The sequence below is a fragment of the Trichocoleus sp. DQ-A3 genome (assembly GCF_039961975.1).
GTDB lineage: Bacteria > Cyanobacteriota > Cyanobacteriia > Cyanobacteriales > FACHB-T130 > FACHB-T130.
In genome coordinates this window covers 1-57,671 of record NZ_JAMPKC010000026.1, presented here as the reverse complement: position 1 = coordinate 57,671, position 57,671 = coordinate 1, and the positions used below count along the sequence as shown (strand labels likewise).

The 57,671-nt window shown below is 47.6% G+C and carries 41 protein-coding genes and 1 pseudogene (1 of these 42 running past the window's edge); 21 read left to right on the top strand and 21 right to left on the bottom strand.

The annotated features are described in order from the left end of the window. On the bottom strand, positions 1–1,549 hold the 5' portion of the coding sequence (locus NDI44_RS24245; RefSeq protein WP_190414805.1) for a PhoX family phosphatase. The gene continues 848 nt to the left of window position 1, outside the view; 1,549 of the gene's 2,397 nt are visible here — the first part of the coding sequence; it begins with the start codon at positions 1,547–1,549; the stop codon falls past the left edge of the window. A gap of 555 nt (positions 1,550–2,104) precedes the next feature. Here NDI44_RS24245 and NDI44_RS24240 point away from each other — a divergent pair. Continuing rightward, complete coding sequence (locus tag NDI44_RS24240) at positions 2,105–2,944, top strand: hypothetical protein (protein ID WP_190414804.1); 840 nt, start codon at positions 2,105–2,107, stop codon at positions 2,942–2,944. Between the two features lie 279 nt (positions 2,945–3,223). Here NDI44_RS24240 and NDI44_RS24235 read toward each other — a convergent pair whose 3' ends face one another. From NDI44_RS24235 to NDI44_RS24220, 4 genes are all read right to left on the bottom strand, one after another. Continuing rightward, positions 3,224–3,697 (bottom strand): hypothetical protein, encoded by a 474-nt coding sequence (locus NDI44_RS24235; RefSeq protein WP_190414803.1) that lies wholly within the window; start codon positions 3,695–3,697, stop codon positions 3,224–3,226. 212 nt (positions 3,698–3,909) lie between these two features. Beyond that, positions 3,910–6,198, bottom strand: coding sequence for a PAS domain S-box protein (locus tag NDI44_RS24230; protein WP_190414802.1), 2,289 nt, complete (start codon positions 6,196–6,198; stop codon positions 3,910–3,912). 138 nt (positions 6,199–6,336) lie between these two features. Then, on the bottom strand, positions 6,337–6,705 hold the full coding sequence (locus NDI44_RS24225) for a PAS domain-containing protein (protein ID WP_190414801.1): 369 nt from the start codon (positions 6,703–6,705) through the stop codon (positions 6,337–6,339). A 140-nt stretch (positions 6,706–6,845) separates the two neighbouring features. Next, entirely contained in the window at positions 6,846–11,252 is a 4,407-nt protein-coding gene (locus tag NDI44_RS24220) for a PAS domain S-box protein (RefSeq protein ID WP_190414800.1), read from the bottom strand. Between the two features lie 382 nt (positions 11,253–11,634). Between NDI44_RS24220 and trpD the strand changes: the two genes are divergently transcribed. The 6 genes from trpD to NDI44_RS24190 all read left to right on the top strand — a co-directional run bounded on the left by trpD (position 11,635) and on the right by NDI44_RS24190 (position 17,208). Beyond that, a complete protein-coding gene (gene trpD / locus NDI44_RS24215) occupies positions 11,635–12,759 on the top strand; it encodes an anthranilate phosphoribosyltransferase (protein WP_190414799.1) in 1,125 nt (374 codons plus the stop codon). Positions 12,760–13,006: 247 nt separating this feature from the next. Continuing rightward, a complete protein-coding gene (gene carA, locus NDI44_RS24210; protein WP_190414798.1) occupies positions 13,007–14,158 on the top strand; it encodes a glutamine-hydrolyzing carbamoyl-phosphate synthase small subunit in 1,152 nt (383 codons plus the stop codon). Between the two features lie 222 nt (positions 14,159–14,380). Beyond that, positions 14,381–14,749 (top strand): anti-sigma factor antagonist, encoded by a 369-nt coding sequence (locus NDI44_RS24205; RefSeq protein WP_190414821.1) that lies wholly within the window; start codon positions 14,381–14,383, stop codon positions 14,747–14,749. 339 nt (positions 14,750–15,088) lie between these two features. Further along, positions 15,089–15,526 carry a ribonuclease III domain-containing protein gene (locus NDI44_RS24200; RefSeq protein ID WP_242028867.1) on the top strand — a complete coding sequence of 146 codons (438 nt, stop codon included), beginning with the start codon at positions 15,089–15,091 and terminating at the stop codon, positions 15,524–15,526. Positions 15,527–15,938: 412 nt separating this feature from the next. Continuing rightward, positions 15,939–16,859 (top strand): 23S rRNA (guanosine(2251)-2'-O)-methyltransferase RlmB, encoded by a 921-nt coding sequence (rlmB, locus tag NDI44_RS24195; RefSeq protein WP_347276055.1) that lies wholly within the window; start codon positions 15,939–15,941, stop codon positions 16,857–16,859. Positions 16,860–16,920: 61 nt separating this feature from the next. Beyond that, positions 16,921–17,208 (top strand): DUF1816 domain-containing protein, encoded by a 288-nt coding sequence (locus NDI44_RS24190; RefSeq protein ID WP_190414796.1) that lies wholly within the window; start codon positions 16,921–16,923, stop codon positions 17,206–17,208. Between the two features lie 220 nt (positions 17,209–17,428). On the opposite strand, the gene NDI44_RS24185 is transcribed toward NDI44_RS24190, so the two are convergent. Beyond that, positions 17,429–18,280, bottom strand: a complete 852-nt coding sequence (locus NDI44_RS24185; protein ID WP_190414795.1) for an alpha/beta hydrolase — start codon at positions 18,278–18,280, stop codon at positions 17,429–17,431. A gap of 5 nt (positions 18,281–18,285) precedes the next feature. After that, the gene (locus NDI44_RS24180) at positions 18,286–19,002 is read right to left on the bottom strand and encodes a CAP domain-containing protein (protein WP_190414794.1); all 717 of its coding nucleotides are present in this window, start codon (positions 19,000–19,002) and stop codon (positions 18,286–18,288) included. Positions 19,003–19,529: 527 nt separating this feature from the next. On the opposite strand from NDI44_RS24180, the gene NDI44_RS24175 reads away from it, so the two are divergent. Then, positions 19,530–22,673, top strand: a complete 3,144-nt coding sequence (locus NDI44_RS24175) for a PAS domain S-box protein (RefSeq protein ID WP_190414793.1) — start codon at positions 19,530–19,532, stop codon at positions 22,671–22,673. A 112-nt stretch (positions 22,674–22,785) separates the two neighbouring features. Here NDI44_RS24175 and NDI44_RS24170 read toward each other — a convergent pair whose 3' ends face one another. Further along, on the bottom strand, positions 22,786–23,574 hold the full coding sequence (locus tag NDI44_RS24170) for a thioredoxin domain-containing protein (protein ID WP_190414792.1): 789 nt from the start codon (positions 23,572–23,574) through the stop codon (positions 22,786–22,788). Between the two features lie 247 nt (positions 23,575–23,821). On the opposite strand from NDI44_RS24170, the gene gatA reads away from it, so the two are divergent. Next, on the top strand, positions 23,822–25,279 hold the full coding sequence (gene gatA, locus NDI44_RS24165) for an Asp-tRNA(Asn)/Glu-tRNA(Gln) amidotransferase subunit GatA (RefSeq protein WP_190414791.1): 1,458 nt from the start codon (positions 23,822–23,824) through the stop codon (positions 25,277–25,279). A 65-nt stretch (positions 25,280–25,344) separates the two neighbouring features. Further along, on the top strand, positions 25,345–28,890 hold the full coding sequence (locus NDI44_RS24160) for a DNA polymerase III subunit alpha (protein WP_190414790.1): 3,546 nt from the start codon (positions 25,345–25,347) through the stop codon (positions 28,888–28,890). Positions 28,891–28,938: 48 nt separating this feature from the next. Here NDI44_RS24160 and NDI44_RS24155 read toward each other — a convergent pair whose 3' ends face one another. The 4 genes from NDI44_RS24155 to NDI44_RS24140 form a co-directional block, all read right to left on the bottom strand. After that, positions 28,939–30,222 (bottom strand): serine/threonine-protein kinase, encoded by a 1,284-nt coding sequence (locus NDI44_RS24155; RefSeq protein WP_190414789.1) that lies wholly within the window; start codon positions 30,220–30,222, stop codon positions 28,939–28,941. A 145-nt stretch (positions 30,223–30,367) separates the two neighbouring features. Next, positions 30,368–30,670, bottom strand: a complete 303-nt coding sequence (locus NDI44_RS24150; protein WP_190414788.1) for a TMEM165/GDT1 family protein — start codon at positions 30,668–30,670, stop codon at positions 30,368–30,370. Between the two features lie 95 nt (positions 30,671–30,765). After that, complete coding sequence (locus tag NDI44_RS24145; RefSeq protein WP_347275957.1) at positions 30,766–31,092, bottom strand: TMEM165/GDT1 family protein; 327 nt, start codon at positions 31,090–31,092, stop codon at positions 30,766–30,768. A gap of 208 nt (positions 31,093–31,300) precedes the next feature. Further along, on the bottom strand, positions 31,301–31,651 hold the full coding sequence (locus tag NDI44_RS24140) for a YkgJ family cysteine cluster protein (RefSeq protein ID WP_190414786.1): 351 nt from the start codon (positions 31,649–31,651) through the stop codon (positions 31,301–31,303). A 263-nt stretch (positions 31,652–31,914) separates the two neighbouring features. Between NDI44_RS24140 and NDI44_RS24135 the strand changes: the two genes are divergently transcribed. Then, positions 31,915–32,037, top strand: a complete 123-nt coding sequence (locus tag NDI44_RS24135; RefSeq protein WP_190414819.1) for a photosystem II reaction center protein Ycf12 — start codon at positions 31,915–31,917, stop codon at positions 32,035–32,037. 158 nt (positions 32,038–32,195) lie between these two features. Here the strand turns inward: NDI44_RS24135 and recJ are convergent, their stop codons facing one another. The 4 genes from recJ to cysH form a co-directional block, all read right to left on the bottom strand. Next, positions 32,196–34,349, bottom strand: coding sequence for a single-stranded-DNA-specific exonuclease RecJ (gene recJ, locus NDI44_RS24130; protein ID WP_190414785.1), 2,154 nt, complete (start codon positions 34,347–34,349; stop codon positions 32,196–32,198). 89 nt (positions 34,350–34,438) lie between these two features. Continuing rightward, positions 34,439–34,912: a hypothetical protein gene (locus NDI44_RS24125; protein ID WP_242037152.1), complete on the bottom strand. Its 474-nt coding sequence runs from the start codon at positions 34,910–34,912 to the stop codon at positions 34,439–34,441. 193 nt (positions 34,913–35,105) lie between these two features. After that, entirely contained in the window at positions 35,106–36,458 is a 1,353-nt protein-coding gene (sbcD, locus tag NDI44_RS24120; protein WP_190414817.1) for an exonuclease subunit SbcD, read from the bottom strand. 90 nt (positions 36,459–36,548) lie between these two features. Beyond that, positions 36,549–37,280, bottom strand: coding sequence for a phosphoadenosine phosphosulfate reductase (gene cysH, locus NDI44_RS24115; RefSeq protein ID WP_190414784.1), 732 nt, complete (start codon positions 37,278–37,280; stop codon positions 36,549–36,551). A gap of 373 nt (positions 37,281–37,653) precedes the next feature. Between cysH and NDI44_RS24110 the strand changes: the two genes are divergently transcribed. The 3 genes from NDI44_RS24110 (at position 37,654) to NDI44_RS24100 (ending at position 41,516) form a co-directional block, all read left to right on the top strand. Next, entirely contained in the window at positions 37,654–37,938 is a 285-nt protein-coding gene (locus NDI44_RS24110; protein WP_190414783.1) for a glutaredoxin family protein, read from the top strand. Between the two features lie 97 nt (positions 37,939–38,035). Further along, complete coding sequence (locus tag NDI44_RS24105) at positions 38,036–39,535, top strand: UDP-N-acetylmuramoyl-L-alanyl-D-glutamate--2,6-diaminopimelate ligase (protein WP_190414782.1); 1,500 nt, start codon at positions 38,036–38,038, stop codon at positions 39,533–39,535. Positions 39,536–39,863: 328 nt separating this feature from the next. Further along, positions 39,864–41,516 (top strand): DICT sensory domain-containing protein, encoded by a 1,653-nt coding sequence (locus tag NDI44_RS24100; protein WP_190414781.1) that lies wholly within the window; start codon positions 39,864–39,866, stop codon positions 41,514–41,516. 159 nt (positions 41,517–41,675) lie between these two features. On the opposite strand, the gene NDI44_RS24095 is transcribed toward NDI44_RS24100, so the two are convergent. Continuing rightward, complete coding sequence (locus tag NDI44_RS24095; protein WP_242037151.1) at positions 41,676–43,979, bottom strand: caspase family protein; 2,304 nt, start codon at positions 43,977–43,979, stop codon at positions 41,676–41,678. 132 nt (positions 43,980–44,111) lie between these two features. Between NDI44_RS24095 and NDI44_RS24090 the strand changes: the two genes are divergently transcribed. Continuing rightward, positions 44,112–44,351, top strand: coding sequence for a hypothetical protein (locus tag NDI44_RS24090; RefSeq protein WP_190414780.1), 240 nt, complete (start codon positions 44,112–44,114; stop codon positions 44,349–44,351). A gap of 228 nt (positions 44,352–44,579) precedes the next feature. On the opposite strand, the gene NDI44_RS24085 is transcribed toward NDI44_RS24090, so the two are convergent. From NDI44_RS24085 to NDI44_RS24075, 3 genes are all read right to left on the bottom strand, one after another. Continuing rightward, on the bottom strand, positions 44,580–46,535 hold the full coding sequence (locus NDI44_RS24085; RefSeq protein WP_242037150.1) for a CHAT domain-containing tetratricopeptide repeat protein: 1,956 nt from the start codon (positions 46,533–46,535) through the stop codon (positions 44,580–44,582). A 69-nt stretch (positions 46,536–46,604) separates the two neighbouring features. Continuing rightward, positions 46,605–47,468 carry a tetratricopeptide repeat protein gene (locus NDI44_RS24080; RefSeq protein WP_339380775.1) on the bottom strand — a complete coding sequence of 288 codons (864 nt, stop codon included), beginning with the start codon at positions 47,466–47,468 and terminating at the stop codon, positions 46,605–46,607. A gap of 13 nt (positions 47,469–47,481) precedes the next feature. Further along, positions 47,482–48,801: a CHAT domain-containing protein gene (locus tag NDI44_RS24075; protein ID WP_190414779.1), complete on the bottom strand. Its 1,320-nt coding sequence runs from the start codon at positions 48,799–48,801 to the stop codon at positions 47,482–47,484. Here NDI44_RS24075 and NDI44_RS24070 point away from each other — a divergent pair. Both NDI44_RS24070 and NDI44_RS24065 read left to right on the top strand, forming a co-directional pair. After that, the gene (locus NDI44_RS24070; RefSeq protein WP_190414778.1) at positions 48,800–48,991 is read left to right on the top strand and encodes a hypothetical protein; all 192 of its coding nucleotides are present in this window, start codon (positions 48,800–48,802) and stop codon (positions 48,989–48,991) included. The two genes, NDI44_RS24075 and NDI44_RS24070, sit on opposite strands and share 2 nt — an antisense overlap. Before the next feature lie 86 nt (positions 48,992–49,077). Continuing rightward, positions 49,078–50,271 carry an HhoA/HhoB/HtrA family serine endopeptidase gene (locus NDI44_RS24065; RefSeq protein ID WP_190414777.1) on the top strand — a complete coding sequence of 398 codons (1,194 nt, stop codon included), beginning with the start codon at positions 49,078–49,080 and terminating at the stop codon, positions 50,269–50,271. Positions 50,272–50,522: 251 nt separating this feature from the next. Here the strand turns inward: NDI44_RS24065 and dnaK are convergent, their stop codons facing one another. Next, positions 50,523–52,448 carry a molecular chaperone DnaK gene (dnaK, locus tag NDI44_RS24060; protein ID WP_190414776.1) on the bottom strand — a complete coding sequence of 642 codons (1,926 nt, stop codon included), beginning with the start codon at positions 52,446–52,448 and terminating at the stop codon, positions 50,523–50,525. Between the two features lie 490 nt (positions 52,449–52,938). Between dnaK and NDI44_RS24055 the strand changes: the two genes are divergently transcribed. From NDI44_RS24055 to NDI44_RS24040, 4 genes and pseudogenes are all read left to right on the top strand, one after another. Beyond that, positions 52,939–53,976, top strand: coding sequence for an ADP-ribosylglycohydrolase family protein (locus NDI44_RS24055; protein ID WP_190414775.1), 1,038 nt, complete (start codon positions 52,939–52,941; stop codon positions 53,974–53,976). A 103-nt stretch (positions 53,977–54,079) separates the two neighbouring features. Continuing rightward, on the top strand, positions 54,080–55,138 hold the full coding sequence (dusB, locus tag NDI44_RS24050) for a tRNA dihydrouridine synthase DusB (RefSeq protein ID WP_190414774.1): 1,059 nt from the start codon (positions 54,080–54,082) through the stop codon (positions 55,136–55,138). Positions 55,139–55,255: 117 nt separating this feature from the next. Then, a complete protein-coding gene (locus NDI44_RS24045; protein ID WP_190414773.1) occupies positions 55,256–57,016 on the top strand; it encodes a serine/threonine-protein kinase in 1,761 nt (586 codons plus the stop codon). A gap of 503 nt (positions 57,017–57,519) precedes the next feature. Further along, positions 57,520–57,671: pseudogene (locus NDI44_RS24040) on the top strand (IS701 family transposase); the annotation flags it as partial.

Here is a 57,671-nt window from a genome sequence, read left to right as displayed (position 1 = left end):
CCACAAGGACAGCCCCTTGGCTGGTATAGAAGTTAGACAGCTTCTTACCTTGATAACCTGCCAGCGCTGTGGCTTCATTGGTGGTGTCTAAGTTGAATGCACCGCCATCTGTCGTTTGAGCTGCAACACCGTTCCGTTTGGGTAGTTTAATCAAGGCATTCCGGCTTGCTTTGCCCAAAGCGGCAATTTCTTTTGAGCCAAGGACAGATGGCGGAATCGGATTGGTAGTAGCATTCAAATCTAGGGGAATCCATGTTCCTGTCCCGTCAGGATTGTAACGAGCGACGTATAGCGTCCCCTCTTCAAATAAAGCGCTGTTGTTCTTGCTATTCGGGGAAGAAACTGTGCCTTTGCTGATAAATTTCCAGGTGTGTCCGCCGCGTCGGTCATCACCCATGTAGGCAACTAATTTTTTCCCAGCTTCCACCCGCATAGCAATGTTTTCATGACGGTAACGACCTAATGCGGTGTGCTTGCGCGGGCGAAAATTCGGGTTACTAGGATCAATTTCCACCATCCAGCCGTATTTTTCCCCGACTAAACCAAATTTTTCCCCACTGGTACCGGCGGTGTAGCTAGTCTGAGTACCATCAGATTTTACAGATTCTGTGACTCCTACAAAAAAGGCTGTGCTTGCCTGAAAGTTTTCTTCCGCTGAGAGGATGGTTCCCCAGGGAGTAGTGCCGCCAGAGCAGTTGTAGGCAGTGCCAATGATTTTGTTACCCAGCCCATCTACGCTGAGAGGAAATACTTGGGTGGCAGCGGGTCCCGTACTCAACAGGTAGTTTTGATCGCCTTTCTGGTAGCTCTTGGAACCCCAAGAAGTAATAGTTTTATACTGATCGGAACGCTGGCTGTTAATCCCTAAACCGGAAAGACCATGAAGGCGTCGATTGTTGGGATCTTTAACAATCGAATAGCGTCCGGCGCGATTTTGGCGTGCCATCCGCAGAACCGAACCGCCCATGTTGTACATGATTTCGCCCAACAGGAAAAGATCGGTTTTGTCACCCGGTAAACTCTGCCCAACGACTAAGGGATAAGACTCAGGTAATCCTGCTAAATCCTCTGGGACTTCAGGGAGTGTAAAAGTAAACGGGTAGGAGACATACTCGTGATTTACCCAAAGGTAGCCGTCGTTGGGATTTCTGCCATCCAGGGGAACAAAGCCGGTGTAGTCGTTGTTGTAGCCAAAGTATTCTTCTGGGTTGGGATAAACGCGATCGCCCCAACGTACAATCACATAACGTTCGTACTCTGGGGGCACCACTACATCATCAACGATGTTGTAGGTGCTTAACCGAGTATCGGTAGAAGCATTAATTACGCTTCCTTGATAATTAATGGCTGTGGCGTAGAAGCTTTTTTGCTCTTGATAAATCGGTAAAGGATGCGGCAATCGCACTGGGGTAAATTTCAGTGGTAGAACCGCTTGGGCAACGTTAGGATTGCTGCCAAAATGCTGTCTCCCCAAAGTAGGAGCTAGTACAGCAGTACCCGCACTCGCCCCAAAAAAAATTAGTAGCTGCCTCCGACTGAACTTAGACATTAAATTCCTCTCTTTTTGCGATCGCAATAATCAAAAATTTTGAGTCATTATTTGACAGGAATTTAGCCGAGCTAACCTCTATAAAGCTTAAACAGTCAACCAAAAATGCTGCGACAGCTAAGCCACAGCATTCATGTCAACGGCTAGTCAACGCAGCATTACCTCAAGCCATCGGCATAAGTATCTATACCTGTAGCATCCTGCCTGCTTTTTGTTCTCTTTAGTCGAATGGGCGGCTCCCTCATACTCGACTTCCACCGCCAAATCTGAGTGTTTCTACGCACCCTCTGGAATACTACTGACGTAGAATTAAGCTTCTTTAATCTCTGGGTTAATAAAAGATTAATAAAATATAAATTTATCAAGAAGTTGTCAATAAGATTGTTAAGCCAAATTTTAGCAGGTCTTATTCCTCTATTAATGTTCGCTTAACCAAAAATGCTTTTAATAGAGATATCAGTGAAAATACTTAAAAAGCTAAACTAAGCCTGCTTTTAAAAATTAGCAAAACTTTAAAAATGACCTTTTTGGCAAAAAAAATTAGGAGTTAACTTAATGATAAAAACAATTAGTCTTGCAGCACTGGCTATCAGTGTAAGTGTAGTTTTTCCATCTACAGTAAAGGCTGCTGTTCTGAATAAAGGATTTGAACAAGGGTTTCAGAGTTGGAAAGCCCTAGGCGATTATCGAATAGAAACTTCAGATTTTGGAATTAAGCCATTCCAAGGAAAAAACCAGGCTTTTCTCTCAACTGCATACCAAGAAACTTTTAGTCTCGACAATAATTCTAATCCGATTATTGGCGGTAATGCTGCTCCCGTCACTTTCATTTCTGGCTTTGCTGAAGAAGAAACTTTAGAAGGATTCTTGGGTTTCTCAACTTTCTTGGGCGATCAATCTTTATACGCTATAGCTACCGCAGAGCCGATTGAGGGATCTGCCATTAAGCAAACTTTTAAAGGCAGTGCTGGGCAAAAGTTATCTTTTTCTTGGAACTTCCTCACGAATGAGGCTGTTGAGCAATCTGCGGTTGATGACTTTACCTATCCTGATTTTAATGACTTTGCTTTTGTAAGTCTTCAGTCAGATTCTGGTACTCAATTCTTTAATTTAGCGGATACGATTTCAAAATTCAGTAACTCTTCAAGTGTCTTTAATAAAGAAACTGGATGGCAAGCTTTTTCTTATATTCTTCCAGCCTCAGGGGAATATACTTTAGGGATTGGGGTTGTGGATGTTGGGGATGGAACACGGATTTCTGCCTTAGTGGTTGATGAGGCAGAGGCAGCAGTTGTTCCTGAAAATACTCCTACATTGGGTATACTTCTTTTTGGAACTTTAGCAGCAGTAACCAGGTTAAAGGGTAGAAAGAAAAATTCAGGTTTGTTGTCTTAAAAAAATTATTTTAGCGTTTTTTATACTTAGAGACGCAATGAATAATTTTCGGTTACTGCTGTAATTCTTAGATTCTCCCAAAACTCCATTAATTAGAATAGGAGCTTAAAAAAAGCTTAAGCGTAGCAGTAAAAAAGCAGATAGATATTGAAAAAACTCTTTTTTACTTTTTTTGCGCCTTGTTAAGGCAATATTGGAAAATGCTGAAGTTTTTTTAATCTTAACGAAGTGTATTAAAGGCGCAATTATTGCGCCTTTATCTGTATATTTAACTGTATATTAATCATCCCGGAAACCTGGATCGTCTTCGGGTCTGAGGGTTGGTGTAGGAGGAATTGGAGATGAGAAGGAATCAGATGAATTATAAAAGCCTAGTAGCAATCCAGAATTATCAAAATATCGAATCCAACGATCAATTTTAGGTTCTGTTTGCCAATCAGAACGATACACTTTTGAAAATAGAAGCGGGGCTACTTGTCCTTTGACATCACCGAAAATTCTGATATAAATTTGTGTAACCTCCGGATTTTGTGCGAATCCCTGCTCAACAGAATTGCTAGCAATCGATTCTGCTTGCTCAAGCACGTCTTCAAAACTTTGATTGGTGTTCGGGCTAAAAATTAGATCGATTTGTTGGCGTTCCGGTTGTTGAGTTGTAAACTCCTGGATTTGAGAGAAAACAGGGGGAGCGATCGCGCTCAATCCTGTAAAAATTAAAAATGTGGCTGAAACGATGCCGCGATGGATACCCATTGCTGTTACTCGTTAAAATTTTATCGCTTTATTCCTTCTACTGAAAGTCCTTTTTGACACAGCTTATCTTTGCGATCGCACTTCAGCACTAACAGACTAACACTCGTAGAATTAATCAGCCACTAAGCTAAGGTTAATTCTCAGTAAAGACGAAAAATAGAAGCGGGTAGTTAGGTATAGTGAATTTAAGTAAAAATCTTCTCCAATGGAGCCTAACTGTGCTGCTGAATGGGAATTGCGATCGCAAACTCTGTACCTTGCCCCGGTTCGGAAAGGCAGTGCAATTGACCTCCGTGTTTTTCTACCACAATTTGATAGCTGATCGATAAACCTAACCCCGTACCTTTGCCTACGGGTTTGGTTGTAAAAAAGGGATTGAATAGCTGTTTTTGCATGGCTTCCGTCATCCCTAGACCGTTATCGGCAATGCTAATTAATACCCGATCGGAGTTGACAACAGAGGTGCGAATGCAAATTTTAGGGATGTAGGACTTAGTATTTTCTTCCCCACGCTCTATTCTCTCTTCTAAGGCATCGATTGCATTCGTCAGTAGATTCATAAAGACTTGATTCAATTGTCCGGCATAGCATTCTACCTGCGGCAAGTCGCCGTATTTCTTTATTAGTTGAATGCCAGGATGGTCAGGTTTTGTCTTCAGGCGATTTTGTAGAATCAGGAGACTGCTCTCAATCCCTTCATGAACATCAACCGCCTTCATTTCTGCTTCATCCAGGCGGGAGAAGTTCCGCAGCGATAAGACAATCTGACGAATACGCTCAGCACCTACTTTCATGGAAGTTAGCATCTTAGGAAGGTCTTCGATCAGAAAATCTAGATCGATAGCCGCCATTTCATCTTGAATCTCAGGGACTGGATGGAAATAGTGCTGTTGGTAGAGCTGTAGTAGATTCAGGAGGTCTTTGGTGTATTCGTCTGTGTGAGCTAAGTTGCCATAGATAAAGTTAACGGGATTATTAATTTCATGGGCAATACCGGCAACCAACTGCCCTAAACTCGACATTTTTTCTGTCTGTACCAGTTGAGCTTGGGTTTGTTGGAGTTCGGAGAGGGTTTGTTCGAGTTTGGCGGCTTGTTCTTGGAATTGTTTGGCAGTGGTGCGGGTGGCGGCGTAGAGTTCGGCTTGGTTAATTGCGATCGCAAGTTGGTCGGTTACAGCGTGCAGCAGTTCGACTTCCCAATCACTCCAAGGTCTGGGTGCAGAACTCTGGCAACAACTCAGGATACCAATGGTACCCGATCGAGTTTGAATGGGCAGCACCAAGATAGAGGCGAAGCCCATCGAACGCAGAAATCTACGCCACAGGCGATCGCTAGCGTATGCCACGCTTCGCGGCTTCTCGCTTGGCTGAGCTGCGCTTCGCGGCTTCTGGCTCAGTTTCTCGATATCATCTATCCGCAGCATTTCCAGGTTCAAAAGTTTTTGCCCCATCGATCCGACAGCAGCAATCGGGTAATAACCTCTGAGATCGGAAAGCTCCGAATTGCGAGCTTCCTTGACAATTGCCCAACCGGGTTCCTCTCTGTCAGGGTAATACCAGGCAAAATGACACCGCTCAATCTGCAACAAATTGCGGATCTCTTGCACGGTTGTTTCCAAAACTTTGTCTAAGTTAAGACTGTTACGGATTTGGCTAGCGAGACGGTTGAGCAAGTTTTCCCGCCTTGCTTGCTCTCTTAGCCGCGCCTCACTTTCGCGCAGTGCTTCTTCCGCCTGTCGGCGATCGGTGATATCCGTAATCATCGCAAAGGCTCCAGCATAATTCCCTGCTGAGTCGAAGATGGGAGAGGTCGAAACAATTGCCCATCGAAACGAGCCATCTTTGCGACATAATTTAAAATCAATCTTGGCCTCGATACCTTGGCGGCGAAGCTCGACTTGGCGAGCCGCGATCGCTTTCCCTTCATCATCCATGAAATCAAATAGCGACTTACCCTGCATCTCCTCAATGCTGTAGCCAAGCATTTCTGCCAGTGTGCGATTGACAAAAATCGTCTTGTTTTCAGCGTCGATCACCCAAATTCCTTCTAAGGCAGTCTCAATAAAGTGACGATAACGCTCTTCGGATTCTCGTAGCGCCTCCTCAGCAGCTTTACGCTCGGTGATATCCCGCGAGACGCCGACTAGACCTATGACATTTCCAGAAGGATCGCGCAAAACGCTTTTTGTAGAGAGATAAATCTTGGTGATTCCCATGATGGTGACAACTTCCTCAACCATTTCCGGTTCACCCGATGTCATAACGCGGCGGTCAGTTTCGTTTATCTGACGGGCAATCTCAGGCGGCAACAACTCGGTATTATCCTTGCCGATAATTTCCTCTACCTGCCGATTGAAAATCGTGCCAACACCTGAATTCGCCATCACCACCCGGCATTGTAGATCTTTGACAAAGATGGCATCGGGTGTTCCTTCAATAACTGCCTGCAAGAGGCTATAGCTCTGTTCGAGCGCCACCTCGGTACGCTGGCGCTCTAGCATTTCTTCCTGCAATTGCTCGTTGGCTTTCCTAAGTTCAGCCGTCCGCTCTTCGACCCTGATTTCTAGCTCAGCCTTTGCCTTTTTTAGGGCTTGCTCTGCCTGGTGACGCTCGGTAATGTCAATCCCCGTACCGATGATCTACTTGACCCCACCAGAGGAGTCAAGCAGCGCCGTATTCGACCAAGCAATCAAACGGCGATCGCGATCGCGCGTTAACCAATAGTTGTCATATTGGTTTGGAAACTGACCCGCTTGAAGATTTTTGAAGACCGCTTTGACAGATTCCACTTCTTCTGGCAGCAGAAATAAATCCCAGAATGGTCTGCCTTTGACTTCCTCCGCCGAGTAAGCAGTGGTTTGCTGGCAAGCTTGATTAAAAACGACAATTCGCCCCTGGGTATCGAGAACCACTACCAAAGTTGCTGCTGTATCTAGAACAGCGGCGACGAAGTTGCGCTCGTCCGGCAACACTTCCTCGGCGTTGAAGGTTACACGACTTTCTGACATATTTTTTGAGATGCTTATTCAGAATTTGTTGATTCTACATGATGGTGCTATTGGTTCAGATTCTTCAGCTACAAAAATTTGGATTAAAACTGTTTAACCAAGACTTGTGTTTGTGGGAAGCAAATTACAGCAGGCGAATCTTAATTTGACTTGGCTAGAACCGATTTCGCAGACAAACCTGACTGCTTAATCGGAAGGTAAATTGCAAATTCTGTTCCTTCATCCATCTGGGAACTCACCATAATTTTTCCATGATGCTTTTCCATAATTTGATAGGAAATTGAAAGTCCTAAGCCAGTTCCCTTTCCGACATCTTTAGTTGTAAAAAACGGGTCAAATATTTTCTCTAGAATTGGTTGTGGAATTCCAGAACCATTATCCCGAATTCTCACGATTATCTGATTTTTTCCTAATACTTGGCTAGAAATAACAATTTGTTTATCTTCCCGCTCTTTCTGAGCCAGCAGTGCATCAATCGCATTACTCAGGATATTCATAAATACTTGATTGAGCTGTGCAGGATAACACTCAACAAGAGGTAACTTGCCATAGTGTTTAATCACATTAATCTCTTTTTTGAGACGGTTATTTAAAATTAACAGCGTATTGTCCATGCCTTCGTGGAGATCAACGGCTTTCATCTCCGCTTCATCAAGACGCGAGAAGTTCCGTAAGGATAAGACTAGCTCGCGAATTCGCTGCGTCCCTATCTTCATAGAAGACAGCATTTTGGGTAGGTCTTGAGCGATAAATTCTAGGTCAATTTTCTCTACAAAACTCTGAATTTTAGGCGCGGGATTAGAATATTGTTGCTGATAAAGTTTCACTAAGTTAAGTAAGTCTTGAACGTAGTCGTTCGTGTGTTGCAGATTGCCGTGGATAAAGTTAACCGGGTTATTAAATTCGTGGGCAATGCCAGCAACCATCTGACCGAGGCTGGACATTTTTTCGGCTTGAATCAGCTGAGTTTGAGTTTCTTTGAGTTCTTGCAATGTTTGTTCCAGTTGCAAGGCTTTATCTTGGGCAAGATGGGCGGAATTACTAGCGTCGGCGTAGAGTTCAGCTTGGTTAATTGCGATCGCCATCTGATTAGCGATCGCGCAAAGCAGTGCCACATCAGCATCCGTCCAAGGTTTTGCTTCTTGGATGCGATTACAAATTATCAAGCCAATCCTACCGAATTGTGTTTGAAGTGGTAGCCCCAACACAGAAGCCGCACCCGTTGTCAATAACAGCTGCTGTAACGGCAGATCGTTGTTTAGAGTCTTGACATCATCGACGCGAACAATTTCTTGGCGCAGGATTTTCTCAGTAAAGGCACCAAAGGCTTCATCCGGGAAAAAACCCACCCAACTACGAAGATCGGTCTTTTTGCCTTCCTTCACCGCTTCCCAACTAACAGGCTCCATGTCAGGACGGTACCAGGAAAAGATGCACGTATCTAGGTGTAACCGATGATAGATTTCATGAACAGCCGTCTCTAGAATGGTATCCAGTTCTAAAGAGTTACGGATCTGGCTAGCTAAATGATTGAAAAGTTCTTCTTGAGCCGCCAGTTCTCGGAACCGGGCTTCCGATAGCCGCAACGCTTCTTCAGTGGCTTTGCGATCGGTGATGTCGGAGCAGATTGCTAAATACTGGAAAGGGTTTCCTCGCTCGTCCATAACAGGAACGATGGCAGTATCAACCCAGTAATAAGTTTCATCTTTAGCTCTGTTCTTAATTTGACCTCTCCAAACCTTGCCGCTAGAAATTGTTGACCAAAGCTTGCTAAAAAATTCTTGTGGATGATAACCAGAATTAAGAATTCGATGGTCTTGTCCTATCAGTTCTTTTGGGGAATATTTGGATATTTCACAAAATTTATCGTTGACATAGTTAATCATTCCTCTTCGATCGGTAATAGCAACAATCGCCGCCTGATCTAAGGCAAATTTGACGTCTGACAAATCTTTGAGCGATCTTTGGAGTGCTTCCTCTGCCTGCTTGCGTTTAATCCCTATGGCAATTTCATCTGCGGCAAATTCTAGCGCCTTGAAAATAGATTCGCTCAAGGTATGGCGGGTAAACATGGCAATCACCCCTACGAGCTGACCTTCGATTGTTAAGGGATAGCCAGCAAAAGCAACCATTCCCTCTCGCTTCGCCCAATCTTTATCGCTAACACGAGGATCGTCGAGGACAGAATTCGTTAAGTGTGGTTTTCGCTCTTGGGCAATCAGACCGATTTTGAATTGTCCGACTTTAACGCGGCGATGATTGCCGTTTAGGTGAGTGTATATCCCTGCACTAGCTTGCAGTTCCAGTATGTTCTCCTCGGCATTGAGCATCCAAATGCGGGCGAATGCTGCATCCAGGTGTTTAACCACAGCCAAGACGCAGCGTTGCAGGATGCCTTGTAAAGAGTCGCTTTGGGTGAGGGCAGATCCAATATCAGCACGAAATGCGGCTAGTCTAGCTCGCTCTGCTAGGGCTTTCTCAGCAGCTTTCCGCTCAGTGATGTCGTGGAAGTAGACAGAAAGCCCCTCTTCACTGGGGTAGGCACGGACTTCAACCCAGATATCAAGAGCTGGGTAAAATTCTTCAAACGTGATAGAGACTTGTTCAGCAGCACTCTGGTGATATTGATTGTAAAAATTTGACCCAATTGCAGCGGGAAACCGATCCCAAATATTCGTGCCCAGAAGTTCGGACCGGGTTCTCTGTAAAAGTAGCTCCGCTTGCTTGTTGATATAGGTGAACTGCCACTGATGGTTGAGGGCATAAAAAGCATCCGTGATGCTTTCAAGAACCTTGAAGACTCGCCGGTTTGATGAGTGTAATGCCTCTTCTGTTTGCTTGCGATCGCTAATATCAAAGATTGCCCCGTTTAGACACAGAAGCTGTCCGGTGGAATTGAATATGCCCTGACCTTTCTCGTAGACCCATCGGATACTTCCATCGGCTCGAATGATTCGGTACTCAATGATAAAAGGCTGTTTTTTCTGCACAGCCTCTTGGATAAGCCTGTCCACTATCGCGGTATCTTCAGGATGAATAATACTGGCAAAACTGCGAACTTGATTGTGAATAAAGTCTCCAGGCGGATAACCAGAAATTTCTGCGATCGCATCGCTGATAAACTCCATCTTCCAGTCGTCATCGCAGCTACACCGATAGATGGCACCTGGAATATTAGCAACCAAAGCTCTGAATTGCTGCTCGCTTTCCTGCCGTGCTGTTTCGGCGTGTATGCGATCGCTAATGTCACGGGCAACCGCATAGATTAAACCTTCTGGAGCAAAGGGGACGCACGTCCACTCCAGCCATTTATAGGAACCGTCTTTACAGCCGTAGCGGTTTATAAAGGAGCTAACCATGACTCCGCTAGCAAGTTTCCTTGCCTCAGCAATGCTGGTTGCTCGATCTTCAGGATGAATAAAATTCAACAATGGCTTTGCTAAAATTTCTTCGCCAGTGTAGCCAAGTGTTGTTTCAAAAGCTGGGTTTATCTGCTTAAAATAGCCGTCAAACCCGACGACACAAAGCATATCGAATGAAAGGTTGAAGAAGCGATGAAGCTGTGCTTGGGTTTGCTTCAGTTCCTGGGTGTGGGTGCCGACGCTGCGGATTAGCTGGTTGAGGGAGGTTGTCAGGCGTCCAACTTCATCCTCGGTAATTACGGGTGCCTGGAGAGTAAAATTTGCTTGTTCGGTAACTTGCTGAGCAATTTGAGTTGCAGTTTCCAGAGGATGCGCGATCGCTCGACTGGAATAGCGGGCGATTATCGCGGCGATCGCCATTGACAGCAACATACTGGTAACAATTATCTGGATTCGCAGTTTCTCTACCTGCTGTAAAGCGATCGCTGTTTCTTCCTCATCGTGATTAGCAACCTCAATCAATTTTGTTAAATCATCTGAGAGACTATCAAACTTAAGCGCCTCCTGAGTATTGGTAAAATTCAGCAAGGAATTTTGGATTATTAGAACTGTTTCAGGCTGTAACCCACCATCTTTATCAATTTTATTTAAGATTACATTTAGGTTTTGGCTATAAACTTCTACAGTTCCGTCGTAAGTTTTCAACCAATTTTCGACTTCTGCAATCTCTTGAGCTGAATGCTTGAATAATTGAGATTCATTACCAAATAATTTTACTTGTGAATAAAGTTTTTTAACCTTTTCAATTTTCTCTACTAAGCGCAAAACTTCGCGTTGAAACTCTTTTGGTTTTCCTAGCCGATAAATTAACTGCTGCTGCTGGTTTCTTGCTTCTAGTACAGCAATTTTCAAACTATTCAAAAGATAAGCTTCTTGCTGTGCATATTTGAGTTGCTGGGACATCTGTCGCTGGTAATATTCGCCAACGAGCAGCCCTGCACTCGCCCCCAAAGTTGCTATTCCAATGGCAACTGCATATCCATAACCAATTTTCTGCCGGATACTTAAGCGACGGATTAGCTGTTTTAGCCAATTATTCGGAGGTCTTTTAGAATGGTTTTCCGGAACAAATACAGGATCTAATTTTATTTCCTCTTCAGACACTTTTGGCTTGAAAGACTGCATCAACAGAAAACCTCCGTAACTACCCTTAATTTAGGCAATTCGTAAAATACTCATTTTTGCCTGAGAAGCTTCGTTTATTTATAAAAAGTTAGTAATATAAAGTTTTGATGAAGCGAATCAACGCTGTATACCTACGCACAAATAAAGTTAATAAATAGGGTGATACTGATAATGACAAGTATGAATATTTAAAATCATCAAACTAAAAGGGTCTAATTGGAATCAGCAAAATAGCTGAATCTTAATATTTATCAAAAACCCACTGTGCGCTCTCAGGAAAATTACGACACAGAAGCGTGCAGGACGTTGCTAGAGAGCTTGGCGATCCGATAAGCTTTTGCAAAATGCCTCTGAACTGAGTGCGCTGCACCCAGACCTGTCAATGACTAATACTCCTTCACTGATAAGCCAAGATGCTGGGACGACAGGAGCGATCGCTTCTACCGACACATCCATTTGGCCTAACCTGCTACAACAGCTACTCGATCGGCAATCCCTGCCTCATGACCAAGCCGCCTCTCTCATGCAGGCATGGTTAAACGAGGAAATTCCACCAGTGCTATCGGGGGCAATTTTAGCCGCCCTGCAAGCAAAGGGGGTTTCGGCAGACGAACTCGCTGGGATGGCTCAGGTGTTGCAGTCTCAATCCTCCCCACTCAGTCCACTCGCCGAGAAGGCGAAGCGCCCACAATCCCCAATCCTCACTCCAGTCATTGACACCTGTGGAACTGGAGGAGATGGGGCATCAACCTTTAATATCTCTACCGCCGTCGCCTTTGTAGCCGCTGCTGCTGGCGTCTCAGTCGCCAAACATGGCAATCGCTCAGCTTCGAGCAAAGTTGGATCGGCGGATGTCTTAGAAGCGCTGGGAGTTAACCTAAACGCCAGCAGTGAGAAAGCACAAGCCGCACTAGAGGAAGTCGGGATTACCTTTTTATTTGCACCCGGTTGGCACCCAGCGCTCAAAGCGGTGGCATCGCTGCGGCGAACCTTGAAAGTGCGGACGGTCTTTAATTTATTAGGCCCATTAGTAAATCCGTTACGCCCTACCGGGCAGATCATTGGGGTGTGCGATCCTAACTTGGTCGTAACGATTGCCCATGCTTTAGGACAGTTAGGAACTCAGCAGGCAATTGTTCTGCACGGACGAGAGAAACTGGATGAAGCTGGATTAGCAGACGCGACAGATTTAGCAGTGCTGTCTGGTGGTGAGGTACAACTGACAACGCTGCATCCCCACGAATTAGGCTTGACACCAGCACCCACCACGTCGATTCGGGGTGGAGATGTTGAGGAAAATGCCGAAATTTTGCGCGATGTCCTTCAAGGAAAAGGAACATCTGCACAGCAAGATGTAGTGGCTTTGAATGCGGCGTTGGCACTCCAAGTTGGCGGCGCGATCGCAATGGGTAGCCATGCGGAGGGCATTACAATGGCTAGAGAAATCTTGAGTAGCGGTACTGCCTGGTCGAAGTTGGAGCAGTTAGTTGAGTTTCTGAAAAATTAGCCATTCGCTCATGTTTTTTTGAATGGGCGATGTTTATACAGTAGGTCTCCCGATAGTAGGGGCATGGCAATGTCATGCCCCTACTATCCAATACACCCAACCTTGAAATTGCTATCGTCGCCCCTTCAATTAGGAGCTGCCAAATGCGATCGCATTCTCACACAGTACCCCCTACCTCTTATCCCAACGGCTGTGAGATGCTAACTTACCAACTAAGAAGTAATTTCTAAAAACTAACCACTCCCTTATGTCTATTTCTTCTCCTCAACCAGCTCTGCTCGTCCTTGCCGATGGCACGTCGTACAAAGGCTGGTCTTTTGGTGCTCCTGGAACAGCTATCGGTGAAGTGGTCTTTAACACAGGTATCACCGGCTACCAGGAAGTCTTGACAGATCCCAGCTACTGCGGTCAGATTGTCACCTTTACCTATCCAGAATTAGGCAACACTGGTGTCAATCTAGATGATGAAGAATCGAATGGTCCCCAAGTGCGGGGCGCGATCGCTCGTAACATTGCCTCCCGTCCCAGCAATTGGCGTTCCAGCCAGTCTTTGCCCGATTATCTCAAGCAACACAACATTCCAGGCATTTACGGCATCGATACCCGTGCCCTTACCCGAAAGATTCGCTCTGCTGGTGCCATGAATGGCGCAATTTCCACCGAAATTCTTGACCCCGTTGAATTGTTGGAGAAAGTGCAAGAAGCTCCCAGCATGGCAGGATTGAATCTAGTTCGGGAAGTGACCACTGCCAAAGTCTATGAGTGGTCTGACCCCACCGAGTCGAGTTGGGAATTTAGCCCTGGAATCCCCTCAGAAAGCGGGGAACCCCTCACGGTGGTTGCCATTGATTTTGGCATCAAACGGAACATCCTGCGGCGTCTGGCGAGTTACGGTTGCCGCGTGGTCGTGGTTCCCGCCAATACACCCCCCGAAGAAATTCTCAAGCACAACCCGGATGGAATTTTTCTTTCCAATGGTCCCGGCGATCCCGCTGCTGTCACCGAAGGCATCGAAACCACAAGGGCGCTGCTAGAAAGCCAGAAACCGATGTTTGGGATCTGCATGGGGCACCAAATTCTTGGTCTTTCGCTGGGGGCTGACACCTTCAAGCTCAAATTTGGTCATCGGGGCTTAAATCAACCCGCCGGTTTTGAGAAGCAGCGAGTGGAGATTACTAGCCAAAATCACGGGTTTGCCATTGACGCAGATTCTCTAAATCCAGAAGTAGAAATTACCCACCTAAACCTGAACGACCGCACCGTGGCTGGGTTGCGTCACAAATCTCTACCCTTCTTTTCCGTGCAGTATCACCCAGAAGCCAGCCCTGGCCCTCACGATGCCGACTATCTGTTTGAGCAATTTGTTGAGCAGATGCGATCGCATAAGCGTAGCGCCTAGATGCGATTGCATTGTTTCGATAAGACCCGTTAGCGAGTAGATTTCCCCCTCTTTGAGGGAGAGGGGGAAAGAGGGGTGAAGGGTGTCCCGGATGAAGTAGAAAGTCTTAATATCCTTGCTCGGTCGCGAATAACTAAGGACGAATTACAACAGATGCGTATATCCGCGCATTGTGTTTTATAATAAAGCCTCGACTAAGGACAATCCAGCTAGGAGGGTGTTATTCCTGAGCCACTAACCCTAACTGTCAGCTTAAGAGGCACTCGCGAAGTTAGGGACAATTATCAGCTATTCCGCCTCACAGGCTTATTGGATGCTTTTTCCGAACCCACATTTCGGAAAGTTATCAGCAAGTGTATTGAAGATGGACCCAGCAACGTTGTGCTGGATCTTTCCAAAATTGATTTTGTTGATAGCTCTGGATTGGGCGCTCTAGTGCAGCTGGTGAAAAAGGCTCAAAGCCTTGAGGGTAGTTTGCAAATTGTTACAAATGCCCGAGTGACTCAAACTGTCAAGCTGGTTCGCTTAGAACAGTTTCTGTCATTGCAGCCTTCAGTCGAAGCGGCATTGGAGAATGTCAAGCCTGCTTGACCTATACAGAGGCGCGATCGCGTAGCGGCGCGGATGCGCTTTTCGTATGCCGCGATGATTCGGCTACTCGCGCTTGAGGGGCGGGGGCTTTAGAACCCGCCCCAATCATTTTCAAAAGTCCTGAACCGGGAATGATGGGGAAACAAAGAGCAGCGGTGCAGAGGCGTAGGAGACAAGGGAACAGGTAATTACCGATTACCCCCTACCGACTCCCGACTCCCCATACCCCATCCCTGATTTTCAGGCAAAAGCATTAAGATCAACTAGAGGGCGAGGTAGGGCATAGATGTGAGTTCACAGGAGGAAGAGTGTTCAGATTGGCTGAATACTAACCCCGTACTGGGTGAAACCAAAATATCGTTGAACTCGATCTGGGCGATCGCAGATCGTCGCACGCAAATTCAGCGGATTTCCCCGGCGTCTTTAGCTTATCTAGGAGATGCCGTGTATGAGCTTTATATCCGTAGTTTTTATCTACTGCCACCCAAGCGATCCCACGCTTATCATGACATGGTAGTGGCGCAAGTGAGAGCTGAAAGTCAGGCAAAAGCATTGCGATCGCTCGAACCCCACCTCACCAACACAGAATTAGAAATCTTGCGGCGGGGACGTAACGCCGCGGCAGGTCGTCCCAAGCGCCTCGATCCCGAAATTTATCAACAAGCTAGCAGCTTAGAGACGTTGATGGGCTATCTTTACCTAACAGATCCCCAGCGATTGAATCAGCTGCTGAGCTACTTAGAGCTAAATCCACTTCCACAAGTTAAAGATTCTTAACAATATGGCCGATCAACATCGCCGCCCTCAGCCTCCAAGCAGATCCAGCGCCAGTCGAGGGAAGCCCATTCGAGCCAAGCGTGCCTTCCCAAAGCGTCTTGGGGACAATCGGATTGGGAAGCGAATTGTAGAGCAACAGACGCCCCAGGATCGTTCCTTCTCTGATAACGAGGATGTCAATCGGGATTCGCGCCCAGTTGGGAAGCACGAGCAAGTCAAGCCAATTCTCCAGCGCCGGGAGCGTCAGCAAATCCGTCCTGCTTCCCGTCACAAAGACACAGACTCAATTGACACGCGCCGAGAGCGTCAGCAAATCCGTCCTGCTTCCCGCCACAAAGACACAGACTCAACTGACACGCGCCGGGAGCGTCAGCAAATCCGTCCTGCCTCCCGCCACAAAAACACAGACTCAATTGACACGCGCCCGACAGACAACTTCAAGCCAAAGAAGTCAATTCCCAACCGTCACGAACGGGAGATCCCCAGAGGTCGTTTTCAGGACGAGGATCGAGCAGCAGCAGCCGCACCCGAAGAAGAAAGCGATCTGATCTATGGACGGCATCCTGTCCTCACAGCCTTGGAAAAACATCGCCAGCTGAATCGGGTTTGGATACTGCCAAATTTGCGTTATGATTCCCGGTTTCACTCCCTCCTACTGAAAGCCAAGGAACGGGGAACGGTAATCGATGAAGTCAGTGCGCGCCGCTTAGAGCAAATTAGCCACGGGGCAAATCACCAAGGAGTGGTCGCTCAAGTCGCACCCTACGCTTACACTGACCTGAGTGAGTTAATCGCTCAGGCAAAATCCGTCTCGGAGCAGCCAGTGCTGGTGGTAGCGGATGGCATTACCGATCCCCACAATCTAGGAGCGATTATTCGCACGGCAGAAGCTTTGGGTGCCCAGGGATTGGTGATCCCTCAACGACGAGCAGTGGGAATCACATCCGCCGTCATGAAAGTGGCAGTCGGAGCTTTAGAAACTTTTCCTGTTTCCAGAGTGGTTAACCTCAGCCGTGCCTTAGAAGAATTGAAAGCGGCTGGCTTTTGGATTTATGGCACCGCCGCAGGCGATGGTCAAATGTTACACACTACTCAATTTACCGGGCCAGTAGTATTGGTGATTGGTTCTGAAGGTGAAGGATTGAATCTTCTGACACAAAAGTGTTGTGACTTCCTGATTTCGATTCCGCTACAGGGAAACACACCGAGCCTGAATGCGTCAGTCGCAGGGGGAATGGCTCTTTATGAGATATATCGTCAGCGCTGGTCGAATCGGCTCTACTTGAATAATCTTTCAAAAGAGACTTTCAAAAAGAAAGATGACAGAATATAACAGAATGTAAAGAACAACCTTTTAGAAGACTGCTTTGTATCCCCTAAGATAGGCCAAAAACATGAAGGAATTCTTGATTAACATTCTCCACTTCTTTGGATGGGCTTCGTGGGTTGAGATTGTCACAGACAACCCCCGTTGTACTTACTACTTTGGCCCTTTCCTTAGCTCTCAGGAAGCTGATAGAACCAAAGCTGGTTATATCGAAGACCTGGAAGCAGAAGGAGCGAAAGGCATTAAGGCTACTGTGAAGCGCTGTAAGCCAGAGAAGCTGACGATTTACGATGAGTCGGGGGAGCGTTTTGACCGCCAAAGAACAGCTACGTTTTTTAGCGGTCAGCCTTCTTAGGTTTTGAGCTTTTTCACAGGTGATATCCACTTCCTTTGAATCCCCATCTTTGGCACCTTACCCCTAACCCCTCTGGGTTTACCAGAGGGGTGCGATCGCTAGGAATAGATGCTTCTGGGATGCTAAGAATTCACAAGATTGGAAGGATACCAGACTCGAACTTGCATCCCCTTTGGTCGGGGCTGCATCACTTCAGGACAGGGTGAGGCGACGATGGTATCTAAACTCTGGCTGGCGTCACGACTTGTGGATGGCTATCGAGCCAAGAGTCAATGTCCCGCAGTACCCGTTCGGGAATTTCCCAGGGAAATAAATGAGCGGTATTCGGGTAGCAGTGCCATTGGCAATCCTTGAGGTGATGAGCCGTTTCTAAACTGGACTCAGGGGTGATGTGGCGATCGCTTGCTCCTGCCAGCATCAAACTCGGACATTGGATTTGCTGGAGATCCGCCAATCGGTTGTAACCAGCTCTCAGAGCAGTATTGAGTGCCTGCGTTGCCGCCGCTGAGGTTTGCAAGTAAGCTGACATCGCTTCCAATGCGAGGTAGCGGTAAGCGCCAGGGGTATGTTGCCCGATCAGGTAGCGATAGAGCGATCGCTTCCCAAAGGTCTCGATATTCCACTCCCACCCAGGCTGTACTCGGTTCACGATCGAAGCCAGCCCCGTGTAGAAATTATCCTGCCAGCTGATTGGCGGATGATTCCCACGGGGGCGTGCTGCTGTGGCAATCAAAATTAAACCCGTGACTCGCTCTGGTAGCTTCAGCGCCAACTCCATCGCCAAAATCCCCCCTAACGACCAACCCGATACCAGGCAACGCTCAATCTGGAAGCGGTCTAGAAGCGCCTCCAAATCGGTTAAATGGTCTTCCATTCTAAAATTACCCTTGATGCGACTATTGCCGTATCCCCGGAGGTCAGGGGCAAAAGTTTGGAATTTTTGGGATAAGTGGTTAGTGAATACAGACATACTGCTGCCTAAACCTGGATGACCGTGTAGACAGAGAATCGGAAAGCCTTGTCCCTGGCGGAGAACGCTGAGGTGATGAGATGAAGAGGACGAGTGATGCATGAAGCCTATTTCTCTTTATATCCTCCAGCATAGGTAATCACGCACATCGATTTGTATTTTGCGTGAGACCCAAAAGCCACTCCTGCGACTCGGAAAGCCGGGTTGAAAATGTTTTTTCTGTGACCGCGATCCGGAACTCCATCATCAATGATTAACTGCATGACGATAGATTGAGGGGTGTCAGAGCCGTAACTAATATTTTCGGCTGCGGTGGTTTGCCAGGAACCGTAGCGGTTGATGCGAGAAAACGGATCGCTGCGATCGCTCCCATTGTGACCAACCTTACCTTTTGGTCCTTGGTCTTTCACATGATCCCTAGCCCCCAATGACATCCCTTTAGATGCACTTAGAGGTGGGAGAGGACGAGTGGATTTCAGGAAGCGAATCGCTTCATCGACGGCTTTCACACCTTCTTGGGTTTGTAAAAAGACGTTTCCAGACATTCTCACTTGCTTACCTTGGAAGCGTTTTTTCCAATTCTCCAGTACGGCGGCATAGGCGGCGGGATTTTTCCGCGCCTTATTCATTTCAGCAATCACTCCTTGTTCCAGCGGTGAGAGAGTAGTCGCCTGCGCTAGCAAGAGAGAGCCTTCTTGAGAAAAACCAACGGGGACAATATTACCGCTAACATTTGCTAGAGGCTGCCGCGCTTGAACCATCAAAGGAGAGAACGTAGCGAGTAGAACGATGGGGGCAAATGCCCAAAATTGAATTCGACGCATAAGTTACTTTAAGACTCGCTGCCACGAGTTGATAAACTGTCCGTATTAGATAAATAGACAGCACCCGACGAGAAAGTTTCCCCATTTTTGACTACGAGGGGATCGTCTAAAATTTTCAGTGTTTGTGCTAGCTGAGTTTCATTTTGAATCGCGTTACAGTCGATGTCATCGGTGCGATCGCGTACTACTTAGCCTTGAAGTTAGCTTTGAAGCCGCGTTCAGTAAGTTTGTATAATTCGACGCAATTAAATTCTTGTATTGAACCTGATTCAGAATTTAGGGCGCTGGTAAGGTGGAGTGGTAGCATGCCTCTCACTTGTATTTGTCAGCGATAAAACTTATCTATATACGCAGAATAATTCTAGTTTTTTTGCAATTCGTCATTTCAACAAATGTTACTAGCGTTTGTGTAGAGGGAACTCTAGATATTGAATCCTCTTTGTCATCATGCACTTTGGTATGCAGATGGGGAGGCTGAGAAACCCCAGTATTGGATACTGTCCAGTGTAGGAACCAATCCCTAATTCATGAAACAGCACTTCCCGGCTCAGAGCCAGATGAAGCACGATTGCCTTTGTTTCCAATTCATCGAAAACCTACCCTTAGCGGCTGCCATTCTCGATAGCAACCTCAATTATCTGCTCTTCAGCCAGCGGTGGTTGAGCGATTTGGGACTGAAGCAACCGGAAATTATTGGGCGATCGCATCCTGAGGCTTTCCGTTCGGACTGGGAACCCTTACAGGCAGCATACCAACGCTGTTTGACCGAAGCAGTCGAGATGTTGGTTGAAGAACCGTTTCAGCGAACGGATGGCTCAACTGGCTGGCGCAAATGGGAGATTCGTCCTTGGCAAGATGAAACCGGAGTGATGGGCGGCATCATCCTGGCAACTGAAGATATTACGGAGCGCAAACAAGCTGAGGCAGCTTTAGCCGTTAAGGAGGCACGCTTTAAAGATACCACCGCGAATCTACCTGGGGTGATTTTCCAGTTTACCAACCGGAAGGATGTCTGGAGAGTAGATTGTATGAGCGAAGGAATCTGGAATCTTCTAGGCGTGACGGCTGAGGTGGTGATGGCAGATTTCGGCGCGTTCATTCGTCAGGTGCATCCTGACGACTTAGAAAGCTATTATGCATCGGTCACTGAAGTGATTGAGCAATCCATCCCTTGGCACTATGAAGGGCGATTAATCAAGCCAAATGGAGAGATACGCTGGTGGCAGGGTAGTTCTATCCCTACGAAAAACAATCAGGGTGAAATTATCTTCTGTGGGGTGCTGCTAGATATCACGGAGCGAAAGGAAGCGGAAGCAGCACTGAACCAAGGGAAGCTAGAGCTAGAACAACGAGTCGAGGAACGCACTCAGGAACTCCGAGCGGTGGTGGCACACCTGCAAGACGAAATTCGAGAGCGAGAGCAGGCAGAAGCCGCTTTGAAAGAGAGCGAGGCAGAACTACAAGCGATTATCGATAACTGTCCGGCAGTGATTTATTTAAAGGATATTCAAGGACGACACATTCGGGTTAATCGGGAATTTGAACGGTTATTTGGCATTACCAGAGAGGAGATTAAAGGAAAGACGAATTACGACTTGTTTCCCCAAGAAATGGCTCAGCAGTTTACACAGAACGATCGACGGATTCTGGCAGGGGGAAAAGCCATCGTCTCAGAAGAAGTTATCCTCCATGAAGATGGTTTGCATACCTACGTTTCGGTGCATTTCCCAATTCTGGATGAAGCTGGTGTGCCTTACGCGCTGGGTGGAATTTCGACGGATATCAGCGATCGCAAGCGCGTCGAAGACGAACGCAAACAAGCGGAAGCAGTCCTGCGCGAACGCAATGCCATCTTAGGCTCTATTTTGGAAAGTACACCAGACTTCATCCTTGTCAAAGATCGGCAGGGGCGTCATATCGCGCTCAACTCTAATTTGGCAAACTTCTTTGGAAAGCCAATTGAGGAGATTCTTGGCAAAGACGATTCTGAACTGCTACCTCCTGACATTGCCCACCAAATCATGGCGAGAGACCGTCAGATTATGGAAGCAGGCGTTACTGAAGCTTATGAGGAAGTGGTTTCTAATGGTGACATCAACACCACCTTTTTAACCACAAAAGCTCCTTGGCGGGATGCTCACGGTAACATTCTGGGTATCGTTGTCATCACGAGGGATATTAGCGATGTCTACGACGAGCTTCGCTTACGCAAACGGGTAGAAGATGCCTTGCGATTGTCCGTTCAGCAGCTAAAAGAGCAAGCACAGCGCGAACAGTTAATTAATCGGCTCACAAACCAGATTCGCAATTCTCTTGACTTTGATGCCATCTTAGAGACAACATTGCACGAAATCCAGAAAGTCCTTCAGACCGATCGATGTCATCTTGGCTGGTATCACGGCAATGTAGAGGAGCCATACTGGGAAATTTCTCCGGAAGTTCGCCTTTCTCACCTACCCGATTTGACCGGACGCTATCCTGCATCGGCATTCGGTGTGTTAGCGACCAAACTTCTAAAGCTGGAAACTTTACGAATAGAAGATATCGAGACGGTAGAAGATCCCACTTGGCGAGACTTTGTACGCACGCTAGGAATGCGAACAGTACTGATTATCCCCGTTCAGTTGCCTGGGGGCATGGTTGTCGCAATTTGCTGTAGCCACAGCACCGAACCGCGTTTCTGGAACGATAGCGAGGTCGAGTTGCTACAGGGCGTGATCGAGCAGTTTGCGATCGCGCTCAACCAGGCAGACCTGTACAATCAAACCCGTACTAAAGCGCAGGAGTTAGAACAAACGCTCAGGGAACTCCAGCAGACTCAGGCGCAATTGGTACAAACCGAAAAAATGTCCAGTCTGGGACAGTTAGTTGCCGGGGTTGCCCATGAAATTAACAACCCCGTCAACTTCATCTACGGCAACCTCTCCCATGCCAACGACTATATGCAAGACTTGCTGGGGTTGGTGGAACTGTATCAAACCCACTATCCCCAGCCGCATTCAGAAATTCAGGAGGAAGCTGAAGCGATTGACCTAGAATTCCTGATGCAAGACCTACCCAAGCTGCTATCGTCGATGAAAGTCGGAGCCGACCGAATTCAAAAGATCGTCCTGGCACTCCGCAACTTCTCGCGCATGGATGAGGCAGAAGTGAAAGCGGTTAACCTTCATGAAGGAATTGACAGCACGCTGACCATCCTGCACAACCGCCTGAAAGACAAATCTGACCGTCGCGGCATTGAAATCATCAAGGAATACGGAAATTTGCCCTTGGTGGAATGCTACGCCGGTCAGTTGAATCAAGTGTTTATGAATGTGCTTTCCAACGCGATGGATGCCCTAGACGAACGGGACGCTCAGCGATCGCCTCAGGAGATCAAAGAAAATCCCAGCCGCATCACCATTTGTACCCAGTTACTCAACTCCCAGCAGGTGCAAATCCGCATCGCTGACAATGGACGGGGGATGACTGAAACGGTTAGACAACGCCTGTTTGAACCTTTCTTTACCACCAAGTCGATTGGTAAAGGCACCGGATTGGGCTTGTCTATCAGCTACCAAGTGGTCGTCGAAAAACATGGTGGTCAATTGGAGTGCATTTCTTCTCCCGGTAAGGGAGCTGAGTTTCTGATTACACTGCCTTTAGTTACCAAAGTGACAGCCTCTGTGTAATCTGGCATTCTGTCAACTCAGGTACAGCTAAATGACTGAGGCTGTCAGAAGCGCTCAAAGGCAATGAACGCTTAAAACGCTCCATCCAGATTCAATCTTGATGACGCCGGAATTACTTGGCAGCAGTGAGTAGATTTTCCATATCTGAAAGTTGGATAGGGCCGGAGAAAGTCTCAGTATCGATCAAGAAAAAGGGAGTGCCTGCAAGCCCTAAACTCTCAGCTAGCTGGACATCCTGTCCAATCGCAGCACTAGCAGCATCGCTGGCGCGATCGCGGTTAAATTGCTCTAAATCCAAATTGAGTGTTTGAGCAATCTCCACATACAACTCCTCGCCCAATTTGTCTTGCTTGGCAAATAAAGCATCATGATATTCCCAGAATTTGCCTTGCCGATCTGCTGCCCATGCTGCTTTAGCCGCAGGCATAGCTTCCGCATGGATCGGAGCGAGGGGAAAATGCTTGTAAGCTAAGGTCACTTCATCCGGATGCTTTGCGATCAGCTCCTTTAGCGTGTCATGTGCTTGGGCACAATAAGGACATTGGAAGTCTGAAAATTCGATTAGGACAACCTTTGACGGCTCGGTTCCCGTCGTTGGAGATTCACCAATTACTGCCTTGGGGTTAGCCTTGAACTCCTGCAAGAATGACTGCTGGGCTTGGCTTAGCCGCTGTTGTTGTTGCTGCTGATATGCCTGAACAGATTCCAAAATTACTTCTGGGTGCTGACGAATCACCTGTAAAATTTGCTCTTCCAATCGCGGGCTGATTTGGGTCGCTGCTTGCACTGGAAGTGTCCAACCGAAAAATGTTAGAGACAATAGCAATAGGGTTGCGAGTCTCAATACTTTCTGAGCGAGAAAGCGCATGGGAGCGATCGCGCAAAACTGAAATCGACGCATAATTGACCTGGCGCGTGTTATGGACACGATCCAGTATGCTCGACTTGGAGGGTAACTGGACGCATCGGGAAAGTGATGTCTAAAGTAATGTCTTCTGTAGAACAACCTTCGGTTCGGCATTTCCGGGTTTGCCAAACTTCCCGCTAAAATTTCACAATCCCAAAGGATTGCTGAATTAACCATCGCGTCTAAACCACGACCTATACTAAATATCTGGACTTTGAGTCACTAAAGGTAGAAGCAAAGCATGCCATCCATCCGCGAGTTGCACAAACAACTCATTAGTAAAGAACGCTCCGCTGTAGAACTCACTCAAGAAGCTTTAGACCGCATTCAGGCACTAGAGCCGAAATTGAATAGTTTTTTGAGCGTGACGGCAGAGAGAGCATTAGAACAGGCTCAAGCTGTGGATGCCAAAATCGCTGCTGGTGAAGAAATTGGGCTGATGGCTGGCATTCCCATTGGCATCAAGGACAATCTCTGTACCCAGGGAATTCGCACCACTTGCGGTTCCAAGATTTTGGAAAATTTTGTCCCCTCCTACGAGTCAACCGTGACCCAAAAACTGGCAGATGCTGGTGCGGTGATGGTGGGCAAAACGAATATGGATGAGTTTGCGATGGGCAGTTCTACGGAAAGCTCTGCCTATCAAGTCACCGCCAACCCTTGGGATTTACAGCGGGTGCCGGGAGGATCGTCTGGCGGTTCGGCGGCGGCGGTGGCGGCAAGAGAGTGTGTGGTGTCTCTCGGTTCCGATACAGGGGGGTCTATCCGTCAGCCAGCATCTTTCTGCGGCGTTGTCGGGTTAAAACCGACTTATGGGCTGGTTTCCCGTTTTGGTCTGGTTGCTTATGGGTCTTCTTTGGATCAAATTGGGCCATTTGCGCGGACAGTCGAAGATGCAGCAATTTTACTGGGAGCGATCGCGGGTTACGATCCCAAGGACTCCACCAGTCTCGACGTAAAAATCCCAAACTATGCCAAATCCTTGAGACCTGACCTGAGACCTAGAGGTCAGTTGAGAGTCGGTTTTATTAAAGAAACTTTTGGCGAAGGTGTAGACTCCTGTGTGTGGCAAGCGGTCACAAAAGCGATTGAGCAGCTGCAAAACCTGGGAGCCGAAATTCAAGAAATTTCTTGTCCCCGCTTCCGCTACGGTTTGCCCACCTATTACATCATTGCTCCTTCTGAGGCATCCGCCAATCTCGCCCGTTACGACGGCGTGAAGTATGGCTTCCGGACGCCTGACGCGGATAATCTGTTGTCAATGTATACTCAGACCCGCTCCGCTGGTTTTGGCACCGAAGTCAAGCGGCGGATCATGTTAGGTACTTATGCGCTCTCGGCGGGATATTACGACGCCTATTATCTGAAAGCACAAAAAGTCCGCACCTTGATTAAACAAGACTTCCAACGGGCTTTTGAAAGAGTGGATATCTTAGTGTCTCCCACTGCTCCCACCACCGCATTTAAAGCAGGGGAAAATAGCGAAGATCCCTTGAGTATGTATTTAAATGACCTGATGACGATTCCTTTAAATCTTGCAGGTTTACCTGGATTGAGTTTACCTTGTGGATTCGATGACCAGGGATTACCGATTGGGATACAGATGATGAGTAACGTGTTGCGAGAAGATTTGCTACTGCAAGTCGCTTATGCATATGAGCAAGCAACTGATTGGCATCTACGCGCTCCAAAACTCTAGATTAGTAATCGGTAATTGGCATCACCGATTACCGATTACCGATTACCAATTACCGATTACCGAATATGTCTTTTGTTGGTTTGCACGTTCACAGTGATTATAGTTTGCTGGATGGTGCCAGTCAGTTACCGGAACTGGTGGATCAAGCATTGAAATTGGGGATGCCTGCGATCGCGCTTACAGATCACGGTGTTATGTATGGCGCGATTGAACTAATTAAAGTTTGTCGCGGCAAAACAATTAAGCCAATTATTGGCAATGAAATGTATGTCGTGAATGGTGATATTGAAGAACAAAAGCGTGGTCGAAAAAAATATCACCAAGTTGTTTTAGCGAAAAATACAAAAGGCTATAAAAACCTAGTTAAACTAACAACAATTTCTCATCTCAAAGGGTATCAGGGAAAAGGAATTTTTGCCCGCCCTTGTATCAATAAAGAATTATTAGCTGAATACCATGAAGGTTTAATTGTTACCAGTGCTTGTTTGGGAGGTGAAATTCCTCAAGCAATTCTTCAGCGGCGACCAGATGTTGCTCGTCGAACTGCTCAGTGGTATAAAGATGTTTTCGGTGAAGATTTTTATTTAGAAATTCAAGATCACGGTTCTCAAGAAGACCGAACAGTTAACGTTGAGATTGTAAAAATTGCGCGGGAACTAGACATTAAAATTGTTGCGACTAATGATTCCCATTTTATTTCCTGCAATGATGTCGAAGCTCACGACGCATTGTTATGTATTCAGACCGGAAAACTGATTTCTGAAGATAATCGGATGCGCTACAGCGGCACTGAATATCTCAAATCCGCTGATGAGATGAAATATCTGTTTCGAGATCATCTGCCGGACGACATAATTGAGGAAGCGATCGCAAATACCCTAGAAGTCGCAGATAAAGTTCAACCTTACAACATCCTCGGCGAACCTCGCCTTCCCGACTATCCTATACCAGCCGACTACACCGCCGATACCTATCTCGAAGATGTTACTTGGAAAGGTCTCTTAGAACGCTTTGGTTATCGTTCTCGTGCTGAAGTCGATCCCATCTATAAAGAACGCCTGGAATATGAGTTGAAAATGATGCAACAGATGGGATTTTCAACTTACTTTCTAGTCGTTTGGGACTATATCAAATATGCCAGAGATAATAATATTCCAGTAGGGCCTGGTCGCGGTTCTGCGGCGGGTTCTCTGGTTGCTTATGCCTTAAAAATTACTAACATCGATCCCGTCCATCATGGGTTACTATTCGAGCGATTTTTGAACCCAGAACGGAAATCTATGCCAGATATTGATACGGATTTCTGCATTGAACAACGGGACAAAGTGATTGAATATGTTACCCAAAAGTATGGCACGGATAGGGTGGCGCAGATTATTACCTTTAACCGCCTCACGTCTAAAGCTGTGTTGAAAGATGTCGCCAGAGTGTTGAATATTCCCTATGGGGATGCAGACAAAATGGCGAAACTGATCCCAGTGGTGCGTGGTAAGCCCACAAAACTCAAGGTGATGATTTCGGATGATACCCCCGCACCAGAGTTTAAAGAAAAATACAATAATGACCCCATCGTTCGCCATTGGATTGATATGGCAATGCGAATTGAAGGAACGAACAAAACTTTTGGGGTACACGCCGCCGGTGTCGTGATTTCAGCAGAACCTTTAGATCAAATTGTGCCGCTACAACGAAATAATGACGGCTCAGTTATTACCCAGTATTTCATGGAAGACTTGGAATCGCTGGGGTTATTGAAAATGGACTTTCTGGGTTTAAGAAACTTAACCATGATCCAGAAAAGCATCGATCTAATTAAGCAAAATAAAAATATTACCCTCGATCCCGATCAACTCCCACTTGACGAAAGAAAAGCTCAGAAAATCTTAGCCAAAAGTGAAGTTAAAAAAATACCCCCGGATATTCAAAAGACCTACGAAGTATTAGAAAAAGGTGAATTAGAAGGCATCTTTCAATTAGAATCTTCTGGAATGCGTCAGATTGTGCGCGACCTAAAGCCTTCCAGCATCGAAGATATTTCCTCAATTCTTGCTCTCTATCGACCGGGGCCATTAGATGCGGGTCTGATTCCTCTGTTTATTAACCGCAAGCATGGTAGAGAAGAAATTAAGTATGTCGATCCCTTACTAGAGCCAATTCTGCAAGAAACCTATGCGGTTCTTGTTTATCAAGAACAAATTATGAAAATGGCTCAGGATTTAGCTGGATATTCTCTAGGTCAAGCAGACTTATTGAGGAGATCGATGGGCAAAAAAAAGGTTTCGGAAATGCAAAAGCATCGAGAAGCCTTTATTGATGGAGCTGCTAAAAATGGGGTAAAGGAAAAGATTGCTGAAGATTTATTCGAGCAGATGGTTAAATTTGCCGAATATTGCTTCAATAAATCCCATTCAACGGCTTATGCGTATGTAACTTATCAAACGGCATATTTAAAGGCAAATTATCCGGTTGAATACATGGCGGCGCTGCTGACATCTAACAGTGGCGACCAGGATAAGGTGCAAAAATATATCACCACTTGTTTGAGTATGAATATTCAAGTGGAGCCGCCAGATATTAATCGATCGGGAGTTGATTTTACACCGCTGCAAAATAGTATTTTATTTGGATTGTCGGCAGTCCGAAATGTAGGAGAGGGGGCAATTCGGTGTCTTTTGGCAGCACGGGAAACCGGGGGCAATTTTAAGTCTTTGGCTGATTTGTGCGATCGCGTGGATCTTCGCACGGTTAACAGCCGCGCCTTAGAAGCTTTGATCAAATGCGGTGCGTTTGATACCCTCGAACCCAACCGACAGCAATTAAGCAAAGACCTTGAGCTAGTTCTCCCTTGGGGGCAAAACCGCGCCAAAGACCGAGCCAGCGGACAGGGAAATCTCTTTGACTTTGGAAATACGACAACAGAAAGTAGCTTTGAATCTGCTCCTAAGGCTCCAGCCATCCCTGATTTTTCTCAACACGAAAAGTTACATTTTGAGAAAGAACTGCTAGGCTTTTACGTCTCTGACCATCCCCTTAAATCTGTGCGGAAATCCGCTCAAATTCTCGCTCCGATTAATCTTAGCGAACTCGGCGACCAGCGGGAGGATACGACTCTTAGCGCCATTGTGATAGTCAGCGGGATCAAACCCGTAGTCACCAAAAAGGGCGATCGCATGGCAATCTTGCAAATCGAAGACTTAACAGGTCAATCTGAAGCCGTCGTCTTCCCGAAAACTTACGAACGCATTCACTTACATCTAGTCGTGGATAATCGCCTGATTATTTGGGGAAAAGTAGACAGGCGAGACGATAAAACTCAGCTAATCGTTGAGGATACAGAACCCATTGAACAAGTGCGGATGGTGATGGTGGAACTGACACCTCATCAAGCGGGTGACATTGCGGAACAGCATCGCTTGATGACCAATCTCCAAGAACACTCAGGCGATAAAGACAAAGCAAATGTCCCGGTGATTGCGACGGTGAAAGGAGGACAGCGGCACTTAACCGTTCGCCTTGGTCGTCAATTCTGGGTGCAAGACCACAACACAGCGGTTGAGGCGCTCAATTCGGCGGGTTTTCCGGCTCGCGTTCAGCCTCTGATCGCTGTTTGAGATTGTTTAATTGATGGCGGTGCCTTCCAAACAGCCATCCCCAAGGCGCTAGCTCTGAGGGGGCTTTTTGGGCGTTGGAGATCCCAGAAACTGACTTTTTAGCTCCTCCAATTCCAGATCGACCTGGCTGTTAGCTTTAGCAGGATTTGAAGATGGAGGTTGTGGGGACGCCGATTTTTGATTTTCGTTTTTGGCGGTGCTACCACCCATTATTTCGGCTTTTAAAGCCTCTAATTCAATATCAATTTGGCTTTTGGATGGGTTAGCTTTTAAAGCCTCTAATTCAATATCAGCTTGGCTTTTGGATGGGTTAGCTTTTAAAGCCTCTAATTCAATATCAATTTGGCTTTTGGATGTATTAGGGGGCTTGTTGGCAACGGGTGGTGTCACCGGCGATGATTTCAGAGGCTTGGCAGGTGTCGCCGGTGTATGAGAAATTACCGTGACTTGGGCTGGCGAAGGATTCAGGTCTTTCAAGACTTCTTCTACTGATTGATAGCGCCGACTGGGAGCAGTTTGCAGCATTTTGTCCAGAATTTTGCCCAGCGAATCGCTAACTTTAGAGATTAAATATTGCCGCCAAATCCAAGCATCTTCGTTAATATCGTACAAGTCAAACGGAGAGCGCTGAGTTAATAGATGAATGCAGGTGACGCCTAAACTATAAATATCGCTAGCGAAAGAAGCTTTGCCTCTGGCTTGCTCTGGTGCCACATATTCAGGGCTGCCAATGCTGGTTCCCGTTTGGTTGAGGGCGTTAGTGGTGGCAACTTTAGACGCGCCGAAATCAACCAGAACGAGCTTGCGATCGCGACTTCTGCGAATAATATTTTCTGGCTTAATATCTCGGTGAATCACTTGTTGGCTGTGGACAAATTGCAGCACTGACAATAAATCATTCAGCAACTGACGAATCTGAGATTCGCTAAAAGCACCCACCTGTGCCAATTCTTGGGCTAAGTTTTGCCCATCGATAAACTCTTGCACCAAATACTGGCGATCGTCTTGAGTAAAATATGCCAGTAATTCAGGAATCTGGGAATGTTTACCCAGTTCATCCAGCCGCATCGCTTCTTGATTAAATAACTCAATTGCCTTTTTAACCGTGCTGGTGCCTTGGGCTTGCGGGTAAAACTGCTTGATTACACAACGCGGTTTAGAAGGTTTGTCTTCATCCACTGCCAAAAAAGTTCTACCAAAACCGCCTTGCCCAATCGGTTTGATGGCACGGTAGCGGTCTTTGAGCAGCAACTTAGTGCCGCAAGTCAGGCAAAACTTTGTATCAGAGGGATTTTGAGAGTTTGGGCAAGCTGGATTGAGGCAATAGCTCATAGTGGGAAGCGCTGCAACTGACTAAATCTATGTTGACACTCCTAGCGCTAAAGCCTTGTTTTTTTACGGGCTTTTTCCAGAATTAATGTTTTTCTGGCTGGAATTTTTCTTCCCAATGTAAGAACTCAAAGCCCAAACCCGATCTTTACGGTGTCTCTTCTAAATCTTCTGGCACATCGGTATCGGGCCACAACAAGCGGACGGCAATTAAGGCAAACCCAATGGCTGCGATCGCTTTGAGTAACCGCGCAGGCAACAGCACCGCCACGCCTTCCCCAGCAATGACTCCCAGGAAGCTAGCCAACAGCAGTGCGGCGATCGTTCCTAGAAACACGGCGCGGGGAGATTTAGAACTGCCACTGAGCGCGATCGCTGCCAATTGGCTCTTATCTCCAATCTCCGCCAAGAATACCGTGATGAAACTAATTCCGAGAAGATGCCAATCCATAGTTGAAGGTTGGAAGGGTTAAAGGTTGAAAGTTTTGAATCGCTGACAGGTTGAACTTTCAACGTGCCAACCTTGCAACGTAAAAATCTTGCAACTTAAAAATGTACGACATCCCACAGCAGCATCACAGAAACAAAGAGCAAACACGCTCCCGCTGCCATGTCCAAGGTTTTAGGAGACAGCCTAGTTGCCAGCCAGCGCCCCAACAATACACCCACCAAGCTTGTAGCAATCAGTGCCACTGCCGCCCCCGCAAACACCAACCACGGCGACTGAGATTCTGCACTCATCAGCAGCGTTGCCACCTGAGTTTTATCTCCCATTTCTGCCAAAAAGATCGTCAAGAACGTGGAGCTAAAGACAGTCCAAGGCACCCGCTGGAAAAGCTTCACTTTTGGCTTTTGAGATTTAGAATGGCTAATCTTTGAAGAGGGTGAAGGCGCTGGTTCAACGGCAGGTACCTGGGCGCTAGGACGCTCTAAGGCAGGCAGGCTAGGAGGCAGTGCAGAAAGTTTCACTATTGAGTTAGGCTCAACGCTAGCTAATTTTCATATTCTTTTCATTTTCTCAGAATATGGTACAAATATCAACCTTTGGTTGCTTGCAGAAGATTTAAGTTCCTAATCGGTTTCAAAAGCCAACTTCCTTGTTAAATCGGATCATTTCTAAAGAGCGATCGCCATAAACGCCTTCAATCTGTTCGCGGCAACACTCAACCGCAAAGTCATTGAGTTCCTCTGGCTCAATGCCGTACAATTCCTCAAAAACATCTGCCTGCACCCGACAAAAGCGAGGACGATCTAGATAAATCTGACATTCTCGCGTCTCCCGATCGAAATTCACACACCATCCCCCTTCGCCGACCATGCTCAGATATAGCTGTAACTCCTCTGGCATGAGATATTGATCTAAGTCAGGGCGATCTGCTGGATCGAGATGACAGCAGGCTCCACATTGCTTAACACATTGCCAAGTCGGCATTGTTCCAAACCATCTTTCAAAAAGTTCTCGTCTCTTCAGTTTAGACGCGATAAATCGCGCCTTGAAGAGAGGTTTTTCCTTGCCAGCGGCAAGAAACGACTTTCTGAGGGTTTTTTGTCATTGTTTATACTTTTGTAAAGTTCTTTAAATAAAAGACGCAATCGCTGGGTAAGATTAGATGGCAAAATTTGCCAATTAGCTATTCAAATCAACACATTGTAAATACCCGTAGAAAGGCAGGACAAATGGAGATTTTCAGCGACTTGTTCAGCGGTTTGAGCAGCATCAACTGGGAAGTCATTGCTCAGCTAGGCTTTGTGGCGGTAATTATGCTTGCTGGCCCAGCAGTTATCTTCGTGCTGGCATTTCGAGGCGGCGACCTCTAAAAGACTGGCATTTTGACACAAAATCGTATTTTCAACGCACAGTACCGCAAAGGATAGCGCAGAGTTACGCAAAGGATGAGCAGATAGCTTTGCGTAACTTGGCAAATCCCTTTGCGTTACTTTGCCTTAAAAAATCTTATCTCGCTTTCTCAGAAAACTTAGGTATTTTTTCCCGGTAGATCCAGCGCTTGCATTGCCGCTTTAATCAATGGATAAAACGGAGGTTTCGTCACATCAACCTCTTTGGCGTTGTCCCGCGTGATTCCGAGTAAACCCATTCTGTGTCCTTGCTGAATCGCCAGAACCTTGCCTTCGGGATTTCTAATTTTTAACTCTTTTAAAGACTCAGAAAGGCTACAGGTATAGCGACGCTGGTTGTAGTGAAACTCAGCTTTCAGACTTGGGGAGAAGGGCAATTGATGGGGTTCACCCGTGGAACGTCGCAGACCTACTAACTCCAGTTGTACCGTGGTGTTGCCATTCCAGGTATTTTGTCGCAGTTTGTAGGCGATATCGACTCGCGACGGTAAAGGGTAATAATTGCCCCATCGCCAAGCGATCGCTTCGATTTTCCGAACCTGACTCCCGTTATTGCCAGAGTCTTGGAATTTTAATTTGACGTGACCCTTCCCGACAATTTTTTGCTCAACTACGCGGACATTCGGCGTCCAGAATACGGGATCGGCGTTTTCAATCCCGCACGGGTGAAGGGCATCAATCTGTTGGTACAGATCGAGATTAATATCGTCGAGGTTAGCCTGAACGTCAATCTTGAGCAGCGGCTTTAGGTGCTGGGGTTCCAGACACTGATGAGCAAAAAGGCTAAGACGCGATCGCAATGCAGGGAGATTTTCGGCTGGCATCGAAAAGCCCCCCGCCGCCTTGTGTCCGCCAAATTTCCCCAGCAAATCCTGACAAAACTGCAAAGCTTCAAATACGTGAAATTCAGGAATCCCCCGCGCCGAACCCCGGACGTGATGCTCATCTTCATAAGTTCCGATAAACACCGGCACGCCGTAGCGTTCCACCAAGCGCGAGGCAACAATTCCAATCACCCCATGATGCCATCCCGGTTGAACCAGCACTAACACCCGTTCTTGCTGGAAGTCAATCGACTTATCTGGAATTTGAGGTAAAACCTCACTGGCAGAATCTAACTTTTTATTCGGGGTTCCAATAATCTGGGTTTCTTCACACCAAGTAACAGCATCCCGTTCAATCTCTTCACAGAGTTGCTGTCGGTGTTTGTTAATTTGTTCGCACTGCATCGCCCGTTCCAGTGCGATTCCCATATCATCAGTTATCAGCAATTCAATCACCGTCTGCGGGTCGGCAATCCGTCCCACGGCGTTAATTCTTGGCCCCAGGCGAAACCCAATATCCTCTGGCTTTAAGGATTGTGAATTTGGGATTTTAGATTTTGGAGTTTCCGCTTCGCTGTTCTCTGTGCCTTGTGGTACTCCCGCTATCTGAATCAGCGCCTGAACTCCCGCTAGTTGAGAATTCGGTAATTGTTGCAAACCCCGCTTCACCCAGCGGCGGTTTACCCCTGTTAACGGTGCTAAATCGGCAATTGTTCCGAGGGTAAAAAGTTCTAATAGTGGCTTCACCAATCCCTTCGTTTGCCCCAGCTGTTGGGCGAGGGTGACAGCCAAGATATAAGCGACGCCAACGCCCGCCACCCCGCGATAAGGAGAAGATTCTCGAATCAGCTTGGGATTGAGAATGGCATCGGCTGGAGGCAGTTTTTCGGGAATATCGTGATGATCGGTGACAATAACTTTGACACCCAGCTGCCGTGCCCGATCGATTGGCTCAAACGCAGAAATGCCGTTATCTACCGTTAAAATCAGCCAAACGCCTTCCCGGTGAAATTCTTCGACAATGCGGCGATTAATCCCGTAGCCTTCACTCATGCGGCTGGGAATCGCATAATCCACCTGTGCCCCTAACCACCGCAGTGCCCGGAGTAAAAGCGCAGTGCTAGTCATCCCATCCGCATCATAGTCTCCGCAGATCGCAATTTTGTGCTGGGATGCGATCACTTCTTTCAACAACTCCACACTGATTGCCAAGTCGGGGAATTCTTCCAAAGGTGAGGGCAAAACCTGAGATTCTGGATCTAGGAATGCTTGCGCCTCTTCAGGTGTCTCAATGCCTCGGTTAATCAGTACCTGACTCAACAGTGGTGAAAGACCCGTCGTTTTAGCTAACTGTTGGGCTAGTTCGTCTCGTACTGGAAATATTTGCCATCGATGATTGGGCAATCGGGCAGGACGAGGGGATGATTCTGAATGAGGGCGATCTTGCACAGGCGTCGTATTTCCAGCAGTCTGGCTCAGCCCATCCTATCAGTTTTAATTCGTTAAATGATTGGGTCTATAGGGATATGCGATCGCTTTTAATAAACAGCAACCCGACCGTCATCTCTTAAATAAATTGTGCGATCGCCTGGAGGACGCCCACCAGGACGGACTTCGATTCGTAAAGTTCTGGCATTCGGTTTAGCGAGTCTCACTCCCAGGGGCAAACCCGTCGCATCCCACAGCAAAAGTGATAGATTCGGGTCTGTACCCCCTCCCCTCGTGAAAGACACTACTTGTCCGGGATTGAGGAGAATCGGATCGGTACCCACCACCTTTTGCATCTGAACCAAACTCGATGTCAGGTTTACCACCTCATAGGTGATGCGTTGTCCCGGTACGAACTGAATCGGGGCTGGGGGGCACTTTGCCGCACAAGTTCCCGCCAAAGCTGGTTGGATGTGTGCCGCTGCACCAACGCTAAAAGCAGCTACGACTAAAACTGCTGGTAAAAATTTAGACATTAAAGGCTGCGTTGTGACTTGCTGAGAAGTCTGTTCCCGAAAGCTCATTTACTCAAATTCTGTAATCTATTTATCTAAATTTTAAACTTTTTCAGAGTCTTTTGCTTTTTGCTGATACGCTCAAACCTGCTTTTTAGTTTATGTAATTATACGTATACTAAACAATACTTAGTATGAAAAATACGCACATACTAAGTAATACTGAATCCTTGCAGATTTAGCACAAATTCAAGCAAGACTTTTACAGTAAACGCAGCTGGGAATCTGTCGTTGCCACAGATTGCTGACTCGGTTGATTCGTTCCTATCGCTGATGCTGCCTCAATGTCAGAAGCGTTGAACCACGCCTCTTCCTCATGTGCCAGTAACTTCTGGGCTTCTTCCAGCATCAAGGCGGCAATATCCTTAAGGTCTTCCCGATTGGCTAAGTAAGTTTTCAGCGCTTCCACAGGATCGGTGCTGGCACTAGAACCGAGTTCGGGCAAGCGAGGACGCGCTAGCTGACTGACTAATTCCGCCTGAATTGTGTAGGTGTGGGCGTCACTTAAGCTAGCGTGCAGGGCATTATTATCAATCAAATCTATCTGCTCGGAACGCAGTTTGTAGATTAGCCGCACGACAGCATCTTTGATATCTTTTTTGCCTATCGCTTTGATTAAAGCGGCTTGCGGCTCAGATGCATCAGAGACATCCACTTCGATAGTCCGGAAGGGGCGCACCGGAAGAGGACAAAATTCCCACTGGGCGTTGCCTCGTTCCAGCTGAATCATCACATAGCCTTTGTCTTCTTTTTCTTCGCTGAAATCGACTCGCTCAATACTGCCTGGGTAGATAACTGGAGGCTGGTTCGACTTGTTGAGATTCTGATGTCGGTGGACGTGCCCCAACGCGACGTAGTCAAAGCAAGGTCGCGTCAGCATCGAGATGGGGATGGTAAACCCTTTGCCGACTGCTAGGAAGCGCTCTGCACCTAAGTTAGCTCGGTCTGCCATCAGGTGAGCTAAAAGAACGGTTGGCACTTCTGGATCTAGACGCCGGATTTCTCCTTCTAGGCAAGGCTCAAGACGCTTAATTAATAACTCGTTGACTTCGGCTAGAGACAAATCTTCGGTTTCTGGGCGCGTCAGCAGGGCGGAACGGGTGAGCCAAGGGAGGGTAATGATTTGGACGGGACCGCTGCGGGTTTCGATGCGGTGGGTGACGATGCGATCGCCTACAATAAACCCCGGCACTCCTAATGTCCGATAAATACATAAACTTGCGCCTCCCTGCCCCTGAGAATGCTGGTCGTGATTCCCCACGAGCAACACCGTTGGGATCTGAGCATCGACTAAGCGGCGAAACTGACTGGCAAACGCTTCCTGTACATATGGCGGCGGCGTTGCATCGGGAAAAGCATCTCCACCGAACAAGACTAAATCGACGGGTTCGGCATTCTCTCCATCTGAGCTTTGCCCAATCGCTCGGTCAATACACTTCGATAAAGTATTGACAAAATCCTCAAGGCGTGTGTTTACTCCGGTTTCCGGATTGACCCGTCCGTGGGAGAAGCCACTCCCCATGTGAATATCGGATAGGTGGAGGATTTTAATCATTTTGCTAATTGGTAATTGGTGATTGGTCATGGGTAATTGGTAATCTTCTTGCATTACCCATTACCCATTACCTATTACCCATTAGACATTCTAAATGTGAATTCCACATTCAGTTTTACCCATGCCGCGCCAGCGACCTGCGCGTTCGTCTTCACCCTCAGCAACGGGTGTAGTAATGGGTTCGTCGCCGATGCTGGCATATCCCTGATCGTGCAGAGGATTGTAAATCATGCCATGCTCAGCCACATAAGCCCAGCTGTCCTTGCGTGTCCAGTTGGCCAGAGGATTCACTTTCAGCCGTTGCTGTGAATCTAGTTCCAAGACTGGCATATCAGCACGAGTCACGGCTTGGTCGCGGCGGCGTCCGGTAATCCAGGCAACGGTGCTGAGTTCTGCTAGACCCCGTTGCAATGGTTCAATTTTGGTCAGGTGGTGAAATTGAGTGATGTCCTTATCCCACAGCGCTTCGCCGTATTTAGCCGCAAAGGCTTCGCGGGAGTCTAGATCGGGAATTTTGTAAGTTTGGAGGTTTAAATTGTAAAGTGCCTGCGCTTTAGCAACTAACTCCAGGGTTTGAGGAAAGTGATACAGCGTGTCCAGAAACAGGACTGGCACTGGCGTTGCTGGTTTGAGATCGCGGTATAAAAGATCCGTAATTACCAAATCATCCACATTAAAGGCGCTGGTTTGCACCAGTCCCGTGGGGATATTTGTAACACACCAAGCCAGGATCTCTCTGGGATGAGCTTTGTCAAATTTTTGGTTAAGCTCATCCAGATTAAACGAGGAGATGCTAACGGGAGCTGTGGTGCTATCGCTCATGGTACGTTTCTAGTGAATTTCTGAATTCTTTATTACAAATTATTTTACCTCTTATAAGCACCTAACCCGATCGGAGAACAGGGCTATAAATGAACATCGTGTAAAGAATTGCATGGCATTCTACTGGCGCAGACATGGGCGCGGACAAGAATCACCCCGCCTACATTCCCTCGCCAACATCCTGCTATCGAGAGGAAGGATTGTAGAGGCAAAGCGTAGCCAGTCACAGAATGATTCTGCTGCTTTTTTTTGGGATGGGTGTCCGCTTTGAAGAAAAGATGAGATAACTTCTAATTGTTGAACCGGCAATTGATTTCTGCCAAACTGCACTAGGAGCTATCATCGCCCTATAAAAGTTTTTTGGAGAGATTGAGTGCGGTTAATTCTGTACAGCAAGCCGGGTTGCCACTTGTGCGAGGGGTTACAAGAAAAACTCGAACAAGTTTCAAACCCCCCCATTGAACTGGAAATCCGGGATATCACTACCCGCGAAGATTGGTTTCAAGCCTATCAATATGAAATTCCTGTCCTGTTTAGGGTTCGATCTCAGCGTACAGATCGAGTAGAAGAACCGTTGCCCCGTCCTTCTCCCCGCGCTACGGTGCAACAGTTGGCGCAAATGTTACAGAAATATTTGCTTGTAAAAGATAAAGAATAAGCGCGAATAGTCTTGAGTCGAGCGTCCGCCTGCTAACGATCCGATGACTCATGACTAACGATTAATGACTCGTGACGATTGTGAGGAGTTACTAAAGATGAAATTGCGAGAGTTATTAGCAACCATTCCCCAGATTGAGCAACCCTCTAGTCAGACTGCTCTGGAATTGGAAGTTAAGGGCTTAACGACAAATTCCCATGCTTGTCAACCGGGAGATTTGTTTATCGGGATGCCCGGAACGCGAGTGGATGGAGGGGAGTTTTGGGAAGGCGCGATCGCATCCGGTGCAGTCGCCGCCCTGGTTTCTTCTCAAGCTGCCCAAAAACATCCTCCCAAAGGGGAAGATGCCTGCGTGATTCCAGTTGCAGACATGACTCAAGCTTGCGCCCAAGTTGCTGCTGCCTTTTATGGCTACCCAGCGCAACAGCTAAAACTGATTGGCGTCACTGGCACGAATGGCAAAACGACAACGACTCATTTAATCGAATTTTTCCTGACTCGGAGCCAGTTACCAACGGCTTTATTTGGGACGCTGTATGCCCGTTGGGCTGGCTTTCAACAAACCGCTGCCCACACGACGCCTTTTGCTGTCGAACTGCAAAAACAACTGGCAGACGCGATCGCAGCCGGATCTCAGATGGGTGTGATGGAAGTAAGTTCCCATGCTTTGGCGCAAGGTCGGATTTTAGGTTGTCCGTTTTCGGTTGCGGTGTTTACCAATCTCACCCAGGATCATCTAGACTTCCACCACGACATGGAAGATTACTTCAATGCAAAAGCGTTGCTGTTTAGCCCTGAATATCTCAAAGGGCGGGCGGTAATTAATTCAGATGATTCTTATGGACAGCGATTGATCGAACGGTTAAATCCAGACCAAGTATGGCGCTACAGCGTCAACGATTCGACCGCCGATTTATGGATGAGCGATCTGAGTTATGAGCCAACGGGAGTCAGCGGGGTGATGCATACCCCCAAAGGTGATGTGGCTTTCCGTTCTCCCCTGGTAGGGCAGTACAATCTGGAAAATTTACTTGCCGCTGTGGGAGCAGTGTTGCATCTGGGAGTAGATTTGGAGTTAATTGCGGCGGCGCTACCCCCATTTTCGGGAGTGCCGGGACGGATGGAACGAGTGCAAATCGGTTCCCAGCAAGAGATTAGCGTTATTGTCGATTATGCTCACACGCCGGACAGTTTGGAGAATTTGCTAAAAGCGGCGCGTCCGTTTATTCCCGGTAAGATGATCTGCGTCTTCGGTTGTGGAGGCGATCGCGATCGCACTAAACGCCCGAAAATGGGTCAAATTGCCGCGCAGTTAGCAGACAAAGCCGTTGTTACCTCCGACAATCCGCGGACGGAAGATCCAGAACGGATTTTGCAAGATATTGTCGCCGGGATACCAACCTCGGCTCAACCAGTGGTGGTGATTAGCGATCGCGCGACTGCCATTCATACCGCCATTTTAGAAGCCCAACCGGGTGATGGCGTCCTGATTGCTGGTAAAGGTCATGAAGACTACCAAATCTTAGGAACGGAAAAAATCCACTTTGACGATCGAGAACAAGCACGCGATGCCCTATTAAAGCGGATGCCTGGTTAAAGCAATTGTGGATTTTAGATTTTAGAGTGGAGCGGTTAACTTGTAACTAGGCGCAATTCAATCTAACTTGTTGTCTCTTGAAATGGAGATTGATGGCTAGGAAAGGATTAAAGAGACACTCGCTAGATGGGTAGAAATCAAGATGAAACTATCTCTGGTTTCTCTCAATCTGCGCTCCGCACCGCTGCGCTAAAAGTAGCTATAAAGGAGTTTCCAGTCAAAAGTCTTCAAAACCATCCAAGTTGATTTTCACCCATTTGTTGAGACATCAGTGCATTTAACAAGTCACCTTTTCATCCAAAAGCAACCTCTAAAATCTTAAAATCTTATGGATGCATCCCTTTACCAATTGGCTCTGCGTGTAGAGTCAGCGCCTCAGCCGCTTGCCGTGAGTGCAACTACGCTCAAGTCCTTGCTGTGGGCGCTGATGGACGTACTGATTGACCAACAACTGCCAGCCAAACTCTGGGTAAAGCTACCGCCTGGAGAAGGCTGGCAGGCGCAGATAGAACAATATCAGGAGCGGGGGCAGGTTGGGCATACCATTTATGTCTGTAACGGCAAAGAGGGACGAGAGCAGGAGAGAGTAGAAGCAGGAGAGAGCCAAAGCCAGGAAGAATTTGAAAATTCCCCTTATGCACTCACCGGCTCCCCAAAAATTTCCCCCACCGCCTCGCAGATTATTCCAGTTCAACTGAAGTCGGAAAACGCAATTTCCAGAGAATATTTTTTGTTAGTGCTATCCGAACGCTTTTGCGGCTTAATTTTGGCTCATCGACCCCGCAGCGCTAAGCCATCTGCCCAGACAACTTCAAAGGATTTGGATCAAATCAAAAATATAGACTCAAAAGAGTTTCTCGCTTCTCAGTACCGGAATAAGAGCGCCCTAGGCAATCCTTACGGGGCACAGTCAGGCGTTAGCGAAAGCGTTTTGGCTTTGCAAAAGCAAATGGCTACAGCAGGCACGGAGGACAAGCGAGGACGACCGCTGCTGACAATTTGCGCTTTTGACAAGCCAGTGATTCAGGAGGTTTTGCAGGGAATCCGACCCGCGATCGCGCCCACTGAAGAGACTCTCCTCAGCAACTGGGACAAGCTATTTACCTTACCGCAATCACCCGATTTAGTACAAAATCGAGCGATCGCATCCATCCTGACTCAGTTACTGGTAAAACAAGTCCAGCAGCAAGAGGAAATCGGGCGGGGTGCTGCCGCCAATCATGCATCAACAACGGAAATCGCCGAACTCCAGCGGCAAAATCAAGCTTTGCTGGATGAAGTGCGCTTTAAAGATGAACTACTAAGCAATGCGCTGTTGGAACTGCGGACGCCGCTAACCAACATGAAAACCGCGCTGACGCTGCTAGAGTCCCCACAACTCAAACCCTCGCAGCGTCAGCGCTACCTGCATTTGCTGCATACACAGTGCGATCGCCAAGTTTCCTTGATTAGCGGTTTAATGGAGCTAGTACAGCTAGATCGGGCAACTACCCCAACAACTTTGCTTCCAGTGCAGTTGGCAGATATCGTGCCTGGAGTTGTCAGCACCTATCAAGCGATCGCGCAAGAAAAAGGTATCCAGTTAGGCTACACGGTCAGTCCTAACCTTCCGGCTGTCTCCTGCTTAGAGGCATGGCTGCGACAAATTATTATCAATCTGCTACACAACAGCATTAAATTCACTCCCACTGGCGGTCAGGTGGTGGTACGCACCAAGCAACAAGGCGAATACGTACAGTTGGAATTTCGCGATACCGGCATCGGCATTGCCCCGAACGAATTGCCCAAGATTTTTGACCGCTTTTATCGCGGACGCCTAGCACCGGGCGAAGAAGTTTTCGGTGCTGGATTAGGTTTAACCATTGTGCAGCAACTTCTCCTACGTTGCGCTGGCTCTATTTCTGTCACCAGTAAACTTGGTCAGGGTTCTACTTTCAAAGTGTTGTTACCCGTTCACCATTCGACATCTGTTCAGCCGTAAGTTGGGTATCTGAATACCATTGCACGGGATATCTGGCATAGATTCATCTATCCCATTTCCCAGTTGGCTGGAATAGATTGCGCTTCTAACGGTAGGGGCTTTTTGATTGCCATGCCCCTACAGATGTATCGCACCCCATCCTGGAATGGCGATAATTGCTTATGTTTCCGCCGACTCAAAGGTAATTGACATCGCCGCCAACTCTTGAGTATCGACACGATTAATTAGCCCCAGCCCCCGAACCTCTGCCTTCTCACCACCACGACTATTTCCTGCGCCTCGGTTAAAGTCTTCTAGCAAACCGTCGATTAACTTGGTTGGTTCCTCACCCAGCGTCATTGGCAACCCTGATGCTTGCCCTCGTACCCTCGCCACTTCCTGCAATGCCTTGAGCGCTTGCTTAAGAGGAGTGGCACTGGCGATTATCAGAACCTCTACCATGCCGACGGGTTTTGCGACTTTAAATCTGAACTTATCTTTTCCCGGTTGCGGGATTTGTCGCGTTTCTCCGGCTTTTACCAGAGTCGCACTCTCTTCTACCGTCCAGGTATTCGGAAAAACGATCGTCATTTCTCCTTCAGGATCGATTACTAAAACAGATACGTGAAGATCCCGATTTTCTTGGTTCGTCACCACAAACTGAAGCGGCGTTCCCAAGGGGAGTTTTAAGTTGTCGGGACGCGAGCCATCGCGGCTGCGGTTTGAGTTTTGAGTTGAAGAATTGCTGCTGTTTTGTGGACCGCGAACCGGGAAAGTAGTTGCAAATGTCTCCCCCTCCGCTCTTTTCATGGAAGCCACTACATTCAGCCGAGAGGAACCGGGATTGAGTATCATCTTGGCAATGTGAGCTGCTAGCAGTGACTTAAATTTCGGGGTGAGACGGGTGATAGCCGCCTCTATCGATTCACCAGATACACCAAAAGAGCCAGGAATTTGTTCTAGTGCTGGAGTGAATAAGCCGACACTGCCAATATCGGGCACAGAGGTTAAATTAGGAGTCTCTCCATTTTTCTGAAATTGACGATTCTCCTGGGTAATTCGTCCTAAGAGGTAGGCGACATATTCTTCCTGTTGTAAAGGCAAGATTTTGAGGCGCTGGATAGCTTTGAGGGCTTGTTCTGCCTTAGCTGTGTCGTTACCCAGCGATGGATCTAGACCAATCGGTAAAGTCATATCGCTGGGAATCCCGCGCATTCGCTCTTGCAGCAATGTTCCCAGTTGCGGAGGCGAGGAAACCCCACCCCTTCCTGCATTTAGGAGTTTGCCCCGCGCCGTTAATCCTTTGCGCGAGTTCGCTTCCAACTGTACCAATCCCTGGTCCTTGCCTTGAGCGTCTATCACTGTCAAAATCGCACCTCGATCGAAGGCAGGGATGCTTTGGGAATTGACACCTCCCAACCACAACTGCACCCCATCTCCCTCAACTTTGGTGATTACCGCTTCCGCCGGGAGAGTCTGTTGGTTTAGGAAGTAAGCGGGTTCCTCTTCATTGCTTTTTTGCTTAGCTTCATATTCTGGAATTTGACCCGTAGAAGAAATCTGGTTAGTGGTACGGGCAATATTTGCGATCGCACTCGCCACGGGTTCATCCCCGGTTTGCTGCCAAAGATACTGGGTCATCACATAAGTAAATGCCCCCGCCGCAAAGCCGTTGAAGCGCTGATCCGCCGCCAGTTGCTTGCGATCGGCAGCGGCAATAACGACCCCTTTTGCAACTCCGGCTCTGCGTGCCTGAATATACTCATCCGGGGATAAATTTACCCGCGATAGCAATTGACGCTGATATTCTTTCTCCACTGGGCTGACTTTAACTTGCACGCCACCATCCAGCGCCCTGACGTTCAAATTCCCCCGTTTCCCGCCCCCAGCATGACAACTATCTAGAACCATTGTCAGGTTTTCTGTTTTTACCGCTGACGCCAGCAAAAACAGCGTGTGTCCTGTGATATCGGATGCAATACCCCCACGGCGACGGGCAACCAAAGGTAGAGAGTTATCGGCAGGGACAATGGTACTGTTTAAACAACTTTCGCTCAGTTTTAAGACCACTTCATCGCATTCTGGGCTGTCATCTACTCGCGAACCGTGCCCGGAGAAGTGAAACACCACAACATCTCCCGGCTTCGCTTGCCCAATCAGATATTCGTCAAATGCACCCAAGATACCTTCACGAGTGGCTTGAGCATCTGTCAGGATATGGACATCCTTCTTGTTGAAGCCAAAGCGGTGAATGAGTAGATGTTGCTGCATTTCCACATCGGTGATGCAACCCGCTAAGCGATCGCTACTATTTTGATAAGCGTTAATTCCCACCAGCAGCGCCAGTTTGCGGGGTGTGCTTTGCGCGAGGACTTTGCCATAGCGATCGCCCTTTCGCATCACATCCAGATGGCTTAAACCCAAAGTTGCCAGCGTCGATCCGGCAAATTGCAAAAACTGACGGCGCTTGATGTGAGACATCATCAATGTTTCCTCAAGTGGTGCAGGATGAAAGGCTGAGATTACTGAAATCCTGTGTTCAACGAGCTATGTTGACGACGGCACAGATTAGTGACATGGTTAACTGTGTTCTATTTATATCGGAAGTCGTTAACGATGCGCTGCGCTATTTTAAGTCGTGCTGGTCAAGTTTTGGCAAACGGAAATTTTATCATTCAACAAGATGAAAATGGCGATCTGAGGTTGGATTTCCGCACAGATGGGGGCAAAATCCTCCAAGGAGGAATCATCGATCCAGATGGTGACTTGACCTCAGCTAGTAAAGTTCTCTATCGCCAGTTCTTTGAAGCTTGGGGAGTCAGCGAGATCGCACTGACCGCTATGCCTAAGTTCTAGCGTCAACTTTGGGTGGAAACTTATTTTATTTGTCAGGTTGGTAATGGTTAATAAAAAATAGGTGGAAGGATAAAAAAACCAATTATCCATTACTGACCAATCATCAAAAAAATAATTAACTAGATTCAATTTTACTTATTTTTTCTAATCGTTGTAGAAAAATTTTTGTCATTAGTTAGAAATAAATTCTCTAACAAATTTTTGTCAAGCGCTCAGATGAATATTGCCTTATTCAGCTTCGCCAATCAAAGTAAATGCCGCCCACTGCAAGGGATCTGAATATTGTTGCTGTTTCATGGTTGTCAGCATCGCATTTCGCAATGCCGTAGCTTTATCAGCCTTTTGCTGAAGATTTTTATAAAACTCCGTCATCAAAAAAGCAGTCGAATTATCCGGGACTTGCCATAGAGAGACCACCACGCTAGGCACACCAGCGGAAATTAAAGAACGGGATAAACCAATAACACCATCGCCCGTAATGCGTCCTCGTCCGGTGTCGCAAGCACTGAGAACCACTAATTCAGCATTCAATTTTAGATTGAGGATTTCTTCAGCAGTGAGCAACCCATCATTCTGGTTAGATGGAGCGAGAGCGATCGCACTTCCCAATCCCCGGTAATCATCTAGTAAGCCATGAGTAGCTAGATGAATGATTCGCGCTTTAGGCAATGCTTGCGCGATCGCGACTTTGGTGGCTTGGCTACCAGTAATCGCTTGAGTTTTGAGTAGTTTAGCAATATCCTTTGCTTCCTGTTCAGCCCACGGCAAATTAGGTAACTGCTGCGCTGGTTCTCCAGGGTTCAGCACCACTCCAGGCATTATCGGATTACCTACTACTAACGCCTCTTGTAGAGATGGGATTGATTGTGTCTCCACACGTTGCCTTTGCTGATGAGTTAAATCCAGCACTTGAATTGAAGGAGCCGTGAGAATCGTATGTTTTTCAATCAGGTATTTGCCAGAAGCATCTTGGAGAGCTGGAAAAGGGGTAAGGGACAACTCGTGCTGCGGGATAAAGATTACACGAGCTTTTGGATCGCTAGGCAACCGATCGCCAATCGGTTCAATAAGCAATTTGTGAATTTGTTGTAATCGTCTAGTTGGTTTTTCCTCTTCTATAAGCTCCGCTACCACACCTCCACCACGTCCTCTGACTCCCATTGATTGACGGGAACTGAAAACCAGGTTTGCCAGCGAGGTATTCTGCTGCTGCCACAAAGGTTTAAGATCGACTTTGCGAAACGTCACTTCACCTGTAGGACTGATTACCCAAATATAGAGTTCTGATTCCTTAGTTTGTTCTTTACCTTGAACTTTGAAAGTATCGTAAATAATCGAATACTGAACTAGGGTGGAATTTTGAGCGGCGGCAATTTGTTTTATTCGCTCGATGGTAGGGGATTGAAGCTTAGAAGGTTGATTTGAATCTTCAACCTGTAACTTATCAATCTGCAATTTACTAGCCAGTAACTCTACAAAGGCGCGTGCCCGACCCCGTTCGGCAACTTCCAGCGCTGCATCGGTCTTATTCTGAGCAATGAAGACTTGTTGTAAAGTGCGGTAGCTATTGGACTGCATTTCAAAAATTGACACTTTGTTGGCATCATTTAACTCACGCCGTAGAGATTCCCTCACCTCAATTGCGTCGATAAGGGTTTTCTCCGCTGCTTTTAGATTGCCTGCTTTATAGAGAGCAAGTCCTAGATTTCCTAAAGCTTGTCCCTCGCCAGAGCGGTCTTTGATCCCCTTGGCGATCGCTAAATACTGCTGTTGGTACTCAATTGCTCGTGGAAAATCCCCCAGAGAATAATAAGTTCCTCCAAGATTTCCCAGAACCTTCCCCTCGCCTTGTCGGTCTTTTATTTGTTTGGCAATCGCTAAAGTCTGCTGGTAGTAATCAATTGCCCGTCGAAAGTCGCCCAGGGAATTGTAAGCAAGTCCCAGATTGCCCAGAGCATGACTTTCGATAGAACGGTTCTGGATCGCTCGTGCGATCGCCAAAACTTGCTGAAAATAATCAATTGCTTTGCTGTAGTCGCCCAAGGCAGAGTAGGCAACTCCCAGATTTCCCAAAGCATTCCCCTCGCCATAACGGTCTTGGATTTCTCTTGCGATCGCTAAATTCTGCTGATGATACTCAATCGCCTGTGGAAAATCTCCCAGGTTACGGTAAATAACGCCCAAACTTCCCAGAGCTTTTCCTTCGCCGGAGCGATCTTTGATTGCCTTTGCGATTGCTAAATTCTGCTGTTGCTACTCAATCGCTCGTGCAAAGTCTCCCAGAGAATTGTAGGCAAGTCCCAGATTTCTTAGAGCACTACCTTCGGCTTGACGATCTTTAAGCTCCTTAGCGATCGCTAAGTATTGCTGGTTGTACTCAATCGCCCGTGGAAAGTCCCCCAGGTTACGATAACTAACTCCTAAATTTCCCAGAGCCTTTCCCTCGCCAGAGCGGTCTTGGATTGCTCTAGCGAGTGCTAAATATTGCTGGTGGTACTCTATCGCTCGTGGAAAATCTCCCAAGGCGTTGTAAGCATTGCCCAGATTTCCCAGAGCCTTTCCTTCGCCAGAGCGGTCTTGGATACTTTTTGCAAGTGTTAAATGCTGCTGGTGGTACTCTATCGCTCGTGGAAAGTCCCCCAGAGAATGGTAAGCATTCCCGAGATTTCCCAGAGCATAACTCTCAATAGAGCGGTCTTCGTTCTCCTTGACAATTGCCAAAACTTGCTCGTAGCAATCAATCGCTTTGGGATATAACCCCAAGGAATAGTAAGCAACTCCCAGATTTACCAGAACCTGCCCTTCACTTGGGCGATCTTTTATCTCCCGATAGATCATCAATGCCTGTTGCCAAGACTGTAAAGCTGCCTCAAATTGACTGGTCTGAAACTGCTGAACACCTTGCTGAAACAGTTGGTCTGCTTCGGTACGGTCATCTTGTGTTTGCGCTAACGCTCGTGGTGCAGACAATGGGAGTGGAAAATTGACAAGCAAAGGCGTCGAGACACTACTGAGGAGGGTGATGAAGGCGATTCGGGTGATTCTTTGAGAAGAGATTGCTTTCACTTCTGGGTAGATGAATTGTTTTGTCAAATTGACTGGAATAAAATCAAGCACAAATGGGCTGTTCCTACGGTTCGCCGATGAGGATGAAACCCGCCCAGTTCATCGGGTTTGGGTGTTGTTTCATTGTCGCTAGCATGGCGCTTTGCAGTGCCGCTGCTTTATCGGGATTCGATTGCAGATTTTTATAAAACTCGGTCATTAGAAAGGCAGTCGGCGCATCCGATATCAACCCTAGGGGAGCGATCGCGCTGGGAACTCCCGCTGCTAGAAAAGAGCGCGTTAGCCCAATCACACCATCTTCGGTAATGCGACCCAAACCCGCATCACAGGCGCTCAGGACAACTAACTCAGCGTTTAGCTTCAAATTCAGGATTTCTCCTGCTGTCAGCAACCCATCATCGGTGTTAGAGGGAGCCAAAGCGATCGCATTTCTCAATGCCTCCTCCTCATCGATTAACCCAGTCGTTGCGAGATGAATAATTCGCGCTTGGGGCATTTGCTGCACAATCGCGGTCTCAGTTGCTGCGTCGCCGATAAGCGCTTGGGTATTGAAGAGATTCGCGATCGCGTTTGCTTCCTGTTCCGCTCCGGGCAGTTGCTGTAACAACACCGGCTTTTGCCCTATCTTGGGAGGAACGCGGGGCATCGTCGGATTCCCCACCACCAGCACATCCTTGGCAATCCCTTGGATTCGCTGTCGATGCTTGTAAAGTAAATCCAGCGCCTGAATCGAGGGAGCGGTAAAAATTGCGTGTTGCTCGATTAGGTATTTGCCTTGTTTATCTTGCAGCGCTGCGAAGGGAAGCAGAAACAGGGATTTTTGCGGGATAAAGGCGACACGAGCGTTCGGAGCTTTTGGCAACAATTCGGCAATCGGCTCAACGAGCAGCTGATGAAGTTGCTGTAACTGTTTACTTAGGCGATTGTCCTGTTTTGTCGTCACGACGATGCCACTCTTATTTGCAGCATTCCCGAACCCCATCGCCGCACGACTACTACTCACCAACGCTGAGAGGGAGGTATTTTGCTTCTGCCACAACGGTTTAAGGTCAACCCGTCGTAAGGTGATTTCACCTGTGGGTTGAACCACCCAAATCAGCAGTTCTGATTCCTGGGTTTGTTCTTTTCCTTGAACGGGGAACGTCTCGTAATTAATTGAGTATTCAACGAGTGTAGCGTTGTGTTCCTTAGCAACTTGTCGAATTTGTTCGATATTGATTGGATTGACGGTCGCTGGAGCCTCTGGAGTTTGTGCCAACACCTGAGAGCCAGGGAAAATTTCAGCCGTCTTCCCTGGGAAAGGGGTTAAGACAGTTGCCACAAAAGTAATCAGTAAGGGTACAAGGTTTTGCACCCCGGTAAGGCTGATTTTCTGGAGTTGCATGGCTGACAAGGTAAGTAGATGTACGGACAGTGTTTACACTGTCTTAGCCCAGGGAATCGGGCGTGTCCAGTGTTGGCTGTATCCTGGGGTAGTGGTGACGCCAACGCGACAAACCAAGCGATCGCGTATGCACTCTGATGCGCTGTTTGTGCCTCCTCTTGGGCACCCCAATATCTTGAAACCCAGTTAAAACTCTACCCAAATGCTGCTCATCCACAGCATTTTTTGATTAGAGTGGAATTATTACCTGTATTGCTGTCCTTCAGCCCAAAGACCATGAGTTTACTTGTCAAACAGCTGACCACTTATCTAGCTTTGCTGGCTATCGGCGGTGGTGCAGGAATATATGCCAGTCGCCATTTCGCAGCAGACAACCCCAGTGTCGAAGGCAGAATCCCATCAGCGATTCCAGCCGCGCTACAGCAAATCTCCCCGCCCCAGAATCGCGCTCCCCAAGAGAACCTGAATTTTATTGCCGAAGCAGCCGAAAAAGTTGGCCCTGCTGTCGTGCGAATTGATGCGGCTCGTACCGTATCGCAGGACATTCCAGATACTTTCAGAAGCCCGTTTTTCCGACGATTTTTTGGGAACGAAACGCCGGTTCCGGAAGAACGGGTGGAACGAGGTACCGGATCTGGCTTCATTCTCAGTGCTGATGGTCGCTTAATGACAAATGCCCACGTTGTCGCGGGGTCAGATAAGGTCAAGGTGACGCTCAAAGATGGTCGGACGATGGAGGGTCAAGTTGTGGGAGCCGATCCGGTTACGGATGTGGCAGTTGTCAAAATTGATGCGACAAAGTTGCCGACGGTACGCTTGGGAGACTCGAATAACTTAATACCGGGACAGTGGGCGATCGCAATTGGCAATCCCCTCGGTCTAGATAACACGGTGACGGTGGGTATCGTCAGCGCGACGGGTCGCTCCAGTTCGCAGGTAGGTGTCCCGGATAAGCGAGTCAGATTTATCCAAACCGATGCCGCTATCAACCCCGGTAATTCCGGAGGTCCCTTGCTAAATGCCAGGGGTGAAGTGATTGGGATTAATACAGCCATTCGGGCAAATGCTCAGGGACTCGGTTTTGCCATCCCGATTGAAACCGCCGAACGAGTCGCCAATCAGCTATTTAGCAAAGGTCGCGTCGAGCATCCCTACATGGGAATTCAAATGGTAACGCTGACGCCGGAACTAAAAGACGACATTAACAAAGACAATGAGGCAGGCTTCAAAGTTACGCAGGATAAAGGCGTTGTCATCGTTCGGGTGGTCAAAAACTCTCCCGCAGAACGCGCTGGCTTGCGTGCAGGAGATGTGATCCAGAAAGTTGGCGGTCAAGCGGTCGCAAGTGCCGATCAAGTGCAAGAACGGGTAGAAGCGAGTAGCGTCGGCTCCAGATTAGAAGTAGAGGTCAACCGTAGCGGTCGGACTGAAACGGTTCAAGTGCAACCTGGTGCCTTCCCGGTGGAGTAGCATCAATAATTTCTGTTTTTAACGCAAAGGTACGCTGAGGTTGGCGCAAAGGTACGCAAAGCAGTAGGGAGCTAGGTTGAGGAAGGAAACCCGAACCTTAGACTAGACACGCTTCTAGGGAGCGGGTCATTTTGGGACAAGGAAGAAAGTAATTGTGCGTAGTTTTGCATTAAAAAAGGGCTGATGAGCGCCCAAAAGCAATTCATCAGCCCTTATTAGCAATTAGCAATTAGCGATTAGCACTTAGCTAATTACTTGCTTTCCGTAAAATCAGCATCAATTACATCATCCCCAGTACCAGTGGACTGACTGGAACCACCACCACCAGGGGTGCCGGTGCCATCGCCAGGAGCTGCACCTGCGCCGCCTGCTTGTTGATAGATGTTCGTGCCGATGGTGTAGAGAGCCTGCTGTAGCTCTGTGGTGAGCGTCTTGATGCGCTCATCGTCTTCCTTAGCGATCGCATCGCGCAGGTCTTTGACCAATCCATCGACCTTGCTCTTGTCAGCAGCGGGAACCTTGTCGCCCAAGTCAGCCATTTGCTTCTCAGCTTGGTAAACGAGGGAGTCAGCTTGATTCTTGCGGTCAATCTTCTCACGACGCTCCCGGTCAGTGCTCGCATTTTGTTCGGCTTCCTTGACCATCCGCTCCACTTCGTTTTGGGGCAGGGTGGAAGCACCCGTGATGCTGATCGATTGCTCTTTGCCAGTACCGCGATCCTTAGCTGTGACGTTCAGGATACCGTTGGCGTCAATGTCGAAGGTAACTTCAATTTGTGGCATTCCACGAGGAGCTAGAGGAATCCCATCCAGACGGAAGATCCCCAACTCTTTGTTGTTCGCCGCCATCTCCCGTTCGCCTTGTAGAATCTTGATTTCTACGTTGGTTTGATTATCTACAGCAGTAGAGAAGACCTCAGACTTCTTGGTAGGAATCGTGGTGTTGCGGGGGATAATCTTGGTCATCACGCCACCGAGGGTTTCCACACCCAAAGATAGGGGGGTAACGTCGAGCAGCAATAGTCCTTCAGTTCCAGCTTCACCTGTGAGGACACCGGCTTGAATTGCGGCACCGATAGCTACCACTTCATCCGGGTTGACGGTTTGATTGGGTTCTTTGCCCAAAACCCGCTTCACCAGTTCTTGTACGGCAGGAATCCGGGTAGAACCACCGACCAGCACGACTTCATTAATTGCACTCTTGTCTTGCTTGGCGTCGCGCAGGGCGTTCTCTACAGGAATGCGGCAGCGATCGATCAAGTCAGCGCAGAGTCCTTCAAACTGAGCGCGAGTCAGGGTCATATCCAGGTGCTTTGGACCATCCTGGGTAGCGGTGATAAATGGCAGGTTGATTTCCGCTTGGGTAACGCTAGATAACTCAATCTTGGCTTTTTCAGCGGCTTCGGTGAGACGCTGGAGGGCTTGACGGTCTTTGCGGAGGTCAATGCCTTCAGATTTTCTGAATTCTTCGGCTAAGTAATCAACGATTTTCTTGTCGAAGTCGTCACCACCCAGGTGAGTGTCGCCAGAGGTCGCTAACACTTCAAACACGCCATCGCCCATTTCCAAAATGGATACGTCGAAGGTACCGCCACCCAGGTCAAATACCAGAATGGTTTCGTTGGCCTTTCTTTCGAGTCCGTACGCCAAGGAAGCGGCGGTTGGCTCGTTGATAATCCGCATTACATCAATCCCGGCAATCTTACCAGCATCTTTGGTAGCTTGGCGCTGGGAGTCGTTGAAGTAAGCGGGAACGGTGATTACAGCTTGGGTAACGGTTTCTCCAAGGTACTTGCTGGCATCATCCACCAGCTTGCGAAGCACTTGGGCAGAAATTTCTTCTGGTGCAAACTGCTTGCTCTGAGCGGGGCAGTCTAGCTTAACGTTGCCGTTGCTATCGCGCAGCACTTTGTAAGAAACTTCGGTGGCTTCGTGGGTGATTTCTTCAAACTTGCGTCCGATAAAACGCTTCACCGAATAGAAGGTGTTTTCGGGGTTCATCACCGATTGACGCTTGGCGATTTGACCCACTAAGCGATCGCCATTTTTGGCAAATGCTACGACAGAGGGGGTTGTCCGAAAACCTTCTGCGTTAGCGATCACGGTGGGTTTACCACCTTCCATCACTGCTACGCAGGAGTTTGTCGTACCTAAGTCAATTCCAACTACTTTTGCCATAGGGGTATTTCGGCTTCCTAATAACTACAAAAACTTTTGAGGGCGGATACGGAACTACAAATTGAACCAACCGGGTTAAATCAGCAGCTCTTTCCAGATTTAATAACCATTGGTGCGTGCGTACCGATCTATATAGTGTGCGGGATTAGCCACTCTGGTGTTGTGGGGTTTTCCGAACCTGAGGAAGGACGGTTAACCTTCAGGAGGCATCCCCTTTGGCTCAATCACTTAACATCTGCTGATTGCTTTCACTGTGTCTACTGTAAGGAAATCAGGGGCTTTAGGTATGGGGGCAAGCCGTAATTAAATAGGTGTATTTGCCGTCTAGAGGAATTCAATGCGATCGCGATTAGCTCGTTGGACTCTCTACCAACACCACCTAAATCATTCACGATTAGTTCGTTCTCAAAGCTTGTATTATATGTATTACAAAGGATGCGATTTTCGAGCCATCGTTCGGAATTTCTAAAAAAGAAGAGTTGTACTAGCTATGCGCCGTGCTTCTGGATGCCTGTTTGGTTTAGCTTTTGGTGACGCGCTCGGTGCTGTAACTGAGTTTCTCAATGTTGACGAGATCCTGCGCCGCTTCCCACCCCAAGGGCCGCAGCAACCAATGGGCAATCCGGCTCGCGTTACAGATGACACGCAGATGACTTTAGCGGTTGGAGAGGCACTCATGGAAGTAATACCGCCTTTTCTCGCTGACAACTTAGAGCCGCCTCTGCGCCGCGCCTTCATCGACTGGTGGGACAGTCCTGACAATAACCGGGCACCGGGCAATACTTGTCTAAATGCTTGCGCTAACTTGGCGACTGACCTGCCGTGGCAGCAGGCAACGGTGGCAAACTCAAAGGGTTGTGGAGCCAATATGCGGGTGGCACCCGTGGGACTCGTCAAGAATTTGAACGAAACGACCCGCGCCGCGATCGCTCAGTTCCAGGCAGCTTTGACCCACGGGCATCCCACCGCTCTTGCCGCCTCGGATTTAACGGCAAGAGCGATCGCTGACCTGGTTGCGGGTGCCAATCCCGAAGGGTTGCCTTCGCGACTTCGCGCCTATGCTGAGGAGCAACGCTCGATCTACCACGCCGACTGGCTGGGGTTGCTCTGGCAACGTCCCTCTATCACTACACCAGAGGAATTTATCAGTCGTGGGTGGGATGAATGTTTATCAGCCCTTGACCGTCTGGATGCCGCCTTGGCAGAACCGAACCGGGATGCAGACCCCTGTTTGGCGACGGGTGAAGGATGGGTAGCAGAAGAAGCCTTTGCCACAGGTCTACTATGCTTTCTACTGTTTCCTGAAGAGCCAGTGGCGGCGCTTCGTCGTGCAGCACTCACCGTAGGCGATTCGGACTCTATTGCCTGCCTCACGGGTGCTTTCGCCGGAGCCTATTTAGGAATGGCAGCATGGCCCGAAGAATGGGTCAGCCGCATCGAGTACCGCGATCGCTTAGCAACACTGAGCAACCGATGGGATGAGGAAGCAACTTCAGATGCCAGTGGCGCTCAGGTGCCCTTATCGTAAGCGATCGCAATTCACAATAGAGATCGGGGCGATCGCCATAATCAAATGGTTCAACAGCGATCGCTCGTAAAATGAAAAAGCCCGGTTGACCGCGATAGAACCTATGGTTACTCTTTCTCCCACCCTGCAATCCCGACTCTCGACACCGCTGAAAATTGGCTCTTTTGAAGTCAAAAGCCGGGTTTTACAATCGCCCCTCTCTGGCGTTACCGATATGGTGTTTCGTCGCTTGGTGCGTCGCCATGCACCTGACTCGATGATGTACACCGAGATGGTGAACGCGACGGGACTCCATTACGTGAAGGAACTCCCCAAGATTATGGAGGTAGATCCGAACGAAAGACCGATTAGCATTCAGTTGTTTGACTGTCGCCCCGATTTCTTGGCAGAAGCGGCTGTAATGGCTGTGGAAGAGGGCGCTGATACGGTTGATATCAACATGGGTTGCCCGGTCAACAAAATTACGAAAAACGGCGGTGGTTCTTCGTTATTGCGGCAACCAGAAGTCGCTGAGGCAATTGTCCGAGCGGTCGTGAAGGCGGTGAATGTGCCGGTAACGGTGAAAACCCGCATCGGTTGGACAGATAAGGAAATCAATATTCTGGACTTTGCCAAGCGCATGGAAGATGCGGGGGCGCAAATGATTACAGTCCACGGTCGCACCCGTTCCCAAGGTTACACTGGCCCTGCCAAGTGGGAGTGGATTGGTAAAGTCAAGGAAATTCTGTCGATTCCAGTGATTGCCAATGGCGATATGTTTTCCGTAGAAGCGGCGGTGAAGTGTTTGGAACAAACTGGCGCGGATGGGGTGATGTGTTCGCGGGGAACTCTGGGTTATCCCTTTCTAGTGGGAGAAATTGACTATTTCTTGAAAACTGGTCAAGAAAAGACGCCGCCAACGCCGATACAACGGTTGGAATGTGCAAAAGAACATCTACAAGCTTTGTGGGAATATAAAGGCGATCGCGGTATCAGACAAGCCAGGAAGCACATGACTTGGTATGCCAAAGGTTTTGCTGGTGCTGCTGAGTTGCGCGGACATTTAGCCACAATCGAAAATCTTGAGCAGGGTTTGGAGACAATCGATCGGGCAATTGAACGACTGGCGAATTCCACATGGCACGAGGTTGAAGAAGAGGAGTTAGCATTTGTGGAGGTTTAAGCCCGAAGACGCACTTAGGTAAGCGTTGCGCTCTCTTTGTTATAGGGCGCGAAGGGAAAAAACGAAAGGAAAGCGATCGCCTAGAATAGACGCCATCTACCTGCATTGTTTGCTGTCATGAGCAACTCCTCACACACTTCGAGTCCCCGTCCCCGCTATCAGACCCTTCGAGAACTTGGGCGCAATCGCGCCGGGGGTCGCATCACTTATCTGGCAAAGGATAACGTCACAGAACAGTCAGTCATCCTGAAGCGATTTCTATTTGCCCAAGTTGGGTCTGAATGGTCGGGTTTTAAAGCTTACGAGCGCGAGATTCAAGTCTTGCGAGGACTCGATCATCCGGGAATTCCCCGTTATCTCGATTCTTTTGAAACCCCATCTGGCTTTTGTATGGTGCAGGAGCATAAAGACGCCCTGCCTTTATCCTCTCCGCGCAGTTTTGACCCGGATGACATCCAGAAAATTGCTGTTTCTGTCCTAGAGATTCTTGTTTATTTACAAAATCGCATTCCATCTGTAATTCATCGGGATGTTAAACCTGAAAATATCCTCGTAGACGAACAACTAAATGTTTATTTGGTGGATTTTGGCTTAGCTCGAATTGGCAGTGGGGAAATGGCAATGAGCAGCGTCGCCGCTGGGACATTTGGGTTTATGGCACCCGAACAGATATACAACCGCCAGCTAAACGAAGCGACAGATTTATATGGTTTAGGCGCAACACTCATTTGCTTATTAACTGGGATAAAATCAACGGCAATTGACACCTTATTTGATGAAGATGGTCGCCTTAATTTCAAGCCGCTGCTTCCCAAGCTGAGCCTGCGTTTTGTGGATTGGCTCTCAAAAATGGTCGAACCCAAAGCAAAAGACCGTTTCCCCAATGCTACGGCTGCTTTGGAAGCTCTCAAGCCGATTTATGTTAATCGCTTACCGGAAGTTAAATTTAGCCAACTGGCTTTGGAATTTAAAACAACACAACTAGGCGAAAAATTAACTCAAACCGTTAGGGTTAATAATTCCGTTCCGGACACTTTGCTAGAAGGGACTTGGGAAGTAGCCCCCCACCACAGCGATCCGCGCTATTCCAATTCTCATGCTTGGATTTCCTTTGAACCCGCCACATTTAAGAGTAATCATGCTGATTGCAAAATCACCGTGAATACGAATAAGTTGATGGCAGATAAAACCTACAGCCGTCAGATTTTATTACACACCAATTCTTCCCCAGAAACTTACCCGCTCACGATTACAGTTCGCACAACTCTGCTTGAAACTCCAAAGCCGCCTTATATTTCAATGGCTTTGCTATTAGGAATTGCTTTAGCAATGACTGGATTTTGGACAGGTGCGATCACTTGGATGGTAGCAATTCTATTCAAATTTACCTCTTGGACATCTGTAGCAATTTTTGAAGTTGGAGTAATCGCGGTATTTTTGGCTTGGTTTAGCGCCGGAACTCTACTGGCAGCAGTTGGCATCAGAACTGTGCTAGGCATAAAGATTGCAGCTTGGTTGACCACTGTGACAATGTTAGTTGTTTTGTTGTCATCAGGGTTCTTACCGGCGGCGATTACTGCCTTGGGAACCTTGGCAGGTCTAGTAATTGGCTTCCTAAATGGGGCAGTCATTAAAAATTATAAAGAAAGGGGATTTCCTGAAAAGATTGCCATTGGCAGCGCACTTTTAATAACAGGTTTCGGCATGAGCTTAGGGACAGGATTCAATATCGGCTTCTTCAATTTCTTTCTGTTTTTATCCTTACTAGGAACCAGTTTATCCTTAGCTGCTATCATGTATTATCCATATCAACAGCGAGAAAAACTGATGTCTAACTATCGCCATGCAACACAAACTAGGCGTTTGATTAAGCCATAGCAGAGATATTGAGGGAAAGAGCGAAATAAAAAGGGCGATCGCTCTTTTTATTTCGCTTTATCGCTGACAAACAATAAATTATTTGCTGTCCTTCACAATTTCACATTCTTCGTCCCGGAATTAATAAAATCTTTTATGTTGAGGCTTTGGTTTAGATAACACGCTTGTGCTGATAAAACACATTAACTACCAATAAGAACTAAAACTGCTATCAGCAGGCTTAATCCCAACAAAGTTTCTGATAATTTCGATTTTTTTATTCAAATTATAGACGATATTAGAAGTAACCCTAAAATCATCCAAAAATGTGAAATTAATCAGCGGAATATTCTATGGAAATTTTTGAGCTGGTGCAATAAATTTATAAGAATATGGCATTACCATGCCCTACAAACGTCAGAGCCTTAATATAACCTACCCAAATAACGGTGCTTAAACGAAAAACAAGACTCTAAAAAGGTATAATACAGGCATGGCAACCATTTCACGTTATGGTGTGATAAATGAAAGAGACAACTCCCGCCGCCATGCCCCCTTGCTTCAATAGATGGTGCAAACGCTTTGATGATATATTGACGCATCAAGCCCAAAAACGGGAGTTTAGGAACTATATAAGCGGATTATTGGGGGAAAGTGAACGAAAAAACCTGTCTCA

Excerpts from the sequence above, each read along its gene's own strand:
- NDI44_RS24100 (WP_190414781.1), top strand. The coding sequence starts at position 39,864 with ATGGATGCATCCCTTTACCAATTGGCTCTGCGTGTAGAGTCAGCGCCT.
- NDI44_RS24125 (WP_242037152.1), bottom strand. The coding sequence starts at position 34,912 with ATGAGCTTTCGGGAACAGACTTCTCAGCAAGTCACAACGCAGCCTTTA.
- NDI44_RS24240 (WP_190414804.1), top strand. The coding sequence starts at position 2,105 with ATGATAAAAACAATTAGTCTTGCAGCACTGGCTATCAGTGTAAGTGTA.
- NDI44_RS24150 (WP_190414788.1), bottom strand. The coding sequence starts at position 30,670 with ATGGATTGGCATCTTCTCGGAATTAGTTTCATCACGGTATTCTTGGCG.
- NDI44_RS24155 (WP_190414789.1), bottom strand. The coding sequence starts at position 30,222 with ATGAGCTATTGCCTCAATCCAGCTTGCCCAAACTCTCAAAATCCCTCT.
- NDI44_RS24170 (WP_190414792.1), bottom strand. The coding sequence starts at position 23,574 with ATGCGTCGATTTCAGTTTTGCGCGATCGCTCCCATGCGCTTTCTCGCT.
- NDI44_RS24140 (WP_190414786.1), bottom strand. The coding sequence starts at position 31,651 with ATGCCGACTTGGCAATGTGTTAAGCAATGTGGAGCCTGCTGTCATCTC.
- NDI44_RS24095 (WP_242037151.1), bottom strand. The coding sequence starts at position 43,979 with ATGATGTCTCACATCAAGCGCCGTCAGTTTTTGCAATTTGCCGGATCG.
- NDI44_RS24075 (WP_190414779.1), bottom strand. The coding sequence starts at position 48,801 with ATGCAACTCCAGAAAATCAGCCTTACCGGGGTGCAAAACCTTGTACCC.
- NDI44_RS24105 (WP_190414782.1), top strand. The coding sequence starts at position 38,036 with ATGAAATTGCGAGAGTTATTAGCAACCATTCCCCAGATTGAGCAACCC.
- NDI44_RS24235 (WP_190414803.1), bottom strand. The coding sequence starts at position 3,697 with ATGGGTATCCATCGCGGCATCGTTTCAGCCACATTTTTAATTTTTACA.
- NDI44_RS24190 (WP_190414796.1), top strand. The coding sequence starts at position 16,921 with ATGAAGGAATTCTTGATTAACATTCTCCACTTCTTTGGATGGGCTTCG.
- NDI44_RS24055 (WP_190414775.1), top strand. The coding sequence starts at position 52,939 with ATGCGCCGTGCTTCTGGATGCCTGTTTGGTTTAGCTTTTGGTGACGCG.
- gatA (WP_190414791.1), top strand. The coding sequence starts at position 23,822 with ATGCCATCCATCCGCGAGTTGCACAAACAACTCATTAGTAAAGAACGC.
- NDI44_RS24090 (WP_190414780.1), top strand. The coding sequence starts at position 44,112 with ATGCGCTGCGCTATTTTAAGTCGTGCTGGTCAAGTTTTGGCAAACGGA.
- NDI44_RS24065 (WP_190414777.1), top strand. The coding sequence starts at position 49,078 with ATGAGTTTACTTGTCAAACAGCTGACCACTTATCTAGCTTTGCTGGCT.
- NDI44_RS24220 (WP_190414800.1), bottom strand. The coding sequence starts at position 11,252 with ATGCAGTCTTTCAAGCCAAAAGTGTCTGAAGAGGAAATAAAATTAGAT.
- cysH (WP_190414784.1), bottom strand. The coding sequence starts at position 37,280 with ATGAGCGATAGCACCACAGCTCCCGTTAGCATCTCCTCGTTTAATCTG.
- NDI44_RS24175 (WP_190414793.1), top strand. The coding sequence starts at position 19,530 with ATGAAACAGCACTTCCCGGCTCAGAGCCAGATGAAGCACGATTGCCTT.
- NDI44_RS24160 (WP_190414790.1), top strand. The coding sequence starts at position 25,345 with ATGTCTTTTGTTGGTTTGCACGTTCACAGTGATTATAGTTTGCTGGAT.
- sbcD (WP_190414817.1), bottom strand. The coding sequence starts at position 36,458 with ATGATTAAAATCCTCCACCTATCCGATATTCACATGGGGAGTGGCTTC.
- dusB (WP_190414774.1), top strand. The coding sequence starts at position 54,080 with ATGGTTACTCTTTCTCCCACCCTGCAATCCCGACTCTCGACACCGCTG.
- trpD (WP_190414799.1), top strand. The coding sequence starts at position 11,635 with ATGACTAATACTCCTTCACTGATAAGCCAAGATGCTGGGACGACAGGA.
- dnaK (WP_190414776.1), bottom strand. The coding sequence starts at position 52,448 with ATGGCAAAAGTAGTTGGAATTGACTTAGGTACGACAAACTCCTGCGTA.
- NDI44_RS24180 (WP_190414794.1), bottom strand. The coding sequence starts at position 19,002 with ATGCGTCGAATTCAATTTTGGGCATTTGCCCCCATCGTTCTACTCGCT.
- NDI44_RS24070 (WP_190414778.1), top strand. The coding sequence starts at position 48,800 with ATGGCTGACAAGGTAAGTAGATGTACGGACAGTGTTTACACTGTCTTA.
- NDI44_RS24045 (WP_190414773.1), top strand. The coding sequence starts at position 55,256 with ATGAGCAACTCCTCACACACTTCGAGTCCCCGTCCCCGCTATCAGACC.
- carA (WP_190414798.1), top strand. The coding sequence starts at position 13,007 with ATGTCTATTTCTTCTCCTCAACCAGCTCTGCTCGTCCTTGCCGATGGC.
- NDI44_RS24225 (WP_190414801.1), bottom strand. The coding sequence starts at position 6,705 with ATGTCAGAAAGTCGTGTAACCTTCAACGCCGAGGAAGTGTTGCCGGAC.
- NDI44_RS24230 (WP_190414802.1), bottom strand. The coding sequence starts at position 6,198 with ATGCTAGAGCGCCAGCGTACCGAGGTGGCGCTCGAACAGAGCTATAGC.
- NDI44_RS24185 (WP_190414795.1), bottom strand. The coding sequence starts at position 18,280 with ATGCATCACTCGTCCTCTTCATCTCATCACCTCAGCGTTCTCCGCCAG.